Below are 44,459 nucleotides of genomic sequence, written 5' to 3' on the forward strand. Positions count from 1 at the left end.
TGTACTGCTTTATCTAATAAACCCAAAAAAGAACGTTCAACCGGACTAAACAACGCAGCCTTCCGCTGCACTTGGAACGGGTTACTATTGTCAATAAAGCGACTGGCAACCAAAGCAATAACGACGACCAGTAGCACTAATAACAGCATGATAAACTCCATGCTTACCTCCGACAAAGAATTGACAGCAAGAACGATGAGTTCATACAAGCATAAGCTGTGCCAACATTTTTAATGCGGTGCTAACAGGGTTATTTTTTGAATTGATGCCAGCCATCATCTTCATTAATGGTATTTATATGCAATTTAGGCTTATAGTAACTGCATCTGAAATAGTACAAGGACACGATCATGGCAGCAGTAACAACTTGTGGCGCGCTGACTATTAAAGGCGCAATGCCTGAAGCCTATCAAGAAATTTTAACGCCAGCGGCTTGCGAATTTGTCGCAGAGCTTGCTCAATTATTCCGCCCGCCGTTAAAAGCGCTGTTAAGCGCACGGCAACAACGCCAAGCCAAATATGATGCCGGTGCTTTACCTGACTTTTTAGCAGAAACGGCAGCGATCCGCCAAGGCGATTGGCAAGTGGCCGCTTTACCCGCTGATTTGCAAGATCGTCGTGTTGAAATTACTGGGCCGGTAGAACGCAAAATGATCATAAACGCGTTAAATGCGGATGTTAAAGTGTTTATGGCCGATTTTGAAGACTCGCAAACACCCAGTTGGGATGGCATGGTGGAAGGGCAAATCAATTTGCGCGATGCTAACCTTGGCACGATCAGTTATACCGATCCACAAAGCGGCAAACATTATGCGCTAAAAGAGCATCCCGCTTTATTAATTGCCCGTGTGCGTGGCTTGCATTTATGGGAAAAACACATTGAGTTGGCAGGTGAACCGATCCCCGGTGGCTTGGTCGATTTTGCTTTATATTTTTATCATAACTATCGCACCCGCCTGAAAAATGGCACCGGTGTGTATTACTACGTACCCAAATTACAAAGCCATTTAGAAGCCAAATGGTGGGATGATATCTTCCGTTACACCGAGCAACGTTTTGCTGTGCCTATTGGGACGATCCGCGCGACCGTGTTGATCGAAACGCTGCCAGCGGCCTTTGAAATGGACGAAATCCTTTATATGATGAAAGATCATATCGTGGCATTAAACTGTGGTCGCTGGGATTATATCTTCAGTTATATCAAAACATTAAACAACCATCCGGATCGCGTTTTACCCGATCGGCAGGTCGTTTCTATGCATAAACCGTTTTTAAGTGCTTACTCTCGCTTACTGATTAAAACCTGTCATAAACGTGGCGCTTTAGCCATGGGCGGCATGGCGGCCTTTATTCCGGCAAAAGATCCGGCGGTGAATGCTGCGATTTTAGAGCGTGTGACCGCGGATAAAGAATTGGAAGCGAGTAATGGCCATGATGGTACTTGGGTGGCACACCCTGGTTTAGCCGCAACGGCCAACGGTGTGTTTGCCAAGTACTTAGGTGATAACACTAACCAGTTAGCCGTATCACGTGCTGACGATGCACCGATCACCGCTGCCGAGTTACTCGCGCCCTGTGATGGTGATCGTACGGAAGAGGGCATGCGTACTAACATCCGTGTTGCCTTGCAATACTTAGCGGCGTGGATCAGCGGCAAAGGTTGTGTGCCCATTTATGGCTTAATGGAAGATGCCGCCACGGCGGAAATCTCTCGCACTTCCATTTGGCAATGGATTAAACATGGTAAAGAGTTAAGTAACGGTAAACTTGTTACCAAAGCCCTATTTGCTTCTTTTTTAGAGGAAGAGGCAAAGGTGGTGTTAGCAGAAGTTGGGGCAGAAGTGTGGCAAAGCCAGAATTTTGCTCGGGCGCAAGCCTTATTGCTAGACATTACCACAGCTGATGAACTGACAGATTTCCTAACCCTGCCAGCTTATCAGTTGCTTGATTAACCTGACGTAACCATTTTTGGGCGCGAGTTAGCGCCCTTTTTTATTTGAGCTCTTCGGCGGTTTCGGCAATTAGGCGTCGAAACCAAATATGGCTGGCATCCTGGTGTAACAAGGGGCTCCAGATCATCTTCAGTTCAATCGGTGGGATGGCAAAGGGCGGATCCATGATGGCCATGTTAGCGTCGTTCTCATATAGTCTAGCGGCTCTACTGGGCAAGGTGGCAATCAGATCGATACTAACCGCTAAATGCATGGCAACATGATAGTTACGGGTAAAAACGGTAATATTACGCTGCTTACCTAATTTGGCCAGCGCTTCATCAACCCAACCGAGCTTCTGTACGTCTTTTGGATCCATCCCTACGCCAACACCAAAACCGGTTTTACTGACCCAAATATGTTGGGATTTTAAATAGCTATCCAAATTGAAGCTCTGTAAAACAGGATTTTGACGGTTGATCAAACAAGAAAAACTATCTCGCCAAACGGTTTTTTGATGGAACGACTGCGGTAAATGATCAAAGCGGTTAATGGCCATATCGACCTTACCATTTTCCACATCATGAAAGTTAACATCTGACGGTGTCATTATATCTAAGCTGCTGAACGGCGCTTGTACGCGTAGCTTTTTCAGCAAGGCAGGGATCAAGGTCGAGGCCGCATAATCACTGGCCATAATACGAAAAACCCGTTGGCTTTGTGACGGTTCAAAGTCTTTATTGGGCTGTAAGGTTTCTTCTAGGGTGAGCAATACACCACGCACTATAGGCGCTAATTCTCGGGCGCGTTCAGTGGGCACCATGCCTTCTGAGGTGCGCACTAATACCGGATCGTTTAACAAATCACGCAAGCGTTTTAAACCATTACTCATCGCTGGCTGAGTGATATTTAATTGGTTCGCCGCTCGAGTCACATTCTGTTCTCGTAGCAATACATCCAAGTAAACCAACAGGTTTAAGTCCATCTTATTAATATTCATCAGTAAAATACTCAGCAGCAATATTATTCGTGTTCTGAATCATAACATTGGCCAGAGCAAGACCCAAGCTGTGGTACTAACATTCACAAAATAAATGACGAGCATCATAAAAATCAGCTTTATGAATTACAGTTTTGTTGGCTATAGTGAAAGCACACCAACCCAGTTACGAAAAATTGTTTAAGAGGGAAACACTATGTCAGCTTACTCAGAACACGTGCAACAAGTCGAAGCGTTATGTGGCAAAGAAAAAGGCTGGAATGCTATCAGCCCAGAGTATGCAGCTCGCATGCGTTTACAAAATCGTTTTCACACGGGTTTAGATATTGCGAAATACACCGCAAAAATTATGCGTGAAGATATGGCCGCTTACGATGCGGATAGCAGCCAATACACCCAGTCATTAGGTTGCTGGCATGGTTTTATTGGTCAGCAAAAACTGATCGCCATTAAAAAGCACTTTGGTAGCACCAAGCGTAAATACTTATACTTATCCGGTTGGATGATTGCAGCACTGCGTTCAGAGTTTGGCCCTTTACCTGATCAATCTATGCATGAGAAAACTTCAGTACCGGCCTTAATTGCTGAATTGTACAACTTCTTAAAACAAGCTGATGCGCGTGAGTTAGGCGGCTTGTTCCGTGATCTAGATGCCGCACGTGCTGCCGGTGATGCCGCTAAAGCTGCCGCAGTACAAAACAAAATCGATAACTTTGAAACGCACGTAGTACCGATCATTGCCGATATCGATGCCGGTTTTGGTAACGAAGAAGCCACTTACTTACTCGCGAAAAAAATGATCGAAGCCGGTGCTTGTGCCATTCAGATTGAAAACCAAGTATCGGATGAGAAACAGTGTGGTCACCAAGACGGAAAAGTCACCGTGCCGCATGCCGACTTCTTATCAAAAATTAATGCCGTACGTTACGCTTTCCTAGAGTTAGGTGTGGATGACGGTGTTATCGTTGCCCGTACCGATTCATTAGGTGCTGGTTTAACCAAGCAAATTGCCGTAACCAACGAGCCAGGCGACTTGGGCGACCAATACAACAGCTTCTTAGATGGTGATTATATTAGCAGCGCCGATGATATTGCCAACGGTGATGTGGTGGTCAAAGCCAATGGTAAGCTGTTAAAACCAAAACGCTTAGCCAGTGGCTTATTCCAGTTCAAAGCCGGTTCAGGTGTGGATCGTGTGGTACTAGACTGTATCACATCACTGCAAAACGGTGCTGACCTACTGTGGATTGAAACTGAGAAACCACATATTGGTCAAATCAAGGATATGGTTGACCGGATCCGTGAGGTGGTTCCTGGCGCTAAGCTGGTTTATAACAACAGCCCATCTTTTAACTGGACGCTTAACTTCCGTCAACAAGTGTTCGATGCATGGAAAACTGCAGGTAAAGACGTCTCAGCTTATGATCGTGCCGGCTTGATGGCTGAGCAGTATGATACAACGGAACTAGCCCTAGAGGCCGACAACCGTATCCGTACTTTCCAAGCTGATGCGGCGCGTGAAGCGGGGATTTTCCACCACTTAATTACTTTACCTACTTATCACACGGCAGCGTTGTCGACAGATAACTTGGCGAAAGAGTACTTTGGTGCCGCCGGTATGCTGGGTTATGTTGCAGGCGTACAACGTAAAGAAATCCGCCAAGGTATCGCCTGTGTGAAACACCAAAACATGTCAGGTTCTGATATTGGTGATGATCACAAAGAGTACTTCTCTGGTGATGCCGCGTTAAAAGCCGGTGGTTCGCATAACACGATGAACCAGTTCTAAGCGTCAAATTGTGTCTTACTTTCGCAACGTGGTCAGGTTAATCTGACGTTGGGCAGCCAGTGGCTGCCCTTTTTTTATGCCGCTAATCACAGTGTAAGCGGATAAAAATGCTAATGCTCGCTTTAGAAACGGCTATCAGGCTCAGCCAGATGCGGCTTACCTTTTATATAGGCACGGCGAAACTGCACAAAGTAGTCACGCAGGGCTGTGGCTGCCAGCGGTTCAGCTGCCAGTTCTAACACGGCAATGGCGACCTCAGCGGTACAAAGTTGATGTAAATGAGCGGCTTCACGCAGCACATAATCACTGGCTTGAGTGGGTTGAATACCCAGCACCGGTAATGTTGCTAAATACGGGCTGCGAAACATTTTTTTGGCTTCGCGCCAAGTGCCATCTAGCATCACAAACAGCGGAATGCGCTCAGCGGTGGCTTGCGCCAGCGCGTTGGCGTCAGCTATACAGCGCTCTGGCGCAGCATATTGTTGTGGAAACACCACAATAGGCACATATTTGGGATCGTGGAGTAGTGCTAATAAAGCGGCATCTGGCTGAGTGCGATCCCAAACAAAGGCATGGCTATCGGCGGCAATATCACAAATCAGTCGGCCGGTATTGGTGGGTTTGTAACATTCGCCGGTGTACATAATAAAGCAGAAAGCCGCGCGAGCTTGTGGCGCGGGGCGAAGCGCACAAATACATGCCGTGGCGGGCAATAAACAGTTTTCACAGCGGCGCACCTTACTCCCCCGAGCATTAAATACCCGCGTGGCTTTAAGTAGCTCACGTTGTCGTAATTCTAAGATGGCGTTGGCCATGATGGTGCATCCTCTTGCGTGTGTGTTTGCGGTGCTGTGCTTGCTAACGGGCGCGTATTGTACGGGCTTTTATGCTAAAATTCGCGCTCTTTTTGTGAACGGCAGGCCTTAGGCGCGAGTGACTTTGTGAGTATTGCAACCCAAGCTTCAGAAATTACCCTACCAGCAAATAATGCGGGATGGCCGACGGTATTGGCTTTTTTAATCGCGAAGTTTCCAGGCGTCTCGGCTGCAGTTTGGCAACAGCGCATTCAACAGGGTAAAGTGCATTGGTATCAAGGCGAGTGTATTAACGAGCACAGCGCTTTTTTACCCAGTCGGCGGCTTTGCTATTACCGCGAAGTCGAAACCGAGCCGGTGATCCCGTTTGCACATCGTATTATCTATCAAGATGCGCACCTGTTAGTGGCTGATAAACCGCATTTTTTGCCGGTTACCCCGGGGGGCAGCTTTGTTAATGAATGCCTGTTGCAACGTTTAAAAACAGACACCGGCAATCAAGATTTAGTGCCTCTGCACCGTTTAGATCGCGATACCGCGGGTTTGGTGCTATTTAGCCTGCAAGCCGACAGCCGTGCGCTTTATAGTCAGTTATTTAGTGCTGGGCAGATCAGTAAAACCTATTATGCAGTAGCAGAGGTGGCGCAGTTTCATGATGCACTGCCACAACAATGGCAGCTGCATAATCGGATTGAGAAAAGCCAGCCCCGGTTTTTAAATAAAATTTGTGCTGGCGAGCCAAACGCCTCATCAACGATCCGCTTGCTTAAGGTTGAGGCCGGTTTAGGGGTGTTTCAGTTACAAGCACATACCGGTAAAACGCATCAATTACGCTTACATATGCAAAGTTTAGGCTGGCCGATTTTACACGATGCCTATTATCCCGTGTTAAAAGCTAAAAACAGCGGCGATTTTAGCCAGCCGTTGCAATTATTGGCCGCTGAAGTCAGTTTTATCGATCCGATCAGCGCCGAGTTACGGCGCTTTTACTCTGAGCAAAAACTCGCCTTTGGCCCAACTTTAGCCGCAGATTAAGCCAGCGTTTTAGAGCGTGCGGCTTTGTAAAATACGATCTAATTGATTGGCAAAGGCTTGTCGATCAGCTTGATTGAGCGTGGCGGGGCCACCCGATTGAATACCGCTGGCGCGCAGCGTTTCCATAAAGTCGCGCATAGTGAGTTTTTGCTTGATGGTATCCGCGTGATAACGCTCACCCCGAGGGTTTAGTGCCAAGCCGCCTTTGGCGATAACCTCGGCAGCAAGCGGAATATCCGCCGTGATCACCAGATCGTCCACTTGGCAACGCCGCACTATTTCATTATCGGCTTCATCAAAACCTTTACTGACGGTCAGGCTACTAATATAAGCCGAGGGTGGCGTCCGGAGCGGTTGATTGGCCACCAGAATGAGCGGGCATTGTTTACGCTCGGCAGCGCGATATAAAATTTCTTTAATCACAGTAGGGCAAGCGTCAGCATCAACCCAAATGGTAAAAGACATAAGTGTTCTCAGCTTAATTTAACGGGAATAACGTTGGCTAAAGCGCATCGCCTGCGGGTAGGGGAAAATATCCTCCACGATGCCTTGGCGAATATGATACTGCTTTTTTCGCCAATAGGCGGCATCCAATAATTCGGGATGCTGACTAAACAGTAACTCACGGATCTGAGCTTGCGGTGTCACAAAGGTGGCGATTTGTTCTGGAAAAACATCGCCGGGCTCGGCCCAGCAATTCGCTTCTGCGTTTATTGCATCTTCAAAACTATCGGTTTTGGGCAAAGAGCGAAAATTCACATCTAACAAATACTGCACTTCGTCATAATCATAAAATACCACGCGGTTATGTCGCGTAACGCCAAAGTTTTTCAAGAGCATATCGCCAGGAAAGATATTGGCGGCGATCATTTCTTTAAGCGCGAGGCCGTAGTCATCCATAATTAAGGCTTTTTGCTGATCAGTGGCCTGCTCTAAATACAAGTTCAATGGCACCATGCGTCGTTCGATATACAGGTGCTTAATCACCACTAAGTCATCTTCGATCTGCAAGGAACCGGCAATACTGTGTTGTAACTCGGCTAATAAATCGGCATCAAAGCGGTTTCTGGGTAAGGCAACATCGGAATACTCTAAGGTATCCGCCATCCGGCCGACGCGGTCGTGTCCTTTTACTAACTGATAGCGGGCTTTGACGGTCGCACGGTCAAACGGCTTACTTTCAGCAAATTTATCGCGGATCACTTTAAAAACATAAGGAAAAGAAGGCAGCGTAAATACCATCATCACCATACCCCGGGTACCTGGCGCGGCGACAAACTGATCTTTACTGCGGCTTAGGTGTGACAAGAGCTCTCGGTAAAATTCGGTTTTGCCTTGTTTATGTAAGCCAATCGCGGCATAGAGTTCAGCTAGGGTTTTATGCGGCAGCAGTTCACGTAGAAAATGCACCAGCGCTGAGGGCACGGGGCACTCCACCATAAAATACGCGCGTGAGAAGCCAAAGATAATACTCATTTGTTGCGGATCGGTCAGTAGGGTATCGAGGTACAGGCCGCGCTCGGTGTCATGTAATAGCGGAATAATAAAAGGTTGTTGTCCTTCTGGGCTGACCACTCGGCCAACAATATAGGCCGCTTTATTACGAAAAAACGGTGTACGTAAAATATCTAAACGCAGTAAATGAACCGGATAAGCGCCATGGCTGGATTGGGCAATAAAGCTGCGCAAAATGCAGCGAATATCATGCTCTAAATCGATAAAGGGCGTGTTAAAACCAAAGGCTCCAATAATATTACGAATAGACTGCTTCAAGCCGGCTTGGGCCGGAAAATAGCTTTCATATACGGATGAAATAGGGGCGGGTAGATGCTGTTTGTCTAAGGTTGATTCGACAAAGATATTTTGATTATGAAAGTATTTGCGGGCAAATAAGCGACAAAACACCGAATTATAGAAGGTTTCAGCCAATTCGGCTTGCGGGTGAAATAACAGGTATTCTAAATAATGCTGCTTCACTTGCTGCCATAGCGGTTCATTTAAGCATTCGGCGGGTAACTGGGCTTGCAGGTTAGCGATGGTTTCATTCACCCGTATATCGTAAAACTGGATCCGTTCAGAACTATCTTGCTGATAGGCTTGCCAATCGGCTTGTTCAAAGCGTTGCCAAGCTCTGCCGGTGACTTGCTGAAATAAACGAAAGTGTTTGCGAAAGCCTTTTAAGATAATCTCGGCAATTTGCCGGGCTTGCTTCATAGCGGAAACCTAAAAACATCGAATATCGCTACTGTATGACAAAGCCTGCGTGGCGGCAAGTTAACGTCACGGATGCAAAGTGATACGCTGACTTGCCTGCGTTGCTGCTTACGCCGCGTTCTCTAACACGGTGGTCTGTTGCGTGCTGAGTTCAGGCTGCACATCATCACCGTAATCAAACATCACGGCTAAAACCAAAACAACGGATGATGCCAACATTAACTTGAAGATCAGCGGCAAGCAGAAGCGGAACCAATGGCCATAAGGAATACCGGCAATACCAATAATGCCCATTAAAATCGCATTGGTGGGAATAATCATATTAGAAAAACCATCACCAAATTGGTAAGCCAACACCGCCACTTGCCGTGGTATTTCTAACAGATCGGCCAGCGGCACCATCAGCGGCATGGTGACATAAGCTTGACCACTACCAGAAGGGATAAAGAAGTTTAACAGCGTTTGAATGACCAGCATGCCGATGGCGGCAATTTCAGCCCCAACATACGACAGTGGCATCGACATGCCATGCACTAGCGAATGCAGTACCTGACCATCTTCTAAAATCAACGAAATACCGCGAGCAACGCCAATTAATATTGCGGTGGTAGTCAGCTCCATGGTGCCTTCAATAAATTTCTTGGCCGCCGTGTCGGCGGAAATATTGCTAACTAATGTGGTAAATAGCCCCCAAGCAATAAACGCAGCGCCCAGTTCATATAAATACCAGCCATTAACCCGAATATTGTAGGCCACCACGCCAATCGTCAGCACAAAACTGCCCAGTACCAAGCGGTGTGCCAAGGTTAGTGCTGGATAATTGACTGCGGCCTTGTCACCCAGCGGGCAGGGCAAATCTTTGACCATCGACTGGTTGGGATCGGCGAGCACTTTTTTAGAGTAAGACCAGACATGGTGAAAGCCGATTAATACAAAGGGTAAGAAAATGGCTGCGCGCAGCGGCCAGCCGGATAAAATAGGAATATCAGCAATTTGCTGAGCAATAACCAAAGTAAATGGATTGACCGCAGAGATACCGTAGCCAATACCATAACCGGCAACGGTCATACCCACTGCGGTCATCGCATCGAGTCGCATCGCTTTACACAGCGCCACTAAAATCAACACAAATGGAATATATTCACCCGCTGTGCCAATAAAGCTCGAGGCCATGGCAAAGCAAAATACCACCATAAAAATCAGCAGTTGAGGTTGAGTACCAAAGCGCTCTAACAAACGGCCGATCAGCGCGTCGACCGTGCCGGTAGCGCGGGCAATGGATAACACACCGCCTAAAATCATCACAAAAAAGATCACATCTTGCGCTGAAGCAAAAGCACGAGGTATGGCGGTTAATAATTGCCAAGGTGATAAATAGCTACGCTCTTCCACCAAGGTAAAAGTGCCTGCTTGCACGACAGACCGGCCATTGGCCAGCGTCTCGGTTTGAAAGAAGCCTTGCGGCACAATCCAGGTGGCGATTAGCGCAAGCACCATCATGCTAAAGAGTAGCGTTAGGGTGTGCGGTACTTTAAATTTTCCCATAATAAGACCTTTGTTGTGCGCTTGGCGCATCTTAGTGATAATTTTTGTTTAGTGTTTAGTGTTTAGTGCTGTAAGGCAGCACCCAGTTGAGCCGCGGGGCCTCACTACAAAAAAGCAAGTCTACCCGATGTGGTATTAGTCGACAAATTTAGTGACTTTGTACCTTTGCAAAGGAGTAGTACTTGCTGCGATGGCTTGCTTTGTATAGGCTTGGCGTTTTTTCTTGCAAGGGGCTCGTTTTGGCACTGTTTCCGCTGACCATTTTGTTAAGTGCAACCCTGTTATTTTTAGTGCAGCCGATGTTAGCACGTTGGCTGCTACCGCAATTTGGTGGGGGCGCTCAAGTATGGGCGGCCTGCTTATTATTTTTCCAAACACTGTTATTGGCCGGCTATGCATACGCCCATTTACTGACGCGCTTTGCTAATTTAAAACAACAGCGATGGCTGCATGCGGTATTCGTTTTAATGGCGCTGGCCAGTTTAGCGGGTTTAACTCACCCCAATGCCAGTGCTGCCAGCGCCTATCCGCTGTTGGATATTTTATGGCTGTTAACTCGTACAGTGGGCTTTCCTTATTTCGTGTTAGCAGCAACCGGGCCCTTATTACAATATTGGTTTGCTAGTGTCTTTCCGCTGCGCTCACCGTATCGGTTATATGCCTTATCAAATTTAGGCTCCTTTGCTGGTTTATTGCTTTATCCGTTTTTAGTTGAGCCTTATTTAGCGCTAGATTTGCAACGTCAAAGTTGGGCTCTGGGCTTTGTGTTGTTCAGCCTAAGTATGACTTTTCTGCTATGGCGAAGCTTGCAAGGCAGCAAAGCTGAGGCGGTCGCACCTTTACAATTACGCGGTCAGCCTTATGGCTATTGGCTGGCATTAGCCGCTGCGGGCGTGATTTTACTGTTAGCGGTAACGCAGCAAATTACTCAAAATATCCCACCAGTACCGTTTTTATGGGTGATCCCGCTGGCATTGTATTTATTAAGCTTCAGCTTAGTCTTTAACCGTGATAGCTGGTATCAACGCTCGGTATGGCTTTATCTGTTTGCTATCTGCTTGTTAATGGCGCTGTTGTTGTATTTTCTCGGCCGTCAGTTTGATCTGTACTCGCAATTATTACTTTATTTATTGTTGTTATTTAGCGGCTGCATGCTTTGCCATGGCGAGCTGGCGCGCAGCAAACCGGCTCATGGTGCTTTAACGGCTTTTTATTTGGTACTGGCGGCAGGTGGCATGCTCGGTGGCATCTTGGTCAATTTACTGGCTCCTTTTCTATTCACTAAATATTGGGAGTTTCCGTTAGTGTTGTTGGCCATTTTATGGTTGGTCACGTTAGTGAACTGGCGACAACAAGCCCGCTGGCAAACGGCGCTTGCCTTGTGTTCTGGTGTGCTGTTTATCGGGGTGTTTTGGTCGGCGGAATCCTGGCTAGGGCAGCATGATGTCAGTAAAAGTCGAAACTTTTATGGCAGCTTAACCGTGCGCGATGCCCATGTTGCCGGACAGTGGCAACGCCAGCTCATTGATGGCACAACCAGTCATGGTGCCCAGTATTTAGCGGTTGAACAAGCACAGCAGCCGCTGAGTTATTATCGTGCTGGCACCGGCGTGGCCTTAGCGTTGCAGAATTTTTTACCCGCCGATCCCAGCCGCACCGCGGCGCAGTTGCAAGGGCGCAAAGTCGGTTTGGTCGGTTTGGGGGCGGGGGCTTTAGCGGCTTATGGCGAAGCGGGCGATGATTACCAGTTTTATGAAATCAATCCTGCGGTCATCCGTGCCGCGCAGCAGCATTTTAGTTATTTAGCCAATAGTGCGGCCAAGCCGCAGGTGATATTAGGCGATGCTCGCCAGGTGCTGGCAAAGCAATGGCAGCGTAGCGGCAGTCAGCAATTTGATCTGTTGGTGTTGGATGCTTTTAGCAGTGATGCCATTCCGGTGCATTTGCTAACTGCAGAAGCGATGGCATTGTATTGGCAGCACCTAATGCCAGATGGCGCACTGCTAGTGCATATCTCGAATAACTATTTAGACCTGAGCAGTGTGCTGCGTAATCATGCCGCCCAGCTGGGTTTACAAGCGCTATTTTTACCCACTGCGGCTGATGCACAAAACCCAGCGGCGACAGAGTGGGTGATCTTAAGTCGTAATCAACGTTTTTTAAGCCAAAGTATCCTACAACAGCACAGCAAAAATTGGCCACGCCCGCTGCAACCTCATGTGTATTGGACCGATCAGCGTAGTAATTTGTTCTCAGTGTTAAAATAAAGCCGCCGGGGCGAAATGGCAATTGCGCCCCTGGGGCAAGCCTATTATCGCCGTTAATCCGGGTTAATAATGCGGAACAATTGCCGATAGCTCAGTTTACCTGTCTCGGCTTGATAACAGTTATCCTGCTTCGTTAGCTTAATCGTGTAAGGCGGCTCACTGATGCTGGCACTGATTAAGTTACTGCGGCAGAGCGAACGGCTAAATTCACGGAAATGGCTTCGAGTAAAGATCGGGCTTTTACTGCGCAACGGCTCTGCTAATTGCGTTAATGCCATTTTGTCGTTTGCCGGAAACAGCTGCGGTTCAGTTGTTTGCCACAGCATAGTATCGCCAGCACTAAGCAAGTAATGGCTTGCCAATAGCACATTGGGCGTCGATTCTGGCTGCAGTACGCTAAGGGTCACATCACCACTGCCAACCACCGTTAACTGGGCCTTTGCCTCCGACCATTGGCTTAAATCAACTAATAACGCCGTGTTCTCGTCAATACCAAAACCAAAGCGGCTTTGACTGGCTTGTTGCAGCACCAGTAATCGGGCTTGACGGCCACGCTCAGCAAACTGTGTGTCTACGATACCCAGTGGAAATAAGCCTAGCCCGCCATCTGTGGCATAAGTCAGCTGTCGCTCACTGCTATTATTTGGGCAGCGCTGTTCTTTCTGACAGCCTTGCCAAGGCGCAGCGGCAGCTTTGGCACCATATTGCAGGGCATGATAACTGTCGCCACTGCTTAACATCGGGATCGGAGCAGTAGCAAATAACTGACCGCCACTCAAGGCCGCTGCGGCGTTATTGTTTGCTGCAAGCAGTAGGCTGTTTTGTTGTAAAGCGGCCAAGATGGCATTAAGCGCGGCGGTTGCGGTACCGTCAGCTTGGCGTAGTGCCGCGGTTAATAGCGTTACATCACCATCACTAAAAAATAAGGCATCGGCTTGCTGGATGTGTTTAATCAGCTCGTTTTCGCCTTTTTGACAGAGCTGTTGTTGATAAGCAAAGCGATCGGCATACACTTGCTCGCGACGATAGCGGCCATGCTGCTCGGCGAAAGCGTCAGCTAAAGCTGCACAATTTTTACTGCTGAGCGCCCGGGTTAACGCTGCGTTTAGCGGTAGCCAAGCCACTTCTGCGCCCGCTTGTCGAAAAATATCTAAATACAGATCGACGCTGGCAAAGGGGTCACTTGCCGCGGCGGTGATCAGCAATACTTTTGCTTGGCTGCGGCCTTTGCTCGTGGCTTTCGCTGTCGCTAAACTCACTAACTGTTGGTATAAGGCCACGGCTTGTTGATCAAGCGAATTGGCTAAGTCTGCTTGCTCGGTTAAGCGATATTGCCGATCAGCGCTGAAAGTCGCCACTTCAAGGTAATCTAAAATTGCTTTGTGTTCACGCTCTGAAAGCGCTTGCCACAAGGCTTCACCACTGAGTGCATCGCTCTCGGGCTGTGCGGGTAAGGCTCGCCAAAGGGTCGTCAGTTCTGTCGCTGTAAATTCACCATTAAAGGTGGTTTGTAACAGACTAAGCAAGGCCACCACTTGTTGCTGTAAAGCTTGACGCTCGCTGCTAAAAATAGGTGCAGCAGCCAATAATTGTAATTGACTCGGATCTAAGGCATAGCGCAGCTGCGTTTTAGCCAGCGCACTAAAACTCGCCTCTTCAGCACAATGGGCCGGGGCCAGTGAGCTACAAATCGGCATACCGCCGCCGAGTAACATCACATCGTAATCTGCAGGCGGCAGCATCGGTAATTCCGGCTTTGATATCGGAAGGACTAAGGGCTCAGTCGCTAAAGCGGGCAGCGGCGCGTTTAAACTATTCAAAGCCTCATCTGTCTCGGGGAGGCTGGTTTGAGTCGTCTCTGCAGAGCGAGTTTCAGGTATTGACTCTGCGGCAGAGTTGACAACCTGCACTGGCGTTGACAGGGGTTGCTCAGCACTGAGTAAGGTCGAAAAAAGTAACACACTCAAACATGATAAACGCATTTATTCCCCTGTTAGCTAACGTTGGTGCTGTTGGCCATGCGATCCGCCTGAGCGGAGTTTTACGCCATAATTGACAGCTATTTTAGCATTTTTTGTTGAATGAAATGGCGCTTTTATGCCAGTAAAACGTACATTTATTTTACAGCGATGAAGCATGTTGTCGCAGGGTACTTTCCTAAGCCTTGTTAGCTATGTAATAAGGCTAAACGAGTCGTTAAAAGCTGAACGGCAGTAGCAAGTGACCGGAAATAGCCATAGACAAAGGGTATATTGAAGGGGAAGAGCTCACCGCTATTGTGCTTAACACAACAGCGGTGAGTGACAACTTAGGTGTTAATTAGACTTGCAGATAATCTAAAATACCTTCTGCGGCTTTACGGCCTTGGGCGATGGCGGTCACCACCAGATCAGAGCCTAATACCATATCACCACCGGCAAACACTTTTTGCTGATTGGTTTGTAAAGCATAAGGGCTTTGCTCACTGGCGACTACCCGGCCTTTGTTATCCAAGGCGATACCCATATCAACTAACCATTTTGGTGGGCTTGGTTGAAAACCAAAGGCAATGACCACCGCATCGGCGGGAAGTATCTGTTCTGAACCTGGCACCGGCTCGGCACTGCGACGCCCTTTGGCATCTGGCTCACCTAATTGTGTGCTGATCACTTTAACACCACACACTTGGCCCGCGTCGTTTAACTCGATACCCAAAGGTTGTAAGTTAAATAAGAACTCAACACCCTCTTCGCGGGCATTTTGCACTTCTTTGCGTGAACCAGGCATATTGGCTTCATCGCGGCGATAAGCACAACTGACTTTATGCGCGCCTTGGCGGATCGAAGTGCGAACACAGTCCATCGCCGTATCACCGCCCCCTAATACCACGACCGTTTTGTCTTTTAAGCTGACAAAAGGATGCTCGGTTTGCCAACCCATAAGGTTATTCACATTACCGATCAAAAATGGCAAGGCTTCATAAACGCCAGCGGCGTCTTCATTAAGTAAGCCACCTTTCATCGGGGTATAGGTGCCTAAGGCTAAGAAAACCGCATCGTATTCATCCAGTAAGCTGTCGAAGCTGACATCTACGCCGACGGTGGTATTAAGCCTAAACTCGATACCCATTTCGCTGAAGATTTCACGGCGCAGTTGTAATACGCTTTTTTCCAGCTTAAACGGCGGAATACCAAAGGTCAGCAGGCCGCCAATCTCAGGATAACGATCAAATACCACCGGGCTAACACCATTGCGAACTAACACATCCGCACAGGCTAAACCCGCCGGGCCTGCACCTATAACCGCGACTTTCTTATCGGTTTTAACCACCGCCGATAAATCGGGCCGCCAGCCCATCGCAAAGGCTTTATCGGTAATATATTTTTCAATACTGCCGATAGTTACCGCACCAAAGCCTTCATCCAAGGTACAAGCACCTTCGCATAAACGGTCTTGTGGGCAAACCCGGCCGCACACTTCAGGCAAGCTGTTGGTTTTATGCGCCAATTCTGCCGCTTCAACAATTTTGCCCTCGTTAGCCAGCTTTAACCACTGCGGAATATAGTTATGCACGGGGCATTTCCATTCGCAATAGGGGTTACCGCAATCTAAGCAGCGGTCAGCCTGACCCTCTGCCTGAGTGGCGGTCAGAGGTTGATAAATTTCAACGAACTCAATCGTTCTTTCTGTTAGTGAGCGTTTTGGCGGATCAATCCGTTTTACGTCAATAAATTGGTATACATTCTGAGCCATAACGTCTCCCTTACATCGCTTGAACACGCAGCTCTGCTGAAGAGCGAGCGCGGTGGCCAAGCAAGGTATTTACATCGCTGGTTTTAGGTTTAACCAGCTTAAACTTCGGTAAATAATGCGTAAAATCATTTAAAATACGCTGCGCTTTGTCACTGCCTGTTTCTTCAACATGTTGATGTAACAAGCTGCGCAAATGTTCTTGCAGGATCGGTGTTTCGACCTCGAGGGCTTCAACCAATTCGGCATTTAAGCGTAACGCTAAATCATCTTGCTCATCTAACAAATAGGCGAAACCACCGGTCATACCTGCGCCAAAGTTCACGCCGGTGCAACCCAGTACCACCACAACACCGCCTGTCATATATTCACAGCAGTTATCGCCGGTCCCTTCGACTACCGCCAGGGCACCCGAATTACGCACCGCGAAACGTTCACCTACCTGACCTGCAGCATATAAACGGCCACCAGTCGCACCGTATAAACAGGTATTACCGGCAATGGTAAAACCGTTTTTAGCAAAGCTGGCGCCTTTTGCTGGGAAGATGGCAATTTGACCACCGGTCATGCCTTTGCCGACATAATCGTTGGCATCGCCTTGCAAAGATAAATGCAAGCCACCGGCATTCCAAACACCAAAGCTTTGACCCGCAGTACCCACAAACTTAACGCGGATCGGATCGGTTGCCATGCCCTGATTGCCATGCTGGCGAGCAATTAAGCCCGACAAGGCCGCGCCGACGGAACGATCGGTATTGCGGATCGGTAAGTTCAATTGACCACCGGTTTTACGGCTGACCATTTGCTGGCACTTTTCAACCAATAACTGGTTTAACGCACCCGGATCGAATGGCGTATTGTTTTGTACACAAAACAGCGGTTTATCGGATTTCACACCACTAGATTCCAGGATCGGTGATAAATCTAAACGGCTTTGTTTCAGTGTTTCGGTAGCTTTATGGTCGAGTAAATCAGTGCGACCAATTAGCTCAGTGAGTTCAGTCACCCCTAACTGCGCCATCAGTTCACGAACTTCTTGGGCTAAGAATGTGAAATAGTTCATCACCATTTCAGGTAAGCCATTAAAGTGATCACGGCGTAGCGTGGCATCTTGAGTGGCCACACCCGTAGCACAGTTGTTTAAGTGACAGATCCGCAGGAATTTACAGCCCAGCGCCACCATAGGCCCAGTACCAAAACCGAAGCTTTCAGCGCCTAAGATGGCAGCTTTAACCACGTCTAAGCCGGTTTTTAGGCCGCCATCAACTTGCAAGCGCACGCGATCCCGTAAACCGTTATCCACTAACGCTTGATGAACTTCTGCTAAACCCAGCTCCCATGGACTACCGGCATATTTTACTGAGGTCAGTGGACTAGCGCCCGTGCCGCCGTCATAGCCAGAAACAGTAATTAAATCGGCATAGGCTTTCGCCACACCGGTGGCAATAGTACCGATGCCAGGCTCTGATACCAATTTAACCGAGATCAGCGCTTGTGGATTAACTTGTTTTAAATCGAAAATCAGCTGCGCTAAATCTTCAATCGAGTAGATGTCATGGTGCGGAGGAGGCGAAATTAACGTCACGCCCGGAACTGAATAACGTAAACGGGCAATTTCGGCGGTGACTTTTTCGCCCGGCAGCTGACCACCTTCACCCGGTTTAGCACCTTGCGCAACCTTGATTTGAATAACTTCGGCATTGACTAAGTAATGCGGAGTGACACCAAAACGACCGGAAGCCACTTGCTTAATTTTCGAGTTCTTTTCTGTACCGAAACGCCGTGGATCTTCACCGCCTTCGCCAGAATTAGAACGACCGCCTAAACGGTTCATGGCAATCGCTAAGGCTTCATGCGCTTCTGGGCTTAAAGCACCAATCGACATTGCCGCACTATCAAAGCGAGGATATAGGTGTTCTGCAGCAGCAACTTCGGCTAATGGCAGCGGTGTCGCTACCGGTTTTAGTTGAAATAAATCACGAATATGCGCGATAGGCCGCTGATTAACTAAGGCACTGTACTGTTGATATTCTTTGTAATCGCCACTGCGCACAGCCTTTTGTAGCGTTTGCACCACATCAGGGTTGTAAGCATGGTATTCACCATCGTGTACATATTTTAGTAAGCCACCATGATTCATCGGTTTGCGTTTTAACCAAGCGATATTCGCCAGTTGTTGCGCATCTTGCTGGAAGTCGGCAAAACTTGCACCACTGATGCGTGAAGAAATATCAGCAAAGCATTGCTGTACCACTTCGGCATGAATGCCCACGGCTTCAAATAGGTTTGAACAACGGTAGCTTGCCACCGTAGAGATCCCCATTTTCGACATGATTTTGTACAAGCCTTTGTTGATCCCTTTACGGTAATTCAACACCGCCTGACGTGCACTTAGCGTCACATTACCTTTCTCAACCAGCTGTTCTACGGTTTCGTAGGCTAAAAACGGGTAAATGGCCGTCGCGCCTAAGCCAATTAATACCGCGAAATGGTGAGAATCACGGGCGGCGGCAGTTTCAATGATGATGTTTGAGTCACAACGTAACTGCGCATTCACCAATGCTTGTTGCACGGCACCGACCGCCATGGCTGCGGGGATGGGCAATAATTCTTGGCTGATCCGGCGATCGGTTAAAATCACCAAAACCACTTGCTGCTCACGCACCGCGGTCACAATGTCTTGGCACAAATTGGTCACGGCTTGCTGCAAGCTTAGCTTGGCAGGATCAAAATTTAGCGAGAAAATTTGATGGCGATAATATTTATCGTCGGCTTGTTTCAGTTGTTTTAAATCTGAATACATCAGTACCGGAGATTCAAACTGAATACGCCGTGCATAACCGGCGGTTTCTCTGAACACATTGTGCTCTCGACCAATACTGGTCGCTAATGACATCACATGCGATTCACGTAATGGGTCGATAGGTGGGTTAGTTACCTGTGCAAACTGCTGGCGGAAATAATCAAACATGGTGCGTGGCTTGCGCGATAACACGGCCATTGGCGTATCATCACCCATAGAGCCAACGGCTTCTTGACCATCTTTAGCTAACACCGTCATCACTTGGTCGATTTCTTCATAACTGTAGTTAAACAGTTTATGCATCACCAACATTTCATCGTCAGTAAAGGCCCGCTTACCAATTAAGTCTGTTTCATACTGCTCATATGGCACCAGCCGCTGCACGTTTTCGGTCAACCAACTGCGATAGGGGTGACGTTGCATTAAATCTAAATCGATTTCATCTGAGCGCCAGATCTTGCCATTGATGGTGTCGATTGCCAGCATTTCGCCTGGGCCAACTCGACCTTTTTCCACCACTTCGTCTGGGGTGTAGTCCCAAATACCTACTTCAGAAGCCAAGGTAATTAATTTGTCGCGCGTGATCACAAAGCGAGCAGGGCGCAGGCCATTTCGATCCAGGTTACACGCCACATGCTGGCCATTGGTTAACACGATACCCGCTGGGCCATCCCATGGCTCCATATGCATGGAGTTAAATTCGTAAAAGGCTTTAAGATTATCATCCATCACCTTATTACCCTGCCAAGCAGGCGGCACGAGTAAACGCATCGCACGGAATAAGTCCATACCGCCGGCTAATAGCAACTCAAGCTGATTATCTAAAGAGCTTGAGTCCGAGCCTGTTTGGCCGACAAAGGGCGCTGCATCTAATAAGTCAGGTAATAGTGGCGAGGCAAATTTGTATTGCCGGGCGCGAGCCCACTGCCGGTTACCCGTGATGGTATTTATTTCGCCATTGTGCGCTAAGAAACGGAAAGGCTGTGCTAATTTCCAGCGCGGCATGGTATTGGTAGAAAAACGTTGGTGGAACACGCAAATGGCGGTTTCCATGCGAATATCGGCTAAGTCGAGATAATACTTTGGCAAGTCTGCCGGCATCATCAAGCCTTTAAACACCGTCACCAGTGAAGAAAAGCTAGGGATATAAAAATCGTCATCTTCAGCCAGTTGTTGTTCAACCCGGCGACGAACCATATAAAGTCGACGTTCTAAATCGTGATCACCCCAGCCGTGTGGCGCATTAACGATCACTTGTTCAATTTTTGGCATTGAGCTCAAGGCCAAAGGGCCGAGCACATTGGCATCAACAGGTACGGTGCGCCATGCTACTAAAGTGAGTGTTTCACGGGCAATTTCTTTGTTGATAATGTCTTTAGCAAAGGCCGCTTTAACCGGATCTGCGCTTAAAAAGATCATCCCTACGCCATATTTTTTGGCCAGGTTCCACTGATTTTCTTCTGCTATCGCCCGAAAAAAACTGTCGGGTTTTTGCATTAATAGGCCGCAACCATCGCCGGTTTTACCGTCGGCAGAAATACCGCCGCGATGTTGCATGCGATCCAGACCATTGATAGCTGTTCTAACAATGCGGTGACTGGCGACACCCTCTAGGTGCGCAATCAGCCCAAAGCCACAGTTCTCTCTTGCCTGACTATGCTGATATAACGCCATGACACGCCTCCAAACTTATCCTGAAAAAAATAAATATTTACTATTTTTGAATTATTATTCTGATTTTTATTTGTGATGCTACGGTGAAAACCGTGCGGCAGTGTTAAAAGAAGAGCTAGTTGTAGCGTGCTTTTATCTGCGTTTTTAGCCATCTATACTTTCAAAGGCTAACAGGTATACCGATATTTTAGTGAAATTGCAAGCGAGATTTACCCTTTGAATACGGCATTAATGCTGAGCTTGTGCAGTTTTCACTTAAGTTATGCGCTACCTTGTAAAGCTGTAATCCAAGCTGGTGACTTTTAACCGCTACAACAAAGTAGCCCTTACAGATCCAACTGCTTGTTATTAATCACAGTCAAATAATTATGCGTTACTTACTACTGAGCCCGCGAGCTGAGCGCCACGGCCACAGCATTGGCAAAGCAAGCAATAACCGCTACTCTAGGTCAATCTTAACCTTAGTAAGTTTAGTGGCTGTTTGCTTATCTGGTAAAATTTATTCAGCCTTTCTTTTAAGGTGATTTCTTTTGCTTTAATAGCGATGTTATCGCTGGCCGCGTAGCCCAAAACAGCAGGAATGTGTTCCATATGCAAAACCCCGTTCACCCTCAAATTAAAGCATTTGCCAGCCGAGTGCGGCATTGGGGGCATTGGCCATTAGGCATATTATTAGTGGTGCTGTTAGCGACGCTGGTATTACTCAGTTATGTTGCTTATACCGCGGTGTTTGATCGTGAAGTGATCTTGCACGAATTACAGTTATTACTGATTTACGTTGTACCGCTATTGTCTTCCGTGATGATGGTGGTGTTTTACTTAGTGCTGAAACTCGATGGCGCTTTGCGTTTTGTTGATGATTCTGCGCAAGCTGAGCGGCAACTCAATCAATCGATGCAAGAAAATATACGCCAGCTTAACTTTGAAATTGAAGAGCGGAAAAAAGCGTTTGAAGCAAAACGCCGAGCCATTGAAGAGTTAAGAAAAGAAATTAGCGAGCGGCGCAAAACTGAGCAGGAGTTAGCTGAGCAAAGCTTATTAATCCGCTCGATTGTTGATAGCTCACCCGATCTCTTTTATTACCGCGATGAAAAGGGCTTATTAGCCAGTTGCAATAAAATGTTTGAAAGCATTATGGCGCGGCCAATGCACGAATTAATTGGGCAAGATTTAACGAAGCTGTATGCTTTTGATAGCCCACAAGCGGCAATCTTGTCTGAGTATGGCTTACCATCACCTGAAACCGAATTAACGCTAGATATCGAATTTAAACAAGCTGACGATTCAGTTAGTTGGTTTGAAATGCGTCATCTGCCTTTTTATGATCGACAAGGGCGGTATATCGGTCTGTTAGGGTTTGGGCGCGATATCACCTCGCGTAAATTAGCCGAACAAGCCTTAGAAAAAGCCTATCAAGATAAAGGCCAATTTATTGCCACTTTAAGTCATGAACTGCGTACGCCGTTAAATGGCATTGTCGGTTTATCGCGCCGTTTACTCAGCAGCAATTTGTCGACCGAGCAATTTAGCTGGGCCAATACTATTTTTACCAGTGCCGAGACGTTGGGTAATATTTTTAACGATATTATCGATCTCGATAAAATTGATCGGCGTGAGCTCGATATTATTTATCAAAGTGTTCACCTGCAGCGCTTTTTACAAGATATCGCCAATTTTGCTGAGTTAATTTGTCAGCAAAAGGGGCTTGAGTTTAGCCTAACCACCAGCGGCAACCCGGATTGTTATTTATTGTTAGATGCCACGCGGCTGCGGCAGGTGTTATGGAATTTACTGAGCAACGCCGTTAAGTTCACGCGTCAAGGACAGGTACAGTTAGACTGTCAAATTATTGATGAGTCGTTACTGCTTAGCGTCAGTGATACCGGTATTGGCATTGCGCAGCATGAGCAAGAGCGGATCTTTGATATGTATTATAAATCGCAAGATGGTCATCGCTTAAGTATTGTCGGCTCAGGTATTGGTTTATCGGTATCACGCGCGCTGGTTGAAGCGATGCAAGGGACTATTCGCGTGCAAAGCCAACAAGGCACGGGTAGCTGCTTTATTGTCGGTTTACCGATTATTAGTGCCGATGCACCCGCCAAAGTTGAGCCGGTTGCGTGCCCTGAGCTCACCATCTTACTCATTGAGGATGTGCCGCTAAACGCCGATATTGCCATTGCCTTACTCGAGCAACGTGGTCATAGCGTGATCCACGCTGAAACAGGCGAGGATGCCTTAGCCTTACTGGATACAGAAGATGATTTAGATTTGGTGATACTCGATATGCAATTACCTGATATGGATGGGGATGTGATTGCCAGACATATTCGTGCCGAGCCGCATTTGGCGAATTTACCGATTGTCATGCTCAGTGCTAATGTGCGAAAAGCGCAGCAAGCACTAAGCGACATTCGCTTAGATGGTGCTTTAAGTAAGCCACTAAATACGGATAAGTTAGATTTATTATTAGCTGAGCTGTTTTCACCCAGTGCGTTAAAGCGCTTACAGTTAGAGCAGGCTCAGACTAAAGATGATACGGCAACGCAAGATGATGCCATTCTTGATGATAAGACCTTACAAAGTTATCTGCAGTCATTAGGTAAAGAGGGCATGCAACGCAGCGCGACGTTGTTTTCGCAGCTGTTACCGGGTTATATCAATAAATTATTAGAGGCGGTAGTACAACAGCATCAAGAAGATCTTGCAGCTAATGCGCATAAGCTTAAAGGCGCTGCGGCAGCGGTTGGTTTACGTTGGGTGCAAGAGCAGGCACGACAATTAGAAGAAACGAGTTTACAGCAAGCAGGTTTAGAGCGAAGGATCTTGGAGTTACATTTTACTACAGAGCAGCATTTAACTGCTCTGCAGCAATATATCGAACGTTACTAATTACTTCTCGAGTTTACCCACAAAGCGGTAACCTTCACCATGGATGGTGCTGATTAACTCTGGGCTATCCACGTCAGATTCGAAGTGTTTACGAATACGGCGGATAGTGACATCGACAGTCCGATCGTTTGGCCGTAAATCACGACCTGTCATATGACGGATCAGCTGCTCGCGAGTAAAGATTTTACCTGGGGTGTCTAACATCAGACGTAATGCCCGATACTCACCTTTTGGTAGCCGACGTGCAACGCCGCTTGGTGACGTCAGATTGCGGCTGTTTTCGTCTAATGTCCAACCATTAAACTTTAAGACACTTTTATGTTCTTCCACTACGGGCTGAGCAGAGGTACGGCCTAGCAGGTTACGAGCACGGATGGTCAATTCACGCGGGTTGAACGGTTTAGTTAAATAATCATCCGCGCCAATTTCTAAGCCTAAAATGCGATCGACTTCGCTATCCCGACCGGTTAAAAAGATCAGACCGATATTTTCTTTTTGGCGTAACTCCCTCGCCAGAATTAAGCCATTCTTACCAGGCAGATTAATATCCATCACGATTAGATTGACTTGATTTTCCTCCAGTTTTTTGTGCATCTCATCGCCATTAATGGCTTCGATCACATCATAACCTTCTCCCTGGAACAGACTTACCAGATTTAATCGGGTAACTTCTTCATCTTCAACGACTAGAATCACAGGTGTTTGCATTGGAGTTAAACCTTATATAGGAAGTGTAAAAGTTAAGTTTTTAAATGCAGGAAACTTGACGTTGTGTTGTCAAATTAGTGCTAATTATAGCGTAAAACGGCAAATGTTAACAAGATTTTTGTTAACATTTGCCGATACTGCCGATTAGAGCATAACTAAGTCTATATAATTCAATCGTTAATGAAATTACTTATTCAGCGGCTGTGCGCTGGTGGGGAAGTCGATATCAATTGTTACGCCGTTTCCTAATTGACTATCTAGGTAAATATTGCCATTTAAAGCTTGAGTAACAAGGTTGTAGACCAAGTGCATACCCAAACCGCTGCCCCCCTCTCCGCGCTTAGTGGTAACAAAGGGATCAAAAATACGTTTACGAATATGCTCAGGCACACCTTTACCATCATCTTTGTAACACAAGTAACAGCGATTTTGGCGCTGCTCGGCACTGATCAGAATATGGCCTTGGCTAGTAGGCTCGTAAGCATGAATAAGACTGTTCATAATCAGGTTAATTAAGATTTGGTTGATGGGCCCAGGTTTGCTGATAATAAATAAGTCGTCTGGACATTGCACCGTCAGTTGATGCGGTGTTTTTTTCAAATGAGGTCTTAATGACAATAACACCTCATTGATCAGCTGTTTTAAATTAAAACGCCGCTGATTTTCGTTAGACTGATCTACCGCTACCTGTTTAAAGCTGCTGATCAAACCGGCCGCTCGTTCTAAATTTCGATAAATGATGCCAAGGTTTTCTTTGCTATCAGCCAAAAAGCGTTCTAACTGATTAGCCGTGAGTTTTTTATCGGCAAATGCCCGTTCGATATCTTGAATACGATCTTGCATTAAGGTTGAGGCGGTCACGCCTAGCCCGATAGGGGTATTCACTTCATGGGCAATGCCCGCCACCATTTGCCCGAGACTGGCCATTTTCTCGGTTTCGACAATTTGCGTTTGATATTTATGTAAGGTTGCGAGGGTGTTCAATAACTCTTGATTGGAAGTTTTTAATGCCAGAGTACGCTCAGTCACTGTCTGCTCGAGGTTTTGGTTTAATTGTTTAATTTCTTGCTCGGCGTGTTCGCGTTTGTGCAGCTCATTTTCAATACGATCCATCATAGTATTAAAGGCCCGGTTTAGCTGATTAAAATCGGTTAATTCGGTGGCTGGGGCACGCACACTGTAGTCTTTACTGCGTGCGACCTGATGCACTAATGCCAATAAGGTATTAATAGGTTTGGTAAAGTATTTTAAAAGCTTAAATGCCAGAAAAAAGCATAATATCAACGCCATGGCGGCAATCAGCAGGTTTATCAGTGTTTGCTGGCGCTGCGAGCTTAACAGTTCTTGGCGGCTGGCTCTTAAATAAACATAACCAAGCAAGTTGTTATTAAGCATGATGGCTTTGCTTTGTTCCATCAAATCATCGTTAACCGCTAGCGTGGTTAAGTGTTCGACTCGATGCTGTTGGGATGGCAAAGCAGCGCTATCTGCTTTATTAAAACTGGCAAAAAAATTGAGTTTGTTCTCAGTGGCATCCCATTGATAAATATGGACATATTTAATCATTGGTATCGAGTTTAATGCTTTTAGGCGTTGTTCTTCTCGTTCTGGATTATCGTGCTGTAAACTGGATTGGGCATTCACTGCAATAATGTTGAGCAAGGAACTGAATTGGTTTTGTTGTTGCGTGTTTTGTCGCAGGTAGTCCAGATAATTCGTCAGAAACAAGGTTAACGCCAAAGTAATGCTACAAATCAGCATGACTAACCAAATTAAAGCGGCTTTCATTGAGGTGGCTCGGGCTTTAACTGTCATATTGAAGGCAGGACTTCCTTGTTGACACACTAAACTAGCGTTTGATGCTAAACATATATTGGCTTTTTGCAAAGAGTTACTGGAAAAATTATTTTCGCGGTTTATAGTAATCACGAGCAATCAGTAAGGAGCGTGATGATGGAACTGTGGCAACATTACAAAAACAGTATCTTTTTATGTCATCAACGTTTAGCCACGCATCTTAGCTTTGCCATTGTCAGTGCACAAAACCCCGCAGGAGTAAATGCACCAGCCGTGTACAACCGCTTGCTGGATAAACAACTGCAAGCACAGTTGCAGCAAACCGGCTTAGCGTATCGGTCGGTTATCGGCTCGGCCCCAGATCGTTCCTTTGAAGAAAGAAGTTGGATGGTGTTGTGCGATAAAGTCCAAGCGATTGCACTTGGGCGATTGTTTACGCAAAATGCTATTTTTTGGGTTGATAAGAACGAGCTGTATCTCGTGCCAGTTTTAATGCAACAGCCGGAAGAGCATTTAGGGGGTTTTGCTCATCGTCTGGTGCTGTTACCGGCTTAACGCTCACGTCGTAACACTTGTAATATCGCTTCAACCTCAATCGGTAAATCGCTTTGTAATTGCTGCTTTAAACGTAGTTGAGCAAGTCGCGCTTCAGGTGTCGTGGCGGGGGCGAGCAATGGGCTAAAATCGGTTACGCAAATACAGCGTACCGCCATTTTATTCACATCGGGCAATTGCACGGCTCGATAAATTTGATGTGGGCAGGCGGTAGTACGCAAACTTGACTGTAAGCAACTCTTAACCTGCTCAGCCGATAACTCGGCGCTGCAGGCTAAGAGCAACAGTAACAATAATCGTGCTCCAATCGGCATAATTAACCTTTACATTAATGCTTTACCGCTTGGTATATCACAAAACCATGGCGTTTCGCCAGAACGTTAACTTTACCAAAGGCTTGTTCAAATAGTTGCTGATAAGCTAAGTGGTTATTGGCCACTACCGTCAGCGTTCCGCCTTTTTGCAGGCGTTGTACGCTTTGACTGATCAAGGCTTCGCTGATGCTGTAATCGGTTTTAATCCCAGTATGAAACGGCGGGTTGCTGACAATATGTTTAAAGGTTAAGGGCTGTGCCGGCAAACCATCCGCCGCGACCACTTCGCCTTTTAAACCATTTGCTTTTAACGTCGCAACCGTTGCCATTACGGCTAACGCGGAGATGTCAGAGCAGTATAATTCAATGGCCGGTGCCTGCTGTTTTAAATAGGCACCAATAATGCCGGCACCACAAGCAAAGTCGAGCACCATGCCATCTTGAATATGCGCTACATGTTCAAGCAACAATGCCGTGCCTTTATCCAGTTTGCCATGATTAAACACGCCGGGTAGCGAACACACCTTAAGGGGGCTATTAGCTAAGGTAAGTGAGAACTCACTTAGCCGGTTTGCAGGAAGAGAATCAAGCGCTCCGCTTAATGAAAACCATAAACAATGCTTGGCATTATCTAATTTGTGCGCATGCAAACCCAATTTCTCGGCGTGCGTGACCAGACTTTTAATACCGCCTTTATTATCACCCACTAAAAATAGCTGTGCGTCCGCGGCTAAAGCGCCGCTAATTAATTGCAGGGTGCCCGCCAGTTGCTCTTTGCTTTTGGGGTAGAAAAGCACCACGGTATTAAATTGTTCTGTAAACTTCGGCTCGGCGCTAAAGTAAACGTTTTTAGCTGCGCGTTGCCATTGATGATTGACCGCCGCATCAGTGGTAAAACAGCTGAACGAAGATAGTTCGTGCAACTGATGCGACAGTAGGTCGGCTTCAGGCTCAACAAAAAGAACAGCGCCAGTTAAATCGGCGAGGTTACGTAAAATCAGCTGACTGGTGTTAGCAAGCATTAACTTATCCTTTTAAACATAAGATCCCAAACACCATGCCCAAGTTTCTGCCCACGTTGTTCAAATTTGGTCAGCGGGCGATGTTCTGGTCGCTCGACATAGTTATTGCTCGCCGATAAATTACTAAATCCCTCGGCATGTTGCATGACTTCTAGCATATGCTCAGCGTAGTTTTCCCAATCGGTGGCCATATGAAACACGCCGCCTATTTTCAGTTTACTGCGCAGTGCTTGCACGAATTCAGCTTGGACAATGCGACGCTTGTGATGGCGTTTTTTATGCCATGGATCGGGGAAAAACAGCTGCACGGTATCCAAGCTTTGCTCTGGGATCATATGCGCTAAAACCTCTACCGCATCATGCTCAAATACTTTTAAGTTTTTAACTTGTTGTGTTACCGCTTCTGATAAACAAGCGCCCACACCAGGCCGATGCACTTCAATGCCGATAAAATCATGATCGGTCGCCGCTTGCGCCATCGCCACCAGCGATTTACCCATACCAAAACCGATTTCAAGTACTCGTGGCGCTGAGCGCGCAAACACTTGGTCAAGGTCAAGTAAACTGGGTTGATAATCAATGCCGTATTCTGACCAATAGTTATCTAGAGCATGTTGCTGACCTTTAGTTAGGCGGCCTTCACGCAGCACAAAAGAGCGGATCCGTCGCAGATAGGGGGTTTCAGTTGATGGCGATGCATTTTGCTCGCGCTGCGCGTTGTTGTCCTCTGTGCTCATTTTTTGCTCCGTACACTAAATGGGGGCGTATTATCCTTGGAATAGCCTTCAAGCTCAACCTAATAAAATAGCGCTGATCTGCTACACTGCGCCGCAGCATAATTAGGCGGCGCATAGCAAGCAGCTTTGAGGAGAATAAATAGTGCAGTACGCAACGTGGTTTGCCGAGCAATTGGTGCATTGGCAACGGCAACATGGTCGCAATAACTTGCCATGGCAAGTGCAAAAAAGCCCTTATAAAACTTGGCTATCGGAAGTGATGTTGCAACAAACGCAGGTAGCAACGGTGATCCCGTATTTTGAACGTTTTGTGCAGCGTTTCCCTGATATTCAAAGCTTGGCGCAAGCGCCGATTGACGAGGTGTTACATCTGTGGACTGGCTTAGGTTATTACGCTCGAGCACGTAATCTGCATAAAGCGGCGGTTGAAATTGTTACCGAGCATGCGGGGCAATTCCCTACTGATTTCCAGCAGATTGTTGCATTGCCTGGTATTGGGCGTTCTACGGCGGGCGCCATCTTATCGCTGGCGCTGGGTCAGCATTACCCCATTTTAGATGGTAACTGTAAAAGAGTCTTAGCGCGTTTCGCCGGTATTGCCGGCTGGCCAGGACAAAAACAGGTAGAGCAACAACTTTGGCAGTTGGCAGAGCAATTGACCCCAGCCGACACTTTTGCTGAATTTAACCAGGGTATGATGGATTTGGGCGCCTTAATTTGTAGTCGCAGTAAACCGCGCTGCGCCGAGTGCCCACTGCAACGACATTGTTTGGCGGCATTACAAGGTGATCAAGCCTTGTATCCGGGCAAAAAACCGAAAAAAACCATACCCGAGAAGCAAAGTTTTTGGTTGCTATTACAACATCAGCAGCAAGTTTATATGTTGCAGCGCCCAGCGAGTGGTTTGTGGGGCGGCTTATTTGGTTTTCTAGAGTTTAACAGTGCCGAGTTACGTGATGAGTATCTTGCACTGCAAGGTTTAGCCGCAATGCCACAGCATGAGTTGGCCGGGTTTCGGCATACTTTTAGCCATTTTCATTTATGGATCCAACCCATGCTGCTCAAGCTTGAGCGCTTACCCGCAATGGTACAGGAGCAATCTACAGCAACTTGGTTTACAATAGACCCCATACCTGAGGTTGGCTTGTCTGCTCCGGCAAAACAACTGCTGCAGCAACTCGCTGTGTATTCGCCTGATTAAGGAAATGAGTTTATGAGTCGTACGGTTTATTGTCAGTTTTTGAAAAAAGAAGCACCGGGTTTAGATTTTCAGTTCTACCCAGGTGAATTAGGCAAAAGAGTCTTTGATAACATCAGTAAAGAAGCCTGGGCGCAATGGCAAACTAAGCAAGTGATGCTGATTAACGAAAAAAAATTAAATATGATGAATGTTGAACATCGTAAACTGTTAGAAGAGCAGATGGTGGCTTTTTTATTTGAGGGCCAAGACGTTGAGATTGAAGGCTACAAACCGCAGTAATCACCGTGCTAAACCGCATTGCTGCTTATCTTGAACTTGCCTGATGACTAATTAATGAATGGATTTTTATGGCTCGCCGTCTGCCACCGCTTAACGCTTTAAAGGCATTTGAAACTGCCGCCCGGCATCTTAGTTTTACCAAGGCGGCAGAGGAAATGTATGTCACTCAGGCTGCGATTAGTCATCAAATTAAAGCGCTTGAAGATCATCTTGGGCTGAAACTTTTTATGCGTAAAAACCGCTCTTTACTCTTAACGGAAGAAGGGCAGAGTTATTTTTTAGACATTAAAGAGATTTTCCTACAATTACACGACGCCACTGAAAAGCTGTTAGCGCGTGGTGCCAAAGGCGCGTTAACGGTTAGCTTGCAGCCAAGCTTTGCTATTCAATGGTTAGTGCCGCGTTTGAACCAGTTTAGCGAGTTGCACCCTGATATCGATGTGCGTATTAAAGCGGTAGATTTAGACGAAGGCTCTTTGACCGATGATGTCGATGTCGCGATTTATTATGGCCGTGGCAATTGGCGTAATCTGGTGGCCGAAAAGCTGCATACCGAATACTTATTACCGGTATGTTCGCCGCTGTTACTTAACGGCAGTAAGCCATTACTTGAGCCAGACGATTTACGCTTTCATAACTTATTGCATGATGGCTCTCGCCGCGCTTGGAAATCGTGGTTTTCAAGCCAAGGCTTTAAAAACTTTAATGTGAATCAAGGGCCTATTTTCAGTCACTCATCGATGGTGCTGCAGGCTGCTATTCATGGTCAAGGTGTTGCCTTGGCGCATAATGTGTTAGCGCGGCCCGACATCACTTCTGGCCGATTGTTTGTGCCGTTTAATCATGTGTTGATCAGCAAAGACTCGTACTACTTAGTGCATCGTGAAAGCCAAACCGAATTGGGGAAAATTGCCGCGTTTCGTCAATGGATGCTTGATATGGTGTTGGCCGAGCAAGCCGATTTTACCGAGCAGCATTTTACCAATGCGGTAGCGCTGGATGAGTAAAACAGCGGTAAAGTTGTTATTAACGCATGGGGCGGGGGCATCTTGTCACAGCGACTTTATGCAGCAACTTTGTTCAGCGCTCTTTGCAGAGCAAATTGAAGTAAGCTTATTTCATTTTGGTTATATGCAAACTCGACTAGACGGTGGCAGTCGACGGCCGCCGCCCAAAGCCACTTTGTTGCAACCTGAATTAATGGCGGCATTACAGCAGTTTACCCGCGATGGTCAGCCTTGTTTTATTGCGGGTAAGTCAATGGGCGGGCGTATTGCCTCTATGTTAGCGGCAGATCCAGAGGCTGCGGCAATGTTGGCGGGCTGCTTTGTTTATGGTTATCCGTTTCATGCGCCGGGTAAAAGTGTTTGGCGAACGGCGCATTTTAGTCAACTGACTGTCCCCTTAGTGATTTTGCAAGGCGAACGCGACCCTTTTGGCAAGCGAAATGAGGTGGCCGCTAAACATTGGCCTGGCGTAGTTCTGCACTGGTTAAACAGTGGCGACCATGATTTTAAACCGTTAAAAAGCAGTGGTCAGTCGCAAGCTTCGCTTATTATTGAAGCGGCTAGCATTACTCGAAGGTACATTGATGCAATTTTGGATGAAACTCAGCCGTAGTTTAGCGGCATTATATGGTGCGGCGGTGGTGGCTTTAGCGGCTTTGCTGATGCATTTATGGCAAAGCGCACTGTCACCCGATGCGTCAACACGTATCGTGATTGCCTTGGCATTACTGGCGTTGCATAGCTTAGCTTTGCTGCAGCTAGATAGTAAAACCGGCAGTCGCTTATTAGCCTTAACCGCAGTGTTATGGCAGCTGGGAATTTGGTTATTTTGTTGGACGTTACTTGCCGGGGCTTTGCAATTACCCGGTTATTTTTCTGCTTTGGCGCCATTAGGCGGTCAAAGTTTTATTTTAGGCTGGCTGGTTTTCGCAATCGCCAACTGGCGCAGGGATTAATCAATGAAACAGTTAATGCTTTATTGTCGTGCAGGTTTTGAGAAAGAATGTGCGGCAGAAATTCAAGATCAGGCAGCAGCCTTTAACGTCTTTGGCTTTTGTAAATTAAAAGCCAATAGCGCTTTTGTTATTTTCGAGGCTTACGACGCAGACAGTTTACGAGCGTTTTATCGTGATTTTGACTTTCGTGACTTTATCTTTATCCGTCAATGGATCCTGTTATTGGCCGAGCCCTTAACCTTACCGGCAACCGATCGTATTGCACCGGTGTTAGAAGCCGCTTTAGCTCAAGAAGTAACCAGTTGCGGTGAGCTACGGGTGGAATTTCCAGATACCAATGATGGTAAAACCTTGTCGACGTTAGCGCGTAAATTTACGGTACCTTTGCGTCAAGCTTTACGCCAAGCGGGCGTGATGTTACCCAAAGAGCAAAAGCGTGCTGCAGTGCTGCATTTGTTTTTAATATCAGGTAACGAAGGCTATTTGGGCCTGTCTTACCCAGAAAACAACTCTTCTTTAGAAAACGGCATTCTACGCTTAAAGTTTCCAGCAGAGGCGCCCAGTCGCAGTACCTTAAAACTAGAAGAAGCGTTTTTGAGTTTTATTCCGCGCGATGAATGGGAGACCCGTTTAGCGCCGGGCATGAATGCGGTAGATTTAGGCGCAAGCCCGGGAGGTTGGACTTACCAATTAGTCAAACGCAGCATGATGGTTACGGCTATTGATAACGGTCCGATGGCAGATTCATTAATGGACACCGGGCAAGTTAAACACCAGACGGTGGATGGCTTTAAATTTGAACCGAAGAAACGTAATGTCTATTGGTTGGTTTGCGACATGATTGAACAACCGCAGCGGGTTGCTCCTTTAATTGCGTCGTGGTTAGTGAAAGGCTGGTGTCAGGAAACGATCTTTAACTTAAAATTGCCGATGAAACGCCGTTACGAAACGGTCAAAGAAATCCTTGCTGATTTTGAACAGATTTTACAGCAGGCTGGTTTAGGTTACGAGTTACAAGTAAAACACTTGTACCATGACCGAGAAGAAGTCACAGTACATGTGTTGTCGTTGGCTAAGCGTTAATTCGCGGTAAGTTCGAGTTCCAGCCAGACTAAACGATGGTCTGAGCTGGCTTCTCGGGTGCCAATCAAATAATAATCAGCGGTATCTTTTGCGGGCCAAAAAACACCTGCGTCTTTAATGTTGAATCCCTGCTTCGATGGTAAAACATAATCAGCACGCATCCGCCAACTGGCAGTGTGACTTGCCGCAAATTCACGATCTGGGCTGTGCTCTAACCCACCTGCACTTTGTGGCACCACGCTATTGTTAACGCTCGGGTGGCTTGTTAAGCCCGCAATGCCGGTTAATAAGGCATCCCCTTCGCCTTCGGCTGAGGCATTTAAATCACCCAAGATCACAAAGGGTTGCTGTTGTGCAATACCACCGAGCTGTCCTTGATCATCGTAAATATAACCTGAAGTCTCAGCGGATAAATAATCAGTCCAGAAGCGAATTTCGTCGTGATTACGTTTGCCATTGCGATTTTCCGGGCCGTCAAAAACAGGGGGCGTAGGGTGACTAATCAGCAAATGCACCGTTTTGCCGCCCACTAATACCGGCACATCCCAATGTGACTTGGATGATAACGGAAACTCTTGCCAAGCTTCTTTACTATACCAAGGCTTGCCATCCGCTTGTAACGTGGGCAAATGCTGTGGCATGTCTTTCCATTTAAAATGCTGAAATGTGCGCACATGCTCAGTAACGATAGGGTATTTAGACAACAAGACCATGCCATATTGTCCGGGATAAAAACCAAAGCCCCAAGCATCGTTGCCAACCCCAGTCGCTTTACCGTTGTTATCCAAATCATAAGGGCTGGGTTGACCGGTATTAACGGTATGGTAATAAAAGTAGGGATAATCGATAGCTTTACTACCGGCTTGAGCTTGCTGCAGATAATTATTGATAAACGCCTGCACGCCTTGCTCAGGATCGGCAATATAGTCAAATTCATTGAGTAACAAGATATCAGGCCTTACGCGCTGAATAATCGCCGCAATGTTTTTTACTTGCGGATGATTTTTGCTGGCGAGCACATCCATTAATACCTGAGGGCTGCCTTTTTCACCCTTTTTCAGATAATTGTCGGCTTCCATACTGACATTAAAGGTGGCAACTTTCAGCGTTTGTTGTGCTAAGAGTGAGCTGGGCAGCATAGTGAACATCGCCATAATAAAAACATTAATTACATTTATATGCATAACGTTACCTAAAGATTAACAGCCTATCATTAGACTCGCCAAGTGAGTGAAGCTATCGAGAAGTGATGAGGTTGTCTAAAGATTTGTTAAGCAATTTTACAGTAGAAATATGAATAGCTTATGAAGAAAAGCGCTTATCGGTAATTAATCGCCAAAAAAAGATATTTTTTGAGCGTTTTTGCCTCATATTATTCGCATCAGAAATCAGTCATGTTACAATCGTATGACGGGATTTGCTTTGGCAATAGAACAATAGAAAAGTTCCCGTAATTTGGTAAACGTAACGAAAATGACATATTTGTCCGTTATGCTCGCCAGCAGATTGATAGCAATCTTACAAAACTAAATCGGATTTAGCTAAGAACCCACAACTACCAGGTGAAAACGATATGAAAATTAAACATTTAGCGTTGGCAGTGACACTCGCCTTGGGTGTCAGTAATTTGGCTTATGCCGATACATCTTCTGCCATTCGCGGCAATATTGTCAGCCCTACTGGACAAATTGCTTCTAATGCACGTGTAGAAATTCTGCACGTACCTTCAGGTACTCGTTCTGTTGCTGTGTCTAACGACTCAGGTGCTTTCTCTAGTTCTGGTTTACGTGTTGGCGGCCCTTACACTGTAACCATCACCAGTAACGAAGGTACAAAAACTTACGAAAATATTTTTATTTCCTTAGGTGAGACATTTCGTTTAAATGCACAGCTTGAGTCTTCTCAAGTTGAACGTATTGCAGTTACAGGCAGTGCGCTTTCTACTGGTAATAACACAGGTAGCAGCAGCTACTTTGGCGCGGCTGACATTGCCAACGCACCAAGTTTTGACCGTGACATTAAAGATATCGTTCGTAACAACCCATTAGCGGTTTTATCGTCTAAAGACGGTGAGTTAAGCGTTGCCGGTACTAACCCACGTTTTAACAGCATTTCAGTTGACGGCATTGCGCAAAACGATGACTTCGGTTTGAACGCTAACGGTTATCCAACGACGCGTTCACCTATTTCTTTAGATGCTATCGATCAAGTTACTATCGACGTTTCCCCTTTTAACGCTAAAGACAGCGGTTTCCAAGGTGCAAAAATTAACGCGGTGACCAAGTCAGGCGCGAATGACATGTTTGGTTCTTTGTTCTACGAAACACAGAATGACAGCTTGGCCGGCACGCCGAAAAACCGTGGTCAAGATATCCCGTTAGCCTTCGATGAAACAACCTATGGTGCAACCTTAGGCGGCGCTATTGTTCAAGATAAATTGTTCTTCTTCGCGTCTTACGAGTTTTATGAAGCGGATACGCCAATTGAGTGGGGCCCAGCAGGTTCAGGTGCGCCTAACCAAACTGACGCAACCAATGCTCAGTATTTACAAGTTCAACAAATTGCCCGTGATGTTTACGGTGTAGATGCCGGTGCTTGGGATATCTCTCCTGTCACTGACGATGAAAAGTTCTTGTTAAAGTTAGACTGGAACATTAACAATGACCATCGTGCTGCTTTTACCTATCAATATAGCAAAGGTAACCGTACCTCTAACACCTCAAGTGCTGCCGGTGAATTACGTTTATCTTCTCACTGGTACGATCGGGTAGAAGAGTTAAACAACTATGCGTTTAAACTTTATTCAGATTGGACGCCAGACTTCTCTACTCAGTTCAGCATTACTTATATCGATAACCCGACAACACAAGCATCGTACGGTGATTTCGGTGATGTCACCATTTTCACCCCAACCGGTAACATTGCTATTGGTTCAGACGTTTCTCGTCACTCAAATGAACTGAAAAAAGAATCATTAATCTTAGCTATGGATGCCGATTACTTGTTAGGTGATCACAGCATTAACTTCGGTTATCAGTATAAAAGCTTAGACATCTATAACTTGTTCTTACAGCGCACTAAAGGTGAATATCAATTCGCCAGCATCGCTGATTTTGCAAATCGTCAAGCTTCTTTCTTACGTTACCAAAACGCCACTAGCTTAAATCCAGTTGATGCTGCAGCAGCGTTTACTCGTGATGAGCATGCCATTTATGTTCACGATGAATGGGCTGTATCACCAGAATTAGTGTTAGATATGGGTATTCGTTATGAGATGCTGGCATCAAGTGACACACCTAAAGCTAACAGCCAGTCTGAAGCGCGCACGGGTTTCCCTAACACTGAAAACTTAGATGGCACGGGTATCGTGTTACCACGTTTTGGTTTTACTTGGGATGCTGCTGATGACTTAGTGGTTCGCGGTGGTGTCGGACGTTTCTCTGGTGGTCAGCCTACCGTTTGGGTATCTAACTCTTACTCAAACCCAGGTGTAGGTATTGGTGAAGTGACGTTAAGAAGTGGCGCAGATTTATCTAACATCAGTATCACTGAGATCCCACAAAATGTGTTAAACACCGTTGCTAACTCAACACGTTTCGCGGGCACTAACTTCACCGATCCTAATTTTAAACTGCCTTCAGATTGGCGTTTCCAGTTAGCGACTGATTACAGCTTCGATCTACCCATTATTGGTGACAATATTCTGTGGACAGCTGAAGTAATGTACAAAAAAGCTGAAAACACCGCATTCTGGATTGATGCGAGCTTAACGGGTGACGAAGATGGCACAACGCTGGATGGCGGCCGTATCATTTATAACGACCCAGATGGCACAACGACCGACTTAATGCTCACCAACGCAGACAAAGACGGCCGTTCTAAAATCTTCAGCACAGTATTATTTAAAAAGTGGGATAGTGGTGTTTCATTAACTACGTCTTACACCAATCAAGATATTACGGATTCACACACCAGCACCAGTTCAACTGCCGGTAGTAACTACGGTTTCAACACCGCAATTAACCGTAACGAAGCTATCGTAGGCCGTTCAGCGTTTGAAACTGAGCACCGTTTCGTGATTAACTTCGGTTATGAAACTGAACTGTTCGCCGGTTACAAAACTAACGTGAACATGTTCTTCGAGCGTCGTTCAGGTAAGCCAATTACTTACTATGCTGATGGTAATGCTGTTGCAGGTCTGCCAGATCCATATGGTTTGATCAGCCCGGGTACCTTTGGTGATGCATTGTTACCGTACATCCCAACGCAAGGTGATCCAAATGTGCGTTTTGCCTCAGCAGCAGCTGAAGCCACATTCTTCAACACCATTAATGCGCTGGGCTTGGATCAATATGCCGGTGGTTATTTACCACGTGGTGTCAGCACCACGCCTTGGGTAACCACGCTTGATTTAAGTATCCGTCAAGAAATCCCAGGTTTAGTTGAAGGCCATAAAGGTTTAGTTTACTTCACTATCGATAACTTCCTGAACTTACTAGATAGCACCAAAGGTAAGGTATACGGCAGTAACTTCGGTACTATCGAGTTGTTTGAATTCACTATTGACCCAGCAACACGTCAATATGTGTATGGCAACCCATCTACCAACACCAACAACTGGGATACTTTCTACACGCAAGATTCCGCTTGGCGTTTAAAAGTAGGTGTGAAGTACACTTTCTAATACTTGCTTAATTGCATGCTAAAAATGCCAGTCAATTGACTGGCATTTTTTTTAGAAGTTTTTTATTTATATCTGCAGCGTAATTAGCGATAATCGCCAACTGTTTTCTTTAAAGTAAGTGATCTTGTGGGTAAGAATACCATTATCGCCATAGCGGGCGCTTCGGCTTCCGGTAAAAGCTTATTTGCATCAACTGTTTACCAAGAACTAGTAGCTGAACTAGGTGGTGAGCGTATTGCTATTCTGTCTGAAGATGCCTATTACCGTGATCAAAGTCATTTGTCTTTTGATCAACGTATACTGACGAATTATGATCATCCCTCTGCGTTTGAACATTCGCTGTTAGTAGAACATTTAAAATTATTGCGGGCCGGTCAAAATATCGCCATGCCGCAATACAGTTACAAGCTTCATACGCGTTTAGACGAAACAATTAAAGTGCAGGCTGCTAAAGTAATTTTGGTGGAAGGTATTTTATTATTAACTGACGAGCGCTTGCGCGATGAGTTTGATATCACGGTGTTTATGGATACTCCGCTTGATATCTGTTTATTACGTCGAATTAAAAGGGATCTAGAAGATCGTGGCCGCAGCCTAGCCTCTGTTACTGAACAGTATGAAAGCACCGTTCGCCCCGCCTTTTTTGAGTTTATTGCACCTTCAAAACAGTATGCCGACTTGGTGGTTACCCGTGGTGGTAAAAATCAGATAGCGATTGATATTATAAAAGCAAAAATTCGCCAGTTACTGGCAGAATAACAATCAGGGAAATTACGTATGATGGGATTAGTGGGCATTGTTGCCCTGTTACTGGTTGCGTATGTGGCATCGGCACATCGTAGCAGAATCAACTGGCGAACCGTAGGTGGGGCTTTTGCCATTCAAATAGCTATTGGCGCTTTTGTGTTGTATGTGCCTTTTGGACAAGATGTTTTATACAATGTCTCGCAGGTGGTCGCTAACGTGATTGGTTATGCCAATGCCGGCATTCTATTTTTGTTTGGCGACTTGGGTAATTTCTCGCAAGGCTTTATCTTCGCGATCCATGTGCTCACCATCATCATCTTTTTCTCATCGTTAATCGCGGTGCTGTATCACATAGGTGTTATGACGTGGGTGATCCGCTTGATCGGTGGTGGTCTACAAAAACTGCTGGGCACTAGTCGGCCGGAATCGATGTCAGCCGCAGCGAACATCTTTGTTGGTCAAACCGAAGCACCATTAATTGTGTGTCCTTTTATTCCGACGATGACCCGTTCAGAATTATTCGCCGTAATGGTAGGGGGCTTAGCTTCCGTTGCTGGTTCAGTATTAGCAGGTTATGCAGGTTTAGGTATTGAATTAAAATACTTAATTGCAGCTAGTTTTATGGCCGCACCTGGGGGCTTTTTAATGGCAAAAATTATTTTGCCGGAAACTGAAGAGCCAAAAAACGAATTGACAGAAATTGGTGGCGAAAAGCCGCATACTAATTTAATTGATGCCGCGGCATCCGGCGCGTCAAGCGGTATGCAGTTGGCTTTGAATGTCGGCGCGATGTTGTTGGCTTTTGTTGGGTTAATTGCATTAGTAAACGGCATTGTTGGCGGTATCGGCAATTGGATCGGCGTTGAAGGCCTAACCTTACAATTAATCTTTGGTTATGTGTTTCAACCTTTAGCTTTTATTCTGGGTGTGTCTTGGGATGAAGCCCGTGCTGCTGGTAGTTTTATTGGCCAGAAGTTGGTTATTAATGAATTTGTCGCATACCTCGACTTTGTGCAAGTGAAGGAACAGCTAAGCGCGCATACGCAAGTTATTGTAACGATAGCGTTATGTGGTTTTGCTAACTTTTCTTCTATTGCCATTTTATTAGGCGGTTTGGGCGGTATGGCTCCATCTCGTCGAGCTGATATTGCTGAGCTAGGCTTAAAAGCTTTGCTTGCGGCAACATTAGCGAACTTAATGAGCGCTGCTATTGCAGGGTTCTTTTTTTACTTAGGCTAAAAAAACAGGTCTTTTATATGACACAGCATGTTCCAACGTTAGATATAAGACGGTTTGCCACCGACAAAGAAAACTTTGTTGCCGAAATTGGCAAAGCCTACACTGAATTTGGATTTTGTGGCATCAGTGGCCACGGTATTCCAGATGAAGTGGTAGAGAATACCTATAAGGTCATCAAGCAATTTTTTGCCTTACCTACAGAGCTGAAAGCTTCGTATGCCAAACCTGAACAAGGTGGTGCTCGGGGTTATACCGCAGTGGGTGTTGAGAAAGCAAAAGATTCCAATCATCCCGATTTGAAAGAGTTTTGGCATGTTGGTCGTGAACTGGATGGTGCAGCACCGCATCCCAGTTTATATCCAAATATGTGGCCGGCTGAAGTACCTGGCTTTAAAGAAGCCTCTTCAACCTTATTTACTGAGTTAGAAAAACTGGGTAATCGCGTATTAGAGGCGTTAGCCTTGTATCTACAGCAAGATCAGCACTATTTTGCAGATAAAGTGAATTATGGTAACTCCATTCTACGAGCTATCCACTATCCACCGATTAAAGATACGGCAACCCAATCGATCCGTGCAGGCCAGCATGAAGATATTAATTTAATCACTTTGCTCGTTGGTTCAAACGAAGCCGGTTTAGAGATTTTACGCCGTGATGGTAGCTGGTTACCGGTTACCACCATTGAAGGTACTATAGTGGTGAATATCGGTGATATGTTACAGCGCTTAACCAACCATGTGTTACCGTCGACAACACATCGAGTGGTTAATCCAGCGGGAATGGCTGCGAGCGAGCCACGTTATTCTATTCCGTTTTTTATGCATCCTAATCCTGACTTTGTTATTGAAACGTTAGACAGCTGTATTAGTGAAAAACGACCAAACTTATATCCAGAGCCGATTAACTCAAATGATTATTTGATGCAGCGGCTGGAAGAGATTGGTTTGCTGAAAAAAGCGAAGTAATAAAGGCTTTGCTCAGCAAATAACCGAACATGAAAAAACGTGCAGAATAGTTGAATCGAGTAGTTGACTAGTTTATTTGAATCGCTATACTGCACGCCATGTTAGGTGCTGTGCACAAAACATAACGCAGATGTGGTGGAATTGGTAGACACGCAAGCTTCAGGTGTTTGTGCCCACAAGGCGTGAGAGTTCGAGTCTCTCCATCTGCACCAATTAACCGGCTTTCGCCGGTTTTTTGCTTTTTAGTGTTCGACTTTTTGGTAAAAGGCTTTGCTCAACGGGCTAGCGGGTTAATTCAATCCGTCGAATAAAATCTTCTACTAGCATATCGTATAACTTATTTCCCAGATAAAGATCCTCGACACCATCATCAATGTTCGGGTTATCGTTCACCTCAATTACAAACACTTGTTCACCCGCTTGTTTTAAATCAACACCATACAAACTATCACCAATAGGTTTACAGGCAGCGAGTGCGGCAGCAAGCACATGCTGCGGCACGTCGGCAATAGCACAAGTACTAAAGCCACCACTTTGTGTTTTAGTCTTACCATGTTTGTAGATTTGCCAGTGGTTCCTTGCCATAAAGTATTTACAGGCAAACAACGGTTGACCATTTAAAACCCCAATACGCCAATCAAAATCGGTAAAAGTATAACGCTGCGCCAAGATAATCGCACTTTGCTCAAACAGCGCGGCCAGTTGAGCTTTAAATTCAGTCAACGTAGACACTTTAACAACCCCCCGAGAAAAGCTGCCATCAGGGATCTTCAGTACCAAGGGTAAACCAAAGGCATCGGCTGCTTTTTCTAGGTTATCGTGGTCATGTTTAAATAACATTAAGCCATCTGGGCTGGGCACATTGTGTTGTTGAAATAAAGTTTGCAGATAAACTTTATTACCACAGCGTAATATCGAGTTAGGATCATCAATCACCGCTAACCCTTCACGCTCTGCTTTAACCGCCATATGAAAGGTATGATGATTAACGGCAGTCGTTTCGCGTATAAATAAACCATCGAATTCGGCTAATCGATGCATATCTTTCGCAGTAATATGTTCGATATCCATTGCCGCGCGTTTTGCCGCTTTAGCAAATAACTCTAAAGACTTAGGTGTGCAGGGTGGGAATTTCTCAGTGGGGTTAGTTAACACAGCCAAATCATATTTGAATTTAAGATTCTTAGGCTCTAAACGCCATATTTTATGGCTGTAGCGTTCTAACACTTCGGCAAAAAAGCTTTGTTCTGTTTCCGTTAGTTTATGTACCGCCCCTATCTTGATTGACTTAATTTGCCACTGTACTTTTTTTTGTAGCTCAACCCTAAGTACCGGAACGGGCAAAGCTTCAAATAGATAGCTGGCAAATTTGCGTAAAGCTTTAAGTTCTGTTTCACCAAAATAGATATTAAAAGTGAGCTGCTCTTCTGTCGACTCCGTCAGTGCTTTAGCCAGTTGACTGCGCAGTTGGCCAGGCAGTTCTTCAATAAGCTCTGAAATCTCATGTCGATTAAATTTATTAAAAGCTCTTAATGAAGGCATCACGTGGTGATTATTGGCTTCTGCTAAGAGCGAGCAGTAATAACCGGTACCGAGATAATGCGCTTGGCGACATAGGTTAATCACTCTAACTCGCTGTGCTTGCTTTGGTCGCCATTTTAAATAGTCGGGTAAACTCATTACGCCATCATATTGATAAAAGGGCGCCCAATCTTGCAGTTTGTCGACAACGATAATCAGTTTTGCCATAACACCATCAGTTTGTTTGAATTTTAGGTTCTTTCACAAGTATCGGAAAGGATCTGGCATATTGCTACTATACTAGTTAATAAAATTAGAATTAACGTGCCTCAGCAGGAGTCCGTATTGTCAGATGCTCAAGTTCAACCTTCTTTATTTGCTATTTGTGCAGCAGAAGTCACCGATATTGCGACCTTGGTTGAGATCGAGCAAGCTTGTTTTACCACTGATAAGCTAAGTGTGCGCAGTTTTCGGCGTTTTATCAGTGAAAAGCGCAGTGACTTATATATAGCGCGTTATAAAAACGAGATTGTCGGTTATTACTTACTGCTTTATCGGCGAGGCACAAGTTTGGCTCGACTTTACTCAATTGCCTTATTACCCAGTGCTCGAGGAACAGGTATTGCTGCGCAACTATTAAAAGATGCGGAAGAAAGAGCGTTAGAGCGGCATTGCGCTTTTATGCGATTAGAAGTTCGACCGGATAATGCGGCGGCTGTTCGTTTATATCAAAAACTGGGCTACCATCCTTTTGGCGTCAAACTTGATTTCTATGAAGATCATACTGATGCGTTATGCATGCAGAAACAAATCCACCATTTCCCCGCCATTGCACATCAGCGTTTAGTACCTTATATACCGCAATCGACACCTTTTACCTGTGGTCCTGCTTGCCTATTAATGGCTTTTAATTACTTTATGCCAGAGCAATATACGCCAGAGCATTTAGAAATTGATATTTGGCGAGAAGCCACTACGGTATTTATGACATCAGGTCACGGTGGTTGTGGTCCTTATGGTTTGGCGTTAGCGGCTGAGCGCAGAGGATTCGCCAGTAAAATATATGTCAATCAAGCAGGGCCGTTGTTTTTAGATACGGTGCGTACCGCAGATAAGAAAGCGGTTATGCAACGTGTCTATCATGCCGACCACAGTAAAGTGCTTACTGCGAATATTCCGTTAGCTATAGTTGAGCCTAACTTAGTTTTGATCCAACAGTTACTCGATCAGGGTTATATCTTGTTAGTACTGATCAGTACCTGGCAATTTGATCGCTCCAAGGCACCGCATTGGGTAGTGGTATGTGCCATAGATGAATTCTTCGTCTATATTAATGATCCTGATGTAGCAGACATTCCTTGGCTCTCAAATAGTGAGCGCCAATACATCCCCATCAGTCATTTGGTTTTTCAAAAGGCCTTTGGCTTTGGTAAAAAGCGTTTAAAAGCGATTGTTGCGATAAAATCGCGCTAATAATAAACGTTTTGCTGGGATTTTCAGCAGTCAGTTAAAACCTTAATAAAAAGCGCTTGCAGGATATTTAAAAGGTCCTATAATGCGCGCCATGCCACGGGGGATGCGGCGAACGAGAGTTCAGCGAAACCTGAGGTGATAAAGCGAAGTTGCAAAAATCTTTAAAAAAGACGCTTGACAGCAGAGTTTAAATCACTAAAATGGCCGCCTCGCTTCAGGGTGCTGATGAAAGCCTCGAAAAGCGAAGTGAAGTAACAAGAGTCTGGTGTGATGATAAGTTTTAAAAAAGAATTATCTTCACGCTTGACTTAAAATCTGGTAGGTGTAAAATTCGCCTCCCGCTTTGAAGTTCAAAGCACGCTCTTTAACAATTCGCAATCAATTATCTGTGTGGGCACTTATGATGATGTTCGTTAAAACGAAATAATCAGTATGAGTGACCAAGTTATAAAGATTTAGTCAGTAATGCTGAGCTGA

General features: G+C 46.0%; 33 protein-coding genes and 1 tRNA gene (1 of these 34 only partly in view). 18 read left to right on the forward strand and 16 right to left on the reverse strand.

Annotation, left to right across the window (positions count from 1 at the left end; genetic code table 11):
• Positions 1-161 carry the start of a DUF2726 domain-containing protein gene (locus LMJ53_RS12340; protein ID WP_226751265.1) on the reverse strand. Its footprint begins 502 nt before the window's first position, so the window shows 161 of its 663 coding nt (coding positions 1-161); it begins with the start codon at positions 159-161; its stop codon lies off the left edge, out of view.
• A 189-nt stretch (positions 162-350) separates the two neighbouring features.
• On the opposite strand from LMJ53_RS12340, the gene aceB reads away from it, so the two are divergent.
• Positions 351-1,952, forward strand: coding sequence for a malate synthase A (gene aceB / locus LMJ53_RS12345; RefSeq protein WP_229586425.1), 1,602 nt, complete (start codon positions 351-353; stop codon positions 1,950-1,952).
• Positions 1,953-1,992: 40 nt separating this feature from the next.
• Here the strand turns inward: aceB and LMJ53_RS12350 are convergent, their stop codons facing one another.
• A complete protein-coding gene (locus LMJ53_RS12350) occupies positions 1,993-2,931 on the reverse strand; it encodes a LysR family transcriptional regulator (RefSeq protein ID WP_226751267.1) in 939 nt (312 codons plus the stop codon).
• A 196-nt stretch (positions 2,932-3,127) separates the two neighbouring features.
• Between LMJ53_RS12350 and LMJ53_RS12355 the strand changes: the two genes are divergently transcribed.
• A complete protein-coding gene (locus LMJ53_RS12355) occupies positions 3,128-4,720 on the forward strand; it encodes an isocitrate lyase (protein WP_229586427.1) in 1,593 nt (530 codons plus the stop codon).
• A gap of 122 nt (positions 4,721-4,842) precedes the next feature.
• Here LMJ53_RS12355 and LMJ53_RS12360 read toward each other — a convergent pair whose 3' ends face one another.
• Complete coding sequence (locus LMJ53_RS12360) at positions 4,843-5,535, reverse strand: tRNA-uridine aminocarboxypropyltransferase (protein ID WP_229586429.1); 693 nt, start codon at positions 5,533-5,535, stop codon at positions 4,843-4,845.
• Positions 5,536-5,661: 126 nt separating this feature from the next.
• Between LMJ53_RS12360 and LMJ53_RS12365 the strand changes: the two genes are divergently transcribed.
• The gene (locus LMJ53_RS12365; protein ID WP_229586431.1) at positions 5,662-6,570 is read left to right on the forward strand and encodes a pseudouridine synthase; all 909 of its coding nucleotides are present in this window, start codon (positions 5,662-5,664) and stop codon (positions 6,568-6,570) included.
• A 9-nt stretch (positions 6,571-6,579) separates the two neighbouring features.
• Here the strand turns inward: LMJ53_RS12365 and LMJ53_RS12370 are convergent, their stop codons facing one another.
• The 3 genes from LMJ53_RS12370 to LMJ53_RS12380 all read right to left on the reverse strand — a co-directional run bounded on the left by LMJ53_RS12370 (position 6,580) and on the right by LMJ53_RS12380 (position 10,329).
• Positions 6,580-7,035, reverse strand: a complete 456-nt coding sequence (locus LMJ53_RS12370) for a YaiI/YqxD family protein (protein ID WP_229586433.1) — start codon at positions 7,033-7,035, stop codon at positions 6,580-6,582.
• Positions 7,036-7,053: 18 nt separating this feature from the next.
• Positions 7,054-8,784 (reverse strand): bifunctional isocitrate dehydrogenase kinase/phosphatase, encoded by a 1,731-nt coding sequence (aceK, locus tag LMJ53_RS12375; RefSeq protein ID WP_229586434.1) that lies wholly within the window; start codon positions 8,782-8,784, stop codon positions 7,054-7,056.
• A 108-nt stretch (positions 8,785-8,892) separates the two neighbouring features.
• Positions 8,893-10,329, reverse strand: a complete 1,437-nt coding sequence (locus LMJ53_RS12380) for a YfcC family protein (protein ID WP_229586435.1) — start codon at positions 10,327-10,329, stop codon at positions 8,893-8,895.
• 239 nt (positions 10,330-10,568) lie between these two features.
• Here LMJ53_RS12380 and LMJ53_RS12385 point away from each other — a divergent pair, with 239 nt between their 5' ends.
• The gene (locus tag LMJ53_RS12385; protein ID WP_229586436.1) at positions 10,569-12,596 is read left to right on the forward strand and encodes a fused MFS/spermidine synthase; all 2,028 of its coding nucleotides are present in this window, start codon (positions 10,569-10,571) and stop codon (positions 12,594-12,596) included.
• A gap of 53 nt (positions 12,597-12,649) precedes the next feature.
• On the opposite strand, the gene LMJ53_RS12390 is transcribed toward LMJ53_RS12385, so the two are convergent.
• The 3 genes from LMJ53_RS12390 to gltB form a co-directional block, all read right to left on the reverse strand.
• Positions 12,650-14,578 carry a hypothetical protein gene (locus LMJ53_RS12390; protein WP_229586438.1) on the reverse strand — a complete coding sequence of 643 codons (1,929 nt, stop codon included), beginning with the start codon at positions 14,576-14,578 and terminating at the stop codon, positions 12,650-12,652.
• 337 nt (positions 14,579-14,915) lie between these two features.
• Positions 14,916-16,328 (reverse strand): FAD-dependent oxidoreductase, encoded by a 1,413-nt coding sequence (locus LMJ53_RS12395; RefSeq protein ID WP_229586439.1) that lies wholly within the window; start codon positions 16,326-16,328, stop codon positions 14,916-14,918.
• Between the two features lie 10 nt (positions 16,329-16,338).
• Entirely contained in the window at positions 16,339-20,802 is a 4,464-nt protein-coding gene (gene gltB, locus LMJ53_RS12400) for a glutamate synthase large subunit (RefSeq protein WP_229586440.1), read from the reverse strand.
• 591 nt (positions 20,803-21,393) lie between these two features.
• Here gltB and LMJ53_RS12405 point away from each other — a divergent pair.
• Positions 21,394-23,694, forward strand: coding sequence for an ATP-binding protein (locus LMJ53_RS12405; protein ID WP_229586442.1), 2,301 nt, complete (start codon positions 21,394-21,396; stop codon positions 23,692-23,694).
• Here LMJ53_RS12405 and arcA read toward each other — a convergent pair whose 3' ends face one another.
• Both arcA and LMJ53_RS12415 read right to left on the reverse strand, forming a co-directional pair.
• Positions 23,695-24,402 carry a two-component system response regulator ArcA gene (arcA, locus tag LMJ53_RS12410; protein WP_226752290.1) on the reverse strand — a complete coding sequence of 236 codons (708 nt, stop codon included), beginning with the start codon at positions 24,400-24,402 and terminating at the stop codon, positions 23,695-23,697.
• A 186-nt stretch (positions 24,403-24,588) separates the two neighbouring features.
• A complete protein-coding gene (locus LMJ53_RS12415) occupies positions 24,589-26,217 on the reverse strand; it encodes a sensor histidine kinase (RefSeq protein WP_229586443.1) in 1,629 nt (542 codons plus the stop codon).
• Between the two features lie 135 nt (positions 26,218-26,352).
• Here LMJ53_RS12415 and LMJ53_RS12420 point away from each other — a divergent pair, with 135 nt between their 5' ends.
• Complete coding sequence (locus LMJ53_RS12420; RefSeq protein WP_229586444.1) at positions 26,353-26,754, forward strand: DUF3293 domain-containing protein; 402 nt, start codon at positions 26,353-26,355, stop codon at positions 26,752-26,754.
• On the opposite strand, the gene LMJ53_RS12425 is transcribed toward LMJ53_RS12420, so the two are convergent.
• From LMJ53_RS12425 to trmB, 3 genes are read right to left on the reverse strand one after another with little or no spacing between them, the layout of a single operon-like run.
• Positions 26,751-27,068, reverse strand: coding sequence for a hypothetical protein (locus LMJ53_RS12425; RefSeq protein WP_229586446.1), 318 nt, complete (start codon positions 27,066-27,068; stop codon positions 26,751-26,753). The two genes, LMJ53_RS12420 and LMJ53_RS12425, sit on opposite strands and share 4 nt — an antisense overlap.
• 14 nt (positions 27,069-27,082) lie before the next feature.
• The gene (locus LMJ53_RS12430) at positions 27,083-28,090 is read right to left on the reverse strand and encodes a methyltransferase (protein ID WP_229586447.1); all 1,008 of its coding nucleotides are present in this window, start codon (positions 28,088-28,090) and stop codon (positions 27,083-27,085) included.
• The gene (trmB, locus tag LMJ53_RS12435; protein ID WP_229586448.1) at positions 28,090-28,827 is read right to left on the reverse strand and encodes a tRNA (guanosine(46)-N7)-methyltransferase TrmB; all 738 of its coding nucleotides are present in this window, start codon (positions 28,825-28,827) and stop codon (positions 28,090-28,092) included. Before trmB ends, LMJ53_RS12430 begins: the two co-directional genes overlap by 1 nt.
• Positions 28,828-28,969: 142 nt before the next feature.
• Here trmB and mutY point away from each other — a divergent pair, with 142 nt between their 5' ends.
• The 6 genes from mutY to rlmM all read left to right on the forward strand — a co-directional run bounded on the left by mutY (position 28,970) and on the right by rlmM (position 33,353).
• A complete protein-coding gene (gene mutY, locus LMJ53_RS12440) occupies positions 28,970-30,028 on the forward strand; it encodes an A/G-specific adenine glycosylase (protein WP_229586450.1) in 1,059 nt (352 codons plus the stop codon).
• Between the two features lie 12 nt (positions 30,029-30,040).
• Positions 30,041-30,307 carry an oxidative damage protection protein gene (locus tag LMJ53_RS12445; protein WP_229586451.1) on the forward strand — a complete coding sequence of 89 codons (267 nt, stop codon included), beginning with the start codon at positions 30,041-30,043 and terminating at the stop codon, positions 30,305-30,307.
• A gap of 68 nt (positions 30,308-30,375) precedes the next feature.
• On the forward strand, positions 30,376-31,314 hold the full coding sequence (locus LMJ53_RS12450) for a transcriptional regulator GcvA (RefSeq protein ID WP_226752298.1): 939 nt from the start codon (positions 30,376-30,378) through the stop codon (positions 31,312-31,314).
• Complete coding sequence (locus LMJ53_RS12455; protein WP_229586453.1) at positions 31,307-31,927, forward strand: alpha/beta family hydrolase; 621 nt, start codon at positions 31,307-31,309, stop codon at positions 31,925-31,927. The genes LMJ53_RS12450 and LMJ53_RS12455 overlap by 8 nt, the downstream gene beginning before the upstream one ends.
• On the forward strand, positions 31,899-32,270 hold the full coding sequence (locus LMJ53_RS12460) for a DUF423 domain-containing protein (protein WP_229586454.1): 372 nt from the start codon (positions 31,899-31,901) through the stop codon (positions 32,268-32,270). The genes LMJ53_RS12455 and LMJ53_RS12460 overlap by 29 nt, the downstream gene beginning before the upstream one ends.
• A 3-nt stretch (positions 32,271-32,273) precedes the next feature.
• Positions 32,274-33,353 carry a 23S rRNA (cytidine(2498)-2'-O)-methyltransferase RlmM gene (gene rlmM, locus LMJ53_RS12465; RefSeq protein ID WP_229586456.1) on the forward strand — a complete coding sequence of 360 codons (1,080 nt, stop codon included), beginning with the start codon at positions 32,274-32,276 and terminating at the stop codon, positions 33,351-33,353.
• Here rlmM and LMJ53_RS12470 read toward each other — a convergent pair.
• Positions 33,350-34,537, reverse strand: coding sequence for an endonuclease/exonuclease/phosphatase family protein (locus tag LMJ53_RS12470; RefSeq protein ID WP_229586458.1), 1,188 nt, complete (start codon positions 34,535-34,537; stop codon positions 33,350-33,352). The two genes, rlmM and LMJ53_RS12470, sit on opposite strands and share 4 nt — an antisense overlap.
• Before the next feature lie 389 nt (positions 34,538-34,926).
• Here LMJ53_RS12470 and LMJ53_RS12475 point away from each other — a divergent pair, with 389 nt between their 5' ends.
• From LMJ53_RS12475 to LMJ53_RS12495, 5 genes are all read left to right on the forward strand, one after another.
• Complete coding sequence (locus LMJ53_RS12475; protein WP_229586460.1) at positions 34,927-38,037, forward strand: TonB-dependent receptor; 3,111 nt, start codon at positions 34,927-34,929, stop codon at positions 38,035-38,037.
• A 126-nt stretch (positions 38,038-38,163) separates the two neighbouring features.
• Positions 38,164-38,796, forward strand: a complete 633-nt coding sequence (gene udk, locus LMJ53_RS12480) for a uridine kinase (RefSeq protein WP_226752304.1) — start codon at positions 38,164-38,166, stop codon at positions 38,794-38,796.
• 18 nt (positions 38,797-38,814) lie between these two features.
• Positions 38,815-40,023 (forward strand): NupC/NupG family nucleoside CNT transporter, encoded by a 1,209-nt coding sequence (locus tag LMJ53_RS12485; protein ID WP_229586462.1) that lies wholly within the window; start codon positions 38,815-38,817, stop codon positions 40,021-40,023.
• A 17-nt stretch (positions 40,024-40,040) separates the two neighbouring features.
• Entirely contained in the window at positions 40,041-40,988 is a 948-nt protein-coding gene (locus tag LMJ53_RS12490; RefSeq protein WP_229586464.1) for an isopenicillin N synthase family dioxygenase, read from the forward strand.
• A 126-nt stretch (positions 40,989-41,114) separates the two neighbouring features.
• A tRNA-Leu gene (locus LMJ53_RS12495) sits at positions 41,115-41,200 on the forward strand.
• A 70-nt stretch (positions 41,201-41,270) separates the two neighbouring features.
• Here the strand turns inward: LMJ53_RS12495 and LMJ53_RS12500 are convergent.
• On the reverse strand, positions 41,271-42,737 hold the full coding sequence (locus tag LMJ53_RS12500; protein WP_229586466.1) for a RimK family protein: 1,467 nt from the start codon (positions 42,735-42,737) through the stop codon (positions 41,271-41,273).
• 117 nt (positions 42,738-42,854) lie between these two features.
• Here LMJ53_RS12500 and LMJ53_RS12505 point away from each other — a divergent pair, with 117 nt between their 5' ends.
• Positions 42,855-43,982 carry a GNAT family N-acetyltransferase/peptidase C39 family protein gene (locus LMJ53_RS12505; RefSeq protein WP_229586468.1) on the forward strand — a complete coding sequence of 376 codons (1,128 nt, stop codon included), beginning with the start codon at positions 42,855-42,857 and terminating at the stop codon, positions 43,980-43,982.
• Positions 43,983-44,459: the final 477 nt, after the last annotated feature.

This window comes from Rheinheimera sp. UJ51 (assembly GCF_020819615.1).
Lineage (GTDB): Bacteria > Pseudomonadota > Gammaproteobacteria > Enterobacterales > Alteromonadaceae > Alishewanella > Alishewanella maricola.

Bases quoted from the DNA above. Each gene is read 5' to 3' on its own strand.
- LMJ53_RS12350 (WP_226751267.1), bottom strand. From the start codon at position 2,931: ATGAATATTAATAAGATGGACTTAAACCTGTTGGTTTACTTGGATGTA.
- LMJ53_RS12450 (WP_226752298.1), top strand. From the start codon at position 30,376: ATGGCTCGCCGTCTGCCACCGCTTAACGCTTTAAAGGCATTTGAAACT.
- LMJ53_RS12430 (WP_229586447.1), bottom strand. From the start codon at position 28,090: ATGCTTGCTAACACCAGTCAGCTGATTTTACGTAACCTCGCCGATTTA.
- LMJ53_RS12370 (WP_229586433.1), bottom strand. From the start codon at position 7,035: ATGTCTTTTACCATTTGGGTTGATGCTGACGCTTGCCCTACTGTGATT.
- arcA (WP_226752290.1), bottom strand. From the start codon at position 24,402: ATGCAAACACCTGTGATTCTAGTCGTTGAAGATGAAGAAGTTACCCGA.
- LMJ53_RS12380 (WP_229586435.1), bottom strand. From the start codon at position 10,329: ATGGGAAAATTTAAAGTACCGCACACCCTAACGCTACTCTTTAGCATG.
- LMJ53_RS12390 (WP_229586438.1), bottom strand. From the start codon at position 14,578: ATGCGTTTATCATGTTTGAGTGTGTTACTTTTTTCGACCTTACTCAGT.
- LMJ53_RS12420 (WP_229586444.1), top strand. From the start codon at position 26,353: ATGATGGAACTGTGGCAACATTACAAAAACAGTATCTTTTTATGTCAT.
- LMJ53_RS12470 (WP_229586458.1), bottom strand. From the start codon at position 34,537: ATGCATATAAATGTAATTAATGTTTTTATTATGGCGATGTTCACTATG.
- LMJ53_RS12425 (WP_229586446.1), bottom strand. From the start codon at position 27,068: ATGCCGATTGGAGCACGATTATTGTTACTGTTGCTCTTAGCCTGCAGC.
- LMJ53_RS12490 (WP_229586464.1), top strand. From the start codon at position 40,041: ATGACACAGCATGTTCCAACGTTAGATATAAGACGGTTTGCCACCGAC.
- gltB (WP_229586440.1), bottom strand. From the start codon at position 20,802: ATGGCGTTATATCAGCATAGTCAGGCAAGAGAGAACTGTGGCTTTGGG.
- LMJ53_RS12355 (WP_229586427.1), top strand. From the start codon at position 3,128: ATGTCAGCTTACTCAGAACACGTGCAACAAGTCGAAGCGTTATGTGGC.
- LMJ53_RS12500 (WP_229586466.1), bottom strand. From the start codon at position 42,737: ATGGCAAAACTGATTATCGTTGTCGACAAACTGCAAGATTGGGCGCCC.
- LMJ53_RS12475 (WP_229586460.1), top strand. From the start codon at position 34,927: ATGAAAATTAAACATTTAGCGTTGGCAGTGACACTCGCCTTGGGTGTC.
- LMJ53_RS12360 (WP_229586429.1), bottom strand. From the start codon at position 5,535: ATGGCCAACGCCATCTTAGAATTACGACAACGTGAGCTACTTAAAGCC.
- trmB (WP_229586448.1), bottom strand. From the start codon at position 28,827: ATGAGCACAGAGGACAACAACGCGCAGCGCGAGCAAAATGCATCGCCA.
- LMJ53_RS12395 (WP_229586439.1), bottom strand. From the start codon at position 16,328: ATGGCTCAGAATGTATACCAATTTATTGACGTAAAACGGATTGATCCG.
- LMJ53_RS12445 (WP_229586451.1), top strand. From the start codon at position 30,041: ATGAGTCGTACGGTTTATTGTCAGTTTTTGAAAAAAGAAGCACCGGGT.
- LMJ53_RS12415 (WP_229586443.1), bottom strand. From the start codon at position 26,217: ATGACAGTTAAAGCCCGAGCCACCTCAATGAAAGCCGCTTTAATTTGG.
- aceB (WP_229586425.1), top strand. From the start codon at position 351: ATGGCAGCAGTAACAACTTGTGGCGCGCTGACTATTAAAGGCGCAATG.
- LMJ53_RS12485 (WP_229586462.1), top strand. From the start codon at position 38,815: ATGATGGGATTAGTGGGCATTGTTGCCCTGTTACTGGTTGCGTATGTG.
- aceK (WP_229586434.1), bottom strand. From the start codon at position 8,784: ATGAAGCAAGCCCGGCAAATTGCCGAGATTATCTTAAAAGGCTTTCGC.
- rlmM (WP_229586456.1), top strand. From the start codon at position 32,274: ATGAAACAGTTAATGCTTTATTGTCGTGCAGGTTTTGAGAAAGAATGT.
- LMJ53_RS12460 (WP_229586454.1), top strand. From the start codon at position 31,899: ATGCAATTTTGGATGAAACTCAGCCGTAGTTTAGCGGCATTATATGGT.
- LMJ53_RS12455 (WP_229586453.1), top strand. From the start codon at position 31,307: ATGAGTAAAACAGCGGTAAAGTTGTTATTAACGCATGGGGCGGGGGCA.
- LMJ53_RS12405 (WP_229586442.1), top strand. From the start codon at position 21,394: ATGCAAAACCCCGTTCACCCTCAAATTAAAGCATTTGCCAGCCGAGTG.